The sequence below is a fragment of the Streptomyces sp. NPDC101181 genome (assembly GCF_044767975.1).
GTDB lineage: Bacteria > Actinomycetota > Actinomycetes > Streptomycetales > Streptomycetaceae > Streptomyces.
This window is the reverse complement of sequence record NZ_JBIWOX010000022.1, coordinates 1-56,460: the sequence shown is the minus strand read 5'-3', so window position 1 is coordinate 56,460 and position 56,460 is coordinate 1. Positions and strand designations below refer to the sequence as shown.

Sequence of the window (56,460 nt, the reverse complement as noted above, 5' to 3'; positions counted from 1 at the left end):
GTGCGGACCAGCGTCGCTCCGCGGGGCGTCGCCGACCACTGCCGCGTCGCGCGTTCCAGCTTGTCGGGGTTGGCCTGGCTGCGGAACGCGACGATGCCGTCCGCCGTGACCTCCAGGCACATGACGCCGATGACCCGGCCGCCGACAACCACGACCACGGCGGGGACCTCGTTGGCCGTCGTGAGGTGGATCTCCGCGGGACCCCCGAGGTGCTTGCGCAGCGCCTCGTTGGGGGTGAACAGGCTCCGCATGAACCGCGCGACCGCGAGCGCGCCCACGAAGGGGCTGGTGCGGGCCGGGACCTTCCCGCCGCCGTCGCCGACCGCCACGACGTCCGCGGTGAGCAGTTGGACGAGCGGTTCCGTCTGGCCGCCGGCGGCCGCGGCCAGGAACTCCTCGGCGATCCGCCGGGCCGCCGCCTCGTCGGCCCCGGCGCGGGTCCTGCCTTCCGCCAGGTGCTTCCCGGCGCGGTGGAACAGCTGCTGGCTCGCGGACTCGGTGGTGTCCAGGATCTCGGCGATCCTTGCGTGCGGATACCCGAACGCCTCCCGCAGGACGTACACCGCCCGCTCGTTGGGGGACAGCCGCTCCATGAGGGTGAGGACCGCGTACGAGACGGACTCGCGCTGCTCGGCGGTGTCGGCGGGCCCGAGCATCGGGTCCCCGGCGAGCAGCGGTTCGGGCAGCCACTGCCCCACGTACGTCTCGCGCCGGGCGCGGGCCGAGGCCAGCTGGTTGAGGCAGAGGTTGGTGAGGACCTTCGTCAGCCAGGCCGCGGGGACCTCGACGCGCTCGACGTCGGCGGCCTGCCAGCGCAGGAACGTGTCCTGCACGGCGTCCTCGGCATCGCTCGCCGAGCCGAGCAGACGGTAGGCGATGGCCTTCAGCCGCGGCATGGCAGCCTCGAACAGGTCCACCTGGTCCCCGGTCAGCGCCATGCCCCGGATCCTAACGGGAGCGGGCGGCGTCGTTCGGAGGGGCGGGGGCGGGGTAGCCGAAACGGTACGGGCGTGCCGGGCGCCCCTCGGTTCGGAGGTGGACGATGGGGGCGAAGAGACAGGCGTACAAGGAGCGTTGGCGCGACCAGTGGTGGGCCGTCGGACTGCTGGTGCTGGTGATCTGGGTCCTCGTCCGGCTGGCGTTCCGCGGCTGGTCCGCGTGGCCGGGGATCCTGGTCGGCGGTCTCGTCTACGCCGGTCTCATGACGTGGTTCCTGATGCGGCGCAGGCGGCGCGACGCGCGGGCCGTGGGGACCGAGCCGGGGCGGGTGCCGGAGCTGGAGCGCCGCATCGCGAAGAACGGCGAGCTGCCCGACGATCCGGCCGAGCGGCAGGCCATGATCCGGCTCATCCGGCGGCGCGAGGAGAAGCTGCGGCGCAACCGGTGGTGGGCCTTCCCGATGCTCGGGCTGATGTTCCTCGGGCTGCCGTTCCTCTGGTTCGCCTCCGGCAACGTGCCGGCCGGGCTGTGGATGCTCGGCTTCGGTGTGGCGTTCATGGGGTGGATGATCTGGTTCAACCGGCGCTTCGTGCGCCGCATGACCGCGATGCGGCGGCGGATCGAAGGTGTCGGAGGCTACGCGTAGCATCCGCCGGGTGAGGTATGGGGACGACCGGGCGTCCGGCGGTGGCGGCGGGTGGCGGTGCGACGGCGTCCGGTGGCCGGGCCCGGCCCCGGAGCTGACGTGGCGGCGTGACCGCGAGCCGCCGGTGGGCGGTGCGTGGGGCGGGAGCGGTGCGCCCGGCCGCGAGCCGCGGGGAAGCGCGGCCGACCGCGAGCGGGGCGTGCATGGGCGTGAGCGGGACGCGCGCGGGCCGAGGTCTGGGCGGGACGTACGTGAGCCAGGGCTTGAGCAGAGTGCGCGCGGGCCGGGGACCGAGCGGGATGTGCGCGGGCCGGGGACTGAGCAGGGCGTACGGGGGCCGGGGGTCGAGCGGCGGGTGAGTGTGCTCGCGTACGGGGCCGGGATCGGGTTCCGGGCCCTCGGGGAGCGGCACTGCGTCGGGGCCCGGGGCAACGTCTGCCCGCTGGGGGCCGTCGTGCCGGGGCGTTCCACCGGGGGGCGCTGCGCCGAGTGCGCGCGGCTGGACCGGGCGCATTCGGTGGCCGCCGACACGATGGCGGACGACCCCCGCACGTACCGCGTCTACCTCGCCTGGTTCGGCCCCGGCCTCGTCAAGGTCGGGATCACCGGCGAGGAGCGGGGCGCCGCGCGGCTGCGGGAGCAGGGGGCCGTCGCGTTCAGCTGGCTCGGGCGGGGGCCGCTCATGGCGGCGCGGCGGACCGAGGAGGTGCTGCGGGCCGCCCTCGGGGTGCCGGACCGGATCCCGTACGCCCGCAAGCGTGCCGTACGCGGCAGGCTGCCGGAGGAGGCGGAGCGGGCCGGTGCGGTGGCGGAGCTGTACGCGCGGGCCGCCGGGCTCGAAGGGCGTGGCTGGCCCGAGTCGTTGGAGCGGCTGCCGCTCGATGTCGTCGACCAGGTCGGGGTGTTCGGCCTCGACGGGGCCGAGGCCCCCGGCCGTTCGGTGCGGGAGCTCGTCGCCGGGGGCGTCGTCGCCGGGCGGCTCGTCGCGGCCGCCGGGCCCGATCTGCATCTGGCCGTGGACGGCGGTTCCGTCGTCGTGCTCGACACCCGGCTGATCACCGGCTGGGAGCTGGCACCGGTCTCCGGTGCCGGGCCGCTCGGTGTGCCGGTCGCCGAGATCGGCGGGGGCGGTGTGCAGGGTGGGCTGTTCTGAGGCGGCGACCAAGGACCAATGACCAAGGGCCGGTGGCCGGTGACCAAGGGCCGGTGACCGGTGACCGGCGGTGGCGGAGGGGGTGGGCGGGCGTGGTGGACGGAAACGACGACGCGGTGCGGTTCGCGGAGCGGCTCGGGCTGCCCGGGATCATCGACGTGCACACCCACTTCATGCCCGAGCGGGTCCTGCGCAAGGTGTGGGCCTACTTCGACGCCGTCGGACCGCTCACCGGCCTTCAGTGGCCGATCAGTTACCGGTACGAGGAGGAGCGGCGGCTCGCCGTGCTGCGGTCGTTCGGGGTGCTCCGGTTCACCGCGATGCTCTACCCGCACAAGCCGGGCATGGCCCGCTGGCTCAACGGCTGGGCCGCCGGGTTCGCCGCCCGCACGCCCGACTGCCTGCACACCGCGACCCTCTTCCCCGAGGAGGGCGTCCAGGCGTACGTGACGGAGGCCGTCGAGGCGGGGGCCAGGGTGTTCAAGTCCCACCTCCAGGTGGGCGGCTACGACGCCAACGACCCGCTGCTGGAACCCGTCTGGGGGCTGCTCACCGAGGCCGGGGTGCCGGTCGTCATGCACTGCGGGTCCGGGCCCGCGCCCGGGGCGTACACCGGGCCCGGACCGATCGGGCGGCTGCTGGCCCGGCATCCGCGGCTGCGGCTGGTCGTGGCGCACATGGGGATGCCGGAGTATGCGGAGTTCCTGGCGCTGGCGGAGGCGTACCCGCAGGTGCGGCTCGACACGACGATGGCGTTCACCGACTTCGGTGAGCGCTTGAGCCCCTTCCCGGTGGCGGAGCGCGGACGGCTCGCCGGTCTCGGCGACCGCATCCTGCTGGGGACCGACTTCCCGAACATCCCCTACCCGTACGCGCATCAGCTCCAGGCCCTGGAGCGGCTGGAGTTGGGGGACGAGTGGCTGCGGGCGGTCTGCCACGGGAACGCCGCCGCCTTGTTCGAGCTGCCGGAAGCTCAGCGAGAAACCCCCTAGGGGCTGCTGCAACCCGGACCGCTTTCTCAGGGAATTCACAGGATCGGGTCAGGCTTCTCTCACGGACGCCTCACAGAGTGGGCCCATGACGACGACGACCTCGCCCCAGGGGCGTACCGAACTGCTCCGGCCGGACCGTACCCCCGTGCGGGTCCTGGTCGTGGACGACGAGGCTCCGCTCACCGAGCTGCTCTCGATGGCCCTGCGGTACGAGGGGTGGGAGGTGCGCAGCGCCGGGGACGGGGACGCCGCGGTGCGGGCCGCCCGGGACTTCCGTCCGGACGCGGTCATCCTCGATGTGATGCTCCCCGACATGGACGGGCTGTCCGTGCTGGGCCGGATGCGCCGCGAGTACGCCGACGTCCCGGTGCTCTTCCTGACCGCCCGGGACGCCGTGGAGGACCGGATCGCCGGGCTCACCGCGGGCGGCGACGACTACGTCACCAAGCCGTTCAGCCTGGAGGAGGTCGTGGCCCGGCTGCGCGGGCTGATCCGCCGCTCGGGGTCCGCCGTGGCCGCCGGGCGCGGTGATTCGACGCTCGTCGTCGGGGACCTGGAGCTCGACGAGGACAGCCACGAGGTGTGGCGCGGCGGGGACGCGATCCACCTCACGGCCACCGAGTTCGAGCTGCTGCGCTTCCTGATGCGCAACCCGCGGCGGGTCCTCAGCAAGGCGCAGATCCTGGACCGGGTGTGGAACTACGACTTCGGCGGCCAGGCCAACGTCGTCGAGCTGTACATCTCCTACCTGCGCAAGAAGATCGACGCCGGACGGACCCCGATGATCCACACCCGGCGTGGGGCGGGGTACCTGATCAAGCCGGGCGAACCTCATCAAGCCCGCTGAACAGGCCGGCCGCCGGGGCGTGCCGCGCCGTCCGTGGACCCTGCGGACCCGGCTCGTCGTCTCCGCGGTCTCCCTGATCGCCGTCGTCGCCGCCGTCATCGGGACGGTCACCGCGATCGCCTTCCGCAGCTACCTGTACGACAAGCTGGACGACCAGCTGCACTCCATCGCCGTCCGCGCGGAGCGGCCACCGGGCCCCGGCCCGCTGCCCGAGGAACTGCGCGCGGCCGGGCCGCTGGCGTTCGTCGGCGGTGGCGGGCAGCCCTTCGGCACGTTCGGGGCGGTCGTCGGCGGCGACGGGGACGTCACCGCGTCGAAGGTCGTCGAGGACAGCGGGCAGCGCGCCCAGGACGCCCAGGAGAGTGCCAAGCCGTTGAGCGCGGAGCAGACGGAGGCCCTGGAGAGCGCCGCGCCCGGCACCGGTGAGGGGGCCCGGAGCGTCGAGCTGCCGGGGCTCGGGGGCTACCGGGTTGAGGCCGTCACCACCGCCGAGGGGCACACCGTCCTCGTCGGCATCCCCAGCGCCGAGGTCGGCGGTGCGCTGAACGCGCTGATCCTCGTCGAGGTCTGCGTCACCGCCGCCGGGCTGCTGGCCGCCTCCATCGCGGGCACGGTCCTCGTCGGGGTCGCCCTGCGGCCGTTGCGCCGGGTCGCCGCCACGGCCACCCGGGTATCCGAACTCCCGCTGCACAGTGGGGAGGTGGCCCTGGTCGAGCGGGTCCCGGACGCCGAGGCCGATCCGCGTACCGAGGTCGGGCAGGTGGGAGCGGCACTCAACCGGATGCTGGGACACGTCGGTTCGGCGCTCGCCGCGCGGCAGCGCAGCGAGACGCGGGTACGGCAGTTCGTCGCCGACGCCAGTCATGAGCTGCGCACCCCGCTGGCCTCGATCCGGGGGTACGCCGAGCTGACCCGGCGGGCCACGGGGCCCGACGAGCCGGAGCCCGGCCCGATGACCCGGCACGCCCTGGGGCGCATCGAGTCGGAGGCCGAGCGGATGACCGGGCTGGTGGAGGACCTGCTGCTGCTCGCGCGGCTCGATGCCGGGCGCCCCCTGTCGTACGCGGCCACGGATCTGCTGCCGCTGGTCGTGGACGCGGTCAGCGACGCGCGGGCGGCGGACGCGGCCACAGCGGTCGGCGGGGCCGGTGCGGCCGCCCTGGCCGGTGCTGGTGCTGGTGCTGAGGCCGGGGCGGGTGTGGCCGTGCGGCCCGGTGCCGGTGCCGGTGCCGACGCCTGTTCCGGCGCCGGTGGGGCGACGGACGCCGGGGCTCCGCATCGCTGGCGGCTGGAGCTGCCCGCCGAGCCCGTGACCGTACGCGCCGACCCCGCGCGGCTCCAGCAGGTGCTGGTCAACCTGCTGGCCAACGCCCGTACCCACACCCCGCCCGGCACCACGGTGACGGTCGGGGTGCGCACGCCGACCGCCGCGGGGGAGCCCGTCACGGTGGAGGTGCGCGACGACGGGCCCGGGATTCCGGACGCCCTGCTGCCTCATGTCTTCGAACGGTTCGCCCGCGGGGACGCCTCCCGGACCCGCGAGACGGACTGGGGGCGGGAGTCCGGGTCCACCGGGCTCGGCCTCGCCATCGTGCGGGCCGTCGTCTCGGCGCACGGCGGGAGCGTACGGGTGGCGTCCGAGCCCGGACGGACGGTCTTCACGGTCCGCCTCCCGCTTCCGGCACCGACCGGGACCGGCACGGACTCACAGGTCGGGGACAGGCTCACCACACCGGCGTGACAGCGCCGTTGGCGAACGTCGGGGTATGACAACCGACAGCCTCCACAGCGCACCCCCCGCGGGCGGTGGCGGACACCGCGGCGGCCGCCTCCCGGTACGGGAGCACCTCCCGGCCGGGGGCGCCGCCCCCGGCTCCGGCAGCCCCGTGCTCGACGTCGTGATCCCGGTCTTCAACGAGGAGAAGGACCTCCGCCCCTGCGTCCTGCGCCTCCACGACCACCTCGCGCGGACCTTCCCCTACCCCTTCCGGATCACCGTCGCCGACAACGCCAGCACCGACTCCACGCCCGCCGTGGCCGCCGCGCTCGCGGAGGGGCTGCCGGGGGTGCGGTCCGTGCGGCTGGCGGAGAAGGGGCGCGGGCGGGCGCTGCGCGCGGTGTGGTCCAGCTCCGACGCCCCGGTCCTCGCCTACATGGACGTGGACCTCTCCACCGACCTCAACGCCCTCCTCCCGCTGGTCGCCCCGCTGATCTCCGGCCACTCGGACCTGGCCATCGGCTCGCGGCTGAGCCGTAGTTCGCGGGTGGTGCGGGGGCCGAAGCGGGAGTTCGTCTCGCGCGCCTACAACCTGATCCTGCGCTCCTCGCTGGCCGCCGGGTTCAGCGACGCCCAGTGCGGGTTCAAGGCGATCCGCCGGGAGGTGGCCGAGCGGCTGCTGCCGATGGTGGAGGACAGCGGCTGGTTCTTCGACACCGAGCTGCTGGTCCTCGCCGAGCGGGCCGGGCTGCGCATCCACGAGGTGCCCGTCGACTGGGTGGACGACCCCGACTCGACCGTCCACATCGTGCGCACGGCCGTCGACGACCTGAAAGGCGTGTGGCGGGTGGGGCGGGCACTGGCCGTCGGGTCACTGCCGCTGGACCGGCTGGCCCGTCCCTTCGGGGACGACCCCCGGGACCGGGCGCTGAGCGGGGTGCCGCGCGGACTGGCCCGGCAGCTGGTCGGGTTCTGTGTCGTGGGAGCCCTGTCCACCCTCTTCTACCTGGTGCTGTACTCCCTCTTCCGGCTCGGGGTCGGCCCGCAGGCCGCCAACGCCGGGGCGCTGCTCGTCTCCGCCGTCGCCAACACCGCGGCCAACCGCCGCCTCACCTTCGGGGTACGCGGCCGGAGCGGCGCCGTCCGCCACCAGGCGCAGGGTCTCGTGGTCCTCGCCATCGGCCTCGCCCTGACCAGCGGCTCCCTGGCGGCCCTGGGCGCGGTCTCCGGATCGCCCTCGCACGGCACGGAACTCGCCGTGCTCGTCACCGCCAACCTCGCGGCCACCGTGCTGCGCTTCCTGCTCCTGCGCGCCTGGGTCTTCCCGGCCGGCGTCCACCGCGCTCCCGACTCCGAGGAACTCCGATGACCACGATCACCGCCCCCGCGCCCCCGGCCTCCGCGCCGCCCGCGCCGGACCGTGGGCCCCGCTGGGCCCGGCCCGCGCTGTACGGGCTGCTGCTGGCCGTCGGGCTCGCCTACTTCGCCGACCTCAGCGCCTCCGGTTACGCCAACTCCTTCTACTCCGCCGCCGTCCAGGCGGGCAGCCGGAGCTGGAAGGCGTTCTTCTTCGGTTCACTGGACTCCGCCAACGCCATCACCGTCGACAAGCCGCCCGCGGCGCTGTGGCCGATGGCCCTGTCGGTGCGGGCCTTCGGGCTGAACTCGTGGGCGATCCTGGCTCCTCAGGTCCTGATGGGCGTGGCCACGGCGGCCGTGCTGAACGCCGCCGTACGCCGTCGTTTCGGGCCGGTCGCCGGGCTGATCGCGGTGGGCGTCTTCGCCCTGACCCCGGTCGCCGCGCTGATGTTCCGCTTCAACAACCCGGACGCGCTGCTCGCGCTGCTGATGACGGTCACCGTGTGGTGCGTGCTGCGGGCGCTGGAGCGGGGCCGGACGATGTGGCTGCTGTGGGCGGGCGCGGCGGTCGGGTTCGCGTTCCTGACCAAGACCCTCCAGGCGTTCCTGATCCTGCCGCCGCTGGCCGTGCTGTACGCGGTGTGCGCACCGGTCTCCGTACCGAAGCGGCTCGGGCAGCTCGCCCTGTCCGCCCTGACGACGGTCGTCGCCGGTGGCTGGTGGGTCGCGGTCGTCGAGCTGATGCCCGCCGCCTCGCGGCCCTACGTCGGTGGCTCGCAGGACAACTCCTTCCTGGAGCTGACCTTCGGCTACAACGGGCTCGGCCGGATCAACGGCGAGGAGACCGGGAGCGTGGGCGGGGGCGCGGGCCCCGGCGGCGGCGGTGGCTGGGGTGAGACCGGCCTCGGCCGGATGTTCAACTCCGAGATCGGCGGCCAGATCGCCTGGCTGCTGCCCGCCGCGCTGATCCTGCTCGTGGCCGGGCTGTGGCTGACCCGGAAGGCGGCGCGGACCGACGCGGCGCGGGCCGCGTTCCTCGCCTGGGGCGGTGCGCTGGTGATGACGGCCGCGGTGTTCAGTTTCATGGCCGGGATCTTCCACCAGTACTACACGGTGGCCCTCGCTCCGTATCTCGCGGCGCTCGTGGCCATGGGGGTCACGGTGCTGTGGGAGGAGCGGGGCGCGTGGTGGGTCCGGGCGGTGCTCGCGGGCACGGTGCTCACCACGGCGGCCTGGGCGTACGTCCTGCTGGGCCGTACCCCGGACTACCTGCCGTGGCTGCGGTGGGCGGTGCTGGGCGCCGGGGTCGCCGGGGCGCTCGGGCTGCTGGCCGTGGGGCGGTTCGGCGGGCGGGGCCTGGCTCTCGCCGTGGTCGGGCTGAGCTGCGCGGCGTCGCTGGCGGGCCCGGCGGCGTACACCGTGAGCACGCTGGCCTCCGGCCATCAGGGGTCGATCGTGACCGCCGGGCCGTCGTCGGCCGGCCGCTTCGGGGCGGGCGGCCCCGGAGGTCCTGGCGGTCCCGGCGGTGACGGGGGAGCCGGGGGCGGTGGCCAAGGCGGCGGCGCACAGCCTCCGGGCGGCCAGGGGCAGTTCCCGGGACAGGGGCAAGGCCAGGGGCAGGCCGCGGGGCAGGCACCGGGCCAGGGCAGCCGGCAAGGGAGCCAGCAGGGCGGCGCGACCGGCACCGCACCCGGAGGCATGCCCACCGCTCCCGGCGGCACCCGCGGAGGCGGAGGCGGCGGCATGGGCGGGCTGCTCAACGGCGCGTCCGTCGACACCGAGGCGAAGGCGCTGCTGGCGAAGGACGCGGACGCCTACACCTGGGTCGCCGCGGCCGTCGGAGCGCAGAACGCCGCCAGCTACCAACTCGCGACCGAGGAGCCGGTGATGGCGATCGGCGGCTTCAACGGCAGCGACCCGTCCCCGACGCTCGCCCAGTTCACGGAGTACGTGGCGGAGGGGAAGATCCACTACTTCGTCGCGAGCGGCGGCACGGGCGGCGGCATGAACGGCGAGGGCGGCGGGGGCGGCCGGGGTGGCGGTCCCGGAGGCTCTTCCGGCACCTCTTCCCAGATCTCCTCCTGGGTGACGGAGAACTTCACCGAGGTCACCGTCGACGGCACCACGTTCTACGACCTGACGCGGCCGGTGAGTTGACCAGCCGGTGAGTTGACCACCGGGAGGCGACGGGACGTACGCGGGAACGGGACGTACGCGGCCGGAGTCAGAATCCGGCCGCGTACGTCCAGAAGTCCCGCATCACCTCGGGCGCGGCCGGTCCGCCCAGCTCCCTCTGCGTGAGCAGGACGGCGACCGTGCCCGTGGACGGGATCACGTGCGCCGTGGTGCCGGTGCCGCCGACCCAGCCGTACCGGCCGAGGACGTTCCACGGGGCCGTGGTCGCCACGTCCACCGCGCCGCCGAACCCCCAGCCCTGGCCCTCCGTGAACAGTCCGCTCGCGGCCCGCTGTCGCGGGGTCAGGTGGTCGCTGAGCATCTGGCGGACGGACTCGGCGGCCAGCACCCGGCCGCCGTCGTCCGCGAGGCCCCCGGCGAGCAGCATCCGGCCGAAGGCGGCCCAGTCGTCGGCCGTCGCCACCAGGCCGCCGGCGCCGGACGGGAACGCGGGCGGGCGGCTCCACTGTCCGTCGGGCGGGTCGACCAGCTCGGGCACCCCGGGCGAACCCGCCGCACCCGCCCGGTAGTAGCTCGTGAACCGGCCCAGCGCGGCGGGCTCCACGAAGAAGGCGGTGTCCGTCATCCCGAGCGGGCCGAACAGCCGCTCCGCCAGGTACGCGGGCAGCGGGCGGCCGGTGACCCGGGCGATGAGGACCCCGAGGATGTCGGAGCACGTGTTGTACAGCCAGACCTCGCCCGGCTGGTGCAGCAACGGGACACGGGACAGCGCGGCCATCCAGGCGTCCGGTGCGGGCACCGCCTGCGGACGTGGAGGGCCCTGCCCCAGGTCGGCGAAGAGGGCGGCGACGGCCGGGAGCGAGACGTCGGACGGGAAGCCGTATCCGGCCCGGAAGGTCAGCAGGTCCAGCAGGGTGATCGGGCGCACCGCGGGCACCACGTCGTCGAGCGGGCTGTCCGGGGTCCGGACCACCTGCGGCGACGCCAGCTCGGGCAGCCAGGGGGCGACCGGGTCGGCCGGGGCGATCAGGCCGTCCTCGACCAGGGTCATGGCGGCCGCGGCGACGATCGGCTTGGTGATCGAGGCGAGGCGGAAGAGGGAGTCCCGCCGCAGGGGCGCGGTGCCCGCCAGGTCCGCCGACCCGGCCGCCACCGCCTCCACCCGCTCTCCCCGGGCGACCAGGGCCACCGCCCCGGGCATCGACCCCGCGGCGATGTGGCGGTGCAGCAGTTCGTCCAGCGCGCTCATGGCCGTCTCCCTCGTGGTCGTCCCCCTCGTGGTGGGGCCCGCTCCGGCAGCGGCCCGCGGCTCCTCTCCTGCCGCCGGTCGTGGCGGCGGATTCCGGGCCCGGAGGTAGGACTCCCGGGCCCGCCCGGACTCATCGCCCGCGCCCGCGCAGCACCAGGTCCGCGACCACCGCCCGGTGGTCCGACGCCGTGCTCTCCGGCACCCACGCGCGCCGCACCCGGACCGTGTCGGACACCGCCACGTAGTCGATCCGCTTGACCGGGGCCTGCGCGGGGAAGGTCGGCGCGCCCGGGTCGGCGTCCGTCAGCTCCCGCCACAGCGGGGCCAGCTCCGGGGCGGCGGGCTCCGCGTTCAGGTCGCCGAGCAGGATCTTCGGACCCCGGTCCTCGGCCATGATCCGCCGGGTGTCGGCGACCTGGGCCGACCGGACGGCGGGGTCCGGGCGGTAGTCGAGATGGGTCGTGTACACGTGCACGGGGTGCCCCTTCACCCGTACGACGATCTCGCCGAAGCCCGGGGCGGGAGCGGGGACCGGGTCCGGGTCCTGGGTCGAGAGCCGGGTGATCTCGTGGTTCTCGGCGGCCAGGACCGGGGTGCGGGAGAGGAGCGCCACGCCGAACTCCCTTCGGGGGAGCCCTGGTTCGGCCGGGTCCAGGCTGTAGATCGGGGCGAGGAACACGTGCATGCGCAGCCGCCGTGCCAGCTCGCCCGCCAGGTCCCGCCACCGGCTGCGCTCGCCCCAGTGCCGGTCCACCTCCTGAAGGCCGATCACGTCGGCGTTCAGCGAGCGGAGTGCGGCCGCCTGACGGTCCAGGGCGAAGACGTCGTCCAGGTCCGTCCCGGCGTGGATGTTGTACGTGGCGACGCGCAGCGGCACGGCGTCGGACGCGACGGCCTGAGCCGGGGTCAGGGCCAGGGAGGCCGCCAACAGGGCTCCCGCGAGGAGGGCTTGAGCCGTGGGGCGGCGGAGGTGAAGAGGGTGGCGAAGGGGACGAGAGCGGCGGAGGTGACGGGGGCGGCGAAGGGGACGGGGCGACATGGCTCTCCAACCGGCCGGTGGTTCGCGCGGGGTGTCGGGTCCGGACCGGGAAACCGTAGCGGCTCGACCCCGCCGGGTCCCGTGGCGCGGCGGTGTGGCGGCGCCGCCTCGCCACTTGTACGGCGTACAGGGATTGCTCTACGGTGTATGTCCTCAGCCCTGTACACCGTATAGTCACGCCTCGCGCAGCGGAAAGCCGCAGCGGACGGCCGCACCGGAAAGCCTGGCGGGAGAGCCGCGCCGGAAGGCAGCAGCGGGCGCCGCGCCGGGGTCCCAGGAATCCGTAGGAGCCCGTATGACGACGCCCGCCGCCGCTCAGCGGCACGACCGCGCCCCGCAGGGGTATCCGCAGCGCTGGCTGATCCTCGGCGTCATCTGCCTGGCTCAGCTCGTGGTGCTGCTCGACAACACCGTCCTCAATGTCGCGATCCCCTCCCTCACCGCGGAGCTGGACGCCTCCACCGCCGATGTGCAGTGGATGATCAACGCCTACTCGCTCGTCCAGGCGGGACTGCTGCTCACCGCGGGCAGCTCGGCCGACCGCTACGGGCGCAGGCGGATGCTGCTCGTGGGTCTCGTGCTGTTCGGCGCCGGTTCGCTGGTGGCCGGGCTCGCGCAGTCCTCTGGCCAGCTCATCGCGGCCCGTGCGGGGATGGGCGTCGGCGGGGCGCTGCTGCTCACCACCACCCTCGCCGTCGTGGTGCAGATCTTCGACGACACCGAGCGGGTCAAGGCCATCGGCATCTGGTCGACGGTCTCCTCGCTCGGCTTCGCGGCGGGTCCGCTGTTCGGCGGATTCGTCCTCGACCACTTCTGGTGGGGCGCGATCTTCCTCATCAACATCCCGGTCGCCGTGATCGCGCTGGTCGCCGTGGCCCGGCTGGTGCCGGAGTCGAAGAACGCGCGGGGCGACCGGCCCGACCTGCCGGGGGCGCTGCTCTCGACCGTCGGTATGACGGCGGTGGTGTTCGCGATCATCTCCGGCCCGGAACACGGCTGGACCTCCGGCCGGGTGCTGATGTCGGCGTTCGCCGGGGTCGCGGTGCTCACCGGGTTCGTCCTGTGGGAGCTGCGCGTCCCCTTCCCGATGCTCGACATGCACTTCTTCCGGAACCAGAAGTTCATCGGCGCGGTGGCGGGCGCGCTCCTGGTCGCCTTCGGCATGACCGGCTCGCTCTTCCTGCTCACCCAGCACCTCCAGTTCGTGCTGGGCTACGGGCCGTTGGAGGCCGGGCTGCGGACGGCGCCGATGGCCCTGACCGTGGTCGCGATCAATCTGACGGGGCTGGGCGCGCGCCTGGTCGGCAGGGTGGGGACGCCCACCGCCATCGCGGCCGGGATGAGCTCGCTGGCCGCCGGGCTCGTGGCCATCGCGGTGCTGGGGCGGCACGGGTACGGCGGGATGCTGTTCGGCCTGATCGTGATGGGCGTCGGGATCGCGCTGGCGATGCCCGCGATGGCCAACGCCATCATGAGCGCCATCCCGCCGGAGAAGGCCGGGGTGGGCGCGGGGGTGAACGGCACGCTCGCGGAGTTCGGCAACGGGCTCGGGGTCGCCGTGCTCGGCGCGGTGCTCAACGCCCGCTTCGCCGCGCTCGTACCGGCCGCCGTCGGCGCGGGTTCGCTGCCCGCGGCCCTGGCGTCCGCCGACGGGCCCGGGGAGCGCGAGCTGATCAAGGACGCGTTCGCCTCGGGGCTGGAGACCAGCCAGCTGGCCGGTGCGGTCGCGGTGCTGGCGGGCGGGCTGCTCGCCGCGCTGCTGCTGCGGAGGGCCGAGCGGGCGGAGGCGGCGGCGCGCCCGGTCCAGGCGGCTGACCAGGTGGAGAAGGCCGGGGAGCGGGCAGAATCGACGGGACCGGCGGCATAGCATCGGACGGGACGCGCGTACCGGACGTCGACCGTCCGGTACGCCGCTCCGCCCCCGGGGCCGCGCGAGACGAGGAGAGTGCGCCATGGTGTCCGCGTCAGACCGCGGGTCCGCGTCCGGCGATGCGTCCGTGTCAGGAGCCCGGTCCGCGTCCGGCGGCGGGTCCGCGTCCGGCCCGGAGTCCGCGTCCGGCCGCGGGGACGTTCCCGCGCGGACGAGCGTCTGGCTGGAGCGGCGTACCCCGTCGCGCTCCCGCAGGTCCGAGTCGCCGGCCGGGCTCGACCGCGACCGGATCACCGAGGCATCGGTCCGGCTGCTGGACGCCGAGGGCCTCGCCAAGTTCTCCATGCGCCGGCTCGCCGCCGAGCTGGACGTCACCGCGATGTCCCTCTACTGGTACGTCGACACCAAGGACGACCTCCTGGAACTGGCCCTGGACGCGGTGTACGCCGAGGTCGCCCCGCCCCCCGAGGACGCCGACTGGCAGGTGCGGCTGCGGGAGTTCGCCCGCAGCTACCGCGAACTGATCGTCCGGCACATCTGGATCTCCCCGCTGGCCGGGACCTTCCTCAACATCGGCCCGAACGCGATGCTGTTCGCGTACGCCGTCCAGGACATCGTCCGGGCCACCGGCCTCCCGCTGGAGCGGCAGACGGGCGCGCTCGCGGCGGTCTTCCAGTTCGTGTACGGGTTCAGCACCGTCGAGGGCCACTTCAAGGCCCGGTGCGACGCGACCGGGATGACCCAGGACGCGTACCACCGGCGGGCGATGGGCGCGATCCGCTCGCAGCCGGACCTGCGGCGGATCGCCGAGTCCTCCGAGGACCTGGCGGCGGCCCGGGGCGGGGACACGGTCGAGGAGATGCGCGAGCGGGACTTCGTCTTCGCGCTGGACCTGCTGGTCGCGGGCATCGAGGCGATGCGCGACCGGGCCGCGGCCCCGCGGTAGCGCGGCCGGGGCGAGGCCCCGCGGTACCGCGACCGGGGCGAGGCGAGGCCCCGCGGTACCGCGACCGGCGCGGTGCGGCGGGTCCCCCTGCCGTGTCCGGCGCCTCTCAGTACCCGCGCCCCACGTCCACCGCCAGCTCCGGGCGGCGGCCCGTCGTCACGGCCGCCCAGCACGCGGCGAAGTCCACCGCCACGTCCTCGTCGGCGGTGATCCCCGCGGAGTGCGAGGTGATGACCGTACGGGGCAGCTTCCAGACCGGGTCGTCGGGTGCGGCCGGTTCGCTCGGCAGCACGTCCAGGACCGCCCGCCGCACCCCGCCGTCCCGCAGCGCGTCCGCCAGCGCCCCCAGGTCCACCGTCACACCCCGCCCCACGTTCACGAACGTCGCGCCCCGCACCGCGCCGAACCGGGCCGCCCCGAAGAAGCCCTCCGTGGCACCGGTCGACGGGAGCGTGGAGACCACCCACCGCGCCCCGCCCAGCGCCTCCCGGTCCGCCCCGGCCCCGATCACCCGGTCGAAGCCCGCCGCCGCCCCGGACCGCGGAGTCCGGGCGACGCCCACCACGCGCACCCCGCAGCCCTGGAGCAGCCGCCCCACGGCCGAGCCGATGCGGCCGGTGCCGTAGACGAGGGCGGTCTGTCCGGCGGCCAGTTCCGCAGGCAGCCGCCGCCACTCCGCGCGGGCGTGCTGGGCGGTGAACTCCGGGACCTCCTGGCACTCGGCGAGCACCCAGGCCAGCACGTACTGGGCGATCCGCTCGCCCATCCGGCCCACGGTCCGGGTCAGCAGCGCGGAGGCGGGCCAGTCGCCCGCCGAGAGCAGCGCGTCCGTACCGGCGTTGACGCTGTGGAACCACAGCAGCCGTCCCGGGTCCGTCCGGAGCGCGTCGGGCAGCCGGTCCCCGACACAGAGCACGGGGTCGGCGAAGGGCGGCGGCGGGTCGGTCAGGGGCTCGGCGCTCCGGCCGGTGATCCGCTCCAACTCCCGTACGAGCGTGCCGTCCAGGCCGGGCGCGACCAGCAGCCGGGCCCGCGCGAGGGCGTCGGACGCGGGCAGCGGAGCCGCCGCCCCGGGACCCTCGGGCCGGACGGCCGCCGTCTCGGGGGCCCCGGGCGGACCGGACGCCGCCTCGGCGTCAGCGTCCTGCGGCATCGCGGGGTCAGTTCTCCGGGGCGAGGTGGGCCGGGAAGCCGCCGGTGGCGATCGGGCTCCAGCGCTCCGGGGTGACCCGGATGATCGACTTGCCCTGCTTCAGCATCGCCGCCCGGTACTCGTCCCAGTCGGGGTGCTCGCCGGAGATGGTGCGGAAGTACTCCACCAGCGGCTCGACCGAGTCCGGGGCGTCGATCACCTCCGCCGAGCCGTCGACCTGGACCCACGGTCCGTCCCACTCGTCCGACAGGACGAGCACGCTGACGCGCTCGTCGCGCCGCGCGTTGCGGGTCTTGGCGCGCTCCGGGTACGTCGACATGACGATCCGGCCCGCGTCGTCCACGCCGCAGGTCAGCGGGGAGCCCTGGGGGCGGCCGTCGGTGCGGGTGGTGAGCAGGAGGGCCCGGTGCCGGGGGCGTACGAACGCCAGCAACTCGTCCCGGTCCACTGTCGTGTTGGTCGCGATCTTGGGTGCCATGCCCGCCACCCTACGACCGGTCGGGGCCGTGGTGCGGCGGGCGTGCCGGGCGCGTCCCGGGGTCACACGCCGGGCAGGGCCTCGCCCTGGACCGCCTGGATGTCCAGCTCCACGCGCAGGGTCGTGCCGATCGCGGAGATGCCCGCCTGGACGACCTGGTTGTAGTTCATCGCGAAGTCGTCGCGGCGCAGTTCGGCGGTGGCGTGGAAGGCCGCCCGGACCCCGCCCCAGGGGTCGGGGCCGGTGCCGAGGTAGCTGAGGTCCAGGTCGATGGGGCGGGTCACGCCGTGCAGGTTCAGCTCGCCGTGGACGGTCCAGCGGTCCGGGCCCGCCGGGGTGAGGGCGGTGGAGCGGTAGGTGATCTCCGGGAAGCGGTCCACGTCCAGGAAGTCCGGCGAGCGCAGATGCTTGTCCCGCATGCCGTTGCCGGTGTCGATGCTGGCCGCGCCGATCACCGCGTCCACCCGGGAGCGGGTGACGTCCGGGGCGATCTCGATCCGGCCGCCGAAGTCGGTGAACCGGCCGTGCACGCTGGAGATCCCCAGGTGCTGGGCGACCGCGCCGACCGAGGAGTGAGCCGGGTCGAGCGACCAGGCGCCCGGCGGCGGCAGCTCCACCCCGCCCTGGCGGGCCAGCACGATCTGCCCGGCCTCGATCCGGCCGCTCGCGGTGACGAGGGCGGTGGAGGCGGCGGGGGCGTACCCGACCGCGGTGACGATCACCGTGTACGCACCGGCCATCAGCGAACCGTCCGTGCGGACGGCCCCGTTCTCGTCGGCCGCGGCCCGGAGCACCTGGGCGCCGGTCATGTCGGTGACCGTCACGACGGCGTGCTGCACCGCCCAGCCGTCCCGCGTCCGTACCTGTGCGCGAAGTCCCATCCGTATCCCTGTCCCTCTGCCTGTCCCATGTCCGTGCCCGGCGCCGTGTGCGTGTCCGTGCCCGGTTCCCTGTGCGTGCCCGCGCCCGGTCCCCGTCCGTCCCGGAGGGGCGAACGGGCAGGCCCCGGGGCGGAGAGCGGCGGGCCGTCCCCTGCCCGCCGTCCCCGCCACCGGGGCCCCTTCCTCCGGTCGCGACAGCCTCTCCGCAAGAAGCGCTGTGCGACCAGGGGTCTTCGCGATCCCTTCACCTGGGGCGGGGATCAATCACTCACCCGGGTGGGCGAGTTCGATGTCGTGCCCGTCGACGCCCGGCCCGCTCACGGTGAGCGCGCCCGCCACCGGCGGGTAGCCGGTCGCGATGAGCGAGTAGTCGCCCGCGTCCAGGTCGGTGAAGGCGTACACGCCGTCGTCGCCGGTCGTGGCCGTGGCGACCACGTTGCCCGCCGCGTCGATCAGCGTGACCCGGGCGTCGGTCAGCGGGTTCCGGGCGGACCCGGCCCGCACCACGCCCCGCACGGTCGCGCCGGACCGCAGGACGGCCTCGACGCGGGTGACGCCCTGGCCGCCGATCTCCACCGGCAGGGCCAGCGGGCGGAACCCGGCCGCGTTGACCGCGACGGTCACGGCGCCCGGGACGAGCTCGCCGAAGGCGAACTCCCCGGCGGGGCCGGACGTCCCGGTGGCCAGGACGTCGCCGCGGACGTCGGTCACGATGACCATCGCGCCCGGCACCGGAGCCCCTTCGCCCTCCGACCGTACGGCTCCGGCCAGTCCGCTCGTACCGGACAGCAGGATGTCGAAGGCCAGGGGCTCCCCGCCGACGACCACGGTGGACGCCTGCGGCTGGAAGCCGTCGGCGGAGGCGATCAGCACGTAGCTGCCGGCGCCGGGGGCGTCCAGGGTGTAGCCGCCGTCGGCGCGGGCGACGGAGCGCCCGAGCTGGCGGCCGCCCAGCGAGATCAGGGTGACAGCCGCGCGGGCGACCGGTGCGCCCTCCGCGCCGCGCACCACACCGTTCACGGGGGTGCCGTGGGTGCTCGGCGGGTAGGGGGACGCGTCGGCGGGGTCGGCCTCGGACGGGTCGGCCGCGGTCACCGCGGCCGTGCCCTGCGGGGCGGGCCCGGTGGCTCCGACCGCGGCCGGGACCCCCGCTTCCGCGGCGGCCACCGCGGCGGGCTCCGGCGCCTCGTTCCCGGCGCTGGACTTCAGGGCGACCTCCTTGATGAAGAGCGTCACGACGAAGGCGACCAGCGCGCACGGGGCCGCGTAGAGGAAGACGTCACCGACGCCGTGCCCGTACGCGGCCTCCATGACCAGCCGGAACGGCTCGGGCAGCTTGTCCAGGTCGGGGATGCCCCCGCCGCCGGTCCCGCCGTGGCCGAGCTTCGCGCCCTCGGGGCCGAGGGCGGCGAGGCCGTCCTGGACGTAGTGGGTGACCCGGTTGCCGAGGACCGCGCCGAGCGCCGAGACGCCGATCGCACCGCCCAGGGACCGGAAGAAGGTGACCACGGAGCTGGCCGCGCCGAGGTCCTCGGGGGCGACCTGGTTCTGCGTGGCGAGGACCAGGTTCTGCATCATCATGCCGATGCCGAGACCCATGACGAACATGTAGACCGCGACGTGCCAGTACTCGGTGTCGTAGCGGATCGTGCCGAGCAGCCCGAGCCCCGCCGTGACCAGGAAGCCGCCGCTGACCAGCCACGCCTTCCAGCGGCCCGTCTTGGTGATGACCTGGCCGGAGACCGTCGAGGAGAGGAAGAGGCCCGCGATCATCGGGATCGTCATGACGCCCGACATCGTCGGCGACTTGCCGCGCGCCAGCTGGAAGTACTGGCTGAAGAAGACCGTCCCCGCGAACATCGCGATGCCGACGAACAGCGAGGCGACGGAGGCCAGGGTGATGGTGCGGTTGCGGAACAGGCGCAGCGGGATGATCGGTTCCTTGGCCCGCGACTCGACGAACACGAAGACCAGGCCCAGCAGGACCGAGCCCCCGACCATCGCCCACGTCTGCCAGGACAGCCAGTCGTACTTGTCGCCCGCGAAGGTGACCCAGACCAGCAGCAGCGAGACGGCGGCGCTGATGAAGAACGCGCCGGTCCAGTCGACCCTGACGCCCTCGCGCTTGACGACCGGGAGCTTCAGGGTCTTCTGGAGCACGACCAGGGCGATGACCGCGAACGGCACCCCCACGTAGAAGCACCAGCGCCAGCCCATCCAGCTGGTGTCGGTGATGACGCCGCCGAGCAGCGGGCCGCCGACGGTGGCGACCGCGAAGACCGCGCCCAGGTAGCCGCTGTAGCGGCCGCGCTCGCGCGGGGCGATCATCGCGGCCATCACGATCTGCGCGAGGGCGGAGAGCCCGCCGACGCCGATGCCCTGGACGACCCGGCAGGCGATGAGCATGCCGCTGCTGGTCGAGAGCCCGGCCACGACCGAGCCCGCGACGTAGATGACCAGGGCTATCTGGACGAGCAGCTTCTTGCTGAACAGGTCGGCGAGCTTGCCCCAGAGCGGGGTGGTCGCGGTCATCGCCAGCAGTGAGGCGGTGACGACCCAGGTGTAGGCGCTCTGGCCGCCGCCGAGGTCGGAGATGATCTCCGGGAGCGCGTTGGACACGACCGTCGACGACAGGATCGCGACGAACATGCCGAGCAGCAGCCCGGTCAGCGCTTCCATGATCTGCCGGTGCGTCATCGGCGTGCCGTCGGCGGCGCCGGAGGCGGCGTGGCCTCCGTGGCCGCCCTGGCCTCCGTGCTTGGCGTGGCCGCCCCGCACACCGGTCGGTGTGGTCGTAGCCATTGAGTTCCTTATCCGTGCGTGTTTGCTTCGGTTAGACAGGTGTACGGGTGTGAGCGTCCTCGTCGGGCCGGGTGCGGCACTCGCCGGTGTGGCTTCCGGGGGCGCAGCCGCCGGACCCGCGGCAGGCGAAACTGTCGCGGAGCCGGGACAGCAGCGCGATCAGCAGTCCGACGTCGTCGTCGGACCAGTCCGCGAGGTTCCGGGCGAACATCTCGGTGGTGCGCCGGCTCAGCTCGTCGAGCTGAGCGCGTCCGGCCGGGGTCAGCCGCAGGATGCGGGACCGCTTGTCCGCCGGGTCCGGGGACCGTTCGATCCAGCCCCGCTCGGCCACATGGGCCACGTGACGACTGGTCACCGAGATGTCCACGGCCAGCAGTTCGGCGAGTCTGCTGATCCGCATCTCGCCGTGCCGGTCCAGCAGGGTCAGCACGGCCGCCGAGCCCGGGGGGCAGTCGGCGGGCAGTGTGCGGGCGAGACCCCGTTTGACGGCCCCGATGGCGCTGAGCTGCCGCGCCAGTTCCTCGTAACCACTCCGAGCGGCCACGGGGCCTCCCATCGCACTGACGCCTATGTTGTTGCTTAGGGCAACCATAGAAGCTGTTGGTTGCTACAGGCAAACGAAAAGGGGCCTGCGGGAGTAAAGGAAGGCAAAAGCCTCCGTAGGCTCCAGGTCAAGGGCGGTCCCGGGTGCTCCGGGGCGCTCGTGCGGCGGCCCCGGGGGTTGGGCCGGGGAGCCGAGTTCGCTAGGGTCCTGCCCCATGGCACACAACCCCCATGCCCCGCAGCCGGGCCCCGAGGGCAACCCCGACCCGGCCGGTTCCACGCAGATGTTCCGGGCCTTCGTCGACGAGGGCGAACCGCAGCGCAGGCAGCAGACGCCGGCCGCCTCCTCCGGGCCGCGCGTCGGGGTGATCGCGGCGGTGATCGCGGTCGTCGTCGTCCTCGGCGCTGTGGCCTGGCTCGCCCTGAGCTGACCGGCCAGGAGTACGGGAGCGCCGGGGGCCGGGAGCCTCCGGGCCGGGAGGGCCTGGGCCGGAAGTTCCGGGCCGGGAGCCTCTTGGTCGGCCGTCCTGCTCCTGCTCTTCGCTCTTACGTGGGCGAGGAGGTCCCGGGGCTCAGCTCCAGACGGCGGAGACGTCCCTCGTCTCCACGCGCATCCCCAGCGGCACCCGCCAGGACTCCACGCACACGGTGTACGTCCGGGCCCGCACCGCGCCCGCGCCGATGGGCGCGGGCAGCGGCTGGTCCGTCCTGATCGTCGCCCAGTCGACGCCGAGCGCGCCGATGACGTGCGTGGCGAAGGTGACGGTGCCGGAACGGGCCGGTGAGCCACCGGTGTTGCGGAACTCCACGGTCACCTTCTCGCACCACCGCTTCTCCGCCGCCGCCCGCTGCGGGGCGCTCAGCTTCAGTGCCGCCGGGGTCGCGGGCGGCTGCGGTGCGGGCGGCGGCGGTGTGCCTGGCCCGGGGGGTTCGCCGCCGCTGCCGTCGCCCGGTCCCGGGGCGCCCGGCCCCGGTGGTCCGCCGGGGCGGCCGGACGGCGACGCTCCGGGGCCGTCCGCCGGGGGCTTCGCGCCGGGGCGCCCGGGGGAGCCGCCCCCCGGACCGCCGGGGGCTCGCGTACGTTCCCCGGCGCCCTCCCCGACTCCGCTCCCGTCCCCGTCGCTGTCGGCCGAGCGGTTCCGGGTGGTCCGGGCCGCCGCGTCCGGCGACGAGGCGCTGTCCGTGCGGGGCGATCGCTCCGTTTCCCGGCCCGCGCCCCCGGCTCCGTCGAGCGGGGTCAGCGTGACCGCTCCCGAGGGGACCGCGGACCCGTCCGACGGCCGCTTCCCGTCGTCGGCGGGCGCGCCGACCGCCGCGTAGCCCTCTCGCCCGTCCGGGCCGCCCGTGCAGGCGGTCAGCGCGCCGCCCAGACACAGCGCGGCCGCCGAGGCGACGATCGCGGTGCCCCGGCGGCCGGTGGAGCCGAATGTCCGACGTCGCATCGCGCCAGTGTGGCTGACGGTCCGTCACATATGAACCCTCGTGAACCGCTTTTCCGGCTCAGTCGGCGATGAGCCCTTCCCTGAGCTGGGCGAGCGTGCGGGTCAGCAGCCGGGAGACGTGCATCTGGGAGATGCCGACCTCCTCGCCGATCTGTGACTGCGTCATGTTCGCGAAGAACCGCAGCATGATGATCTGGCGTTCGCGCGGGGCCAGTCGGGCCAGCAGCGGCTTCAGCGACTCGCGGTACTCCACGCCCTCCAGCGCCGCGTCCTCGTAGCCGAGGCGGTCCGCGAGCGAGCCCTCGCCGCCGTCGTCCTCCGGCGAGGGGGAGTCGAGCGAGGAGGCGGTGTACGCGTTGCCGACGGCGAGGCCGTCGACCACGTCCTCCTCGGAGACCCCGAGTGCGCGGGCCAGCTCCGGGACGGTCGGTGAGCGGTCGAGCTGCTGGGCCAGTTCGTCGCTGGTCTTGGTGAGGGCGAGCCGCAGCTCCTGGAGGCGCCGGGGCACCCGGACCGACCAGGAGGTGTCGCGGAAGAACCGTTTGATCTCACCGACGACCGTGGGCATCGCGAACGTGGGGAACTCCACGCCCCGTTCGCAGTCGAACCGGTCGATCGCCTTGATCAGGCCGATCGTGCCGACCTGGACGATGTCCTCCATCGGCTCGTTGCGGCTGCGGAACCGGGCCGCGGCGTACCGCACGAGCGGGAGGTTGAGCTCGATCAGTGTGTCCCGCACATAGGCCCGTTCCGGGCTGTCCGTTCCGTCGGGACCCGAGGCGGGGCCGAGCGCGGCGAGCCGCAGGAACAGGGAGCGGGAGAGCGTGCGGGTGTCGATGGCTTCCGGCGAGCTGGTGGGCTCGGCGGGTACCGGCACGCTCTTCGTGAGCGTGAGCACCTTCGAGCTGCCCTGTTCTGCGGACATGCCACCCCCTTGAGGTCGCGGACGGTCGCGGTGGCCGCGACCATCGGAGGAACGCAGCCTCCACCTGAATACCGGCGGTGGGGCTGCGGCAAACACGCTTCGAGCAGAATGTCACATGTCGGCAACACGCTGTAGTGACATGTCGACAAGTCAGCGCCGTATCCGTCCTGGAAACAAGGGGTGCGGGGCTTTTGCCCCGTCGAAAACGCTCTCCGGACGGTCTACCCGTTCCGGTTACGCCTCGATCCTGTTTGCGGATCTCAGTCGGGCGAAACTTCGGGCCAGGAGTCTTGACACGTGCATCTGCGAGACACCTAGTTCCGCGCTGATCTGGGACTGCGTCAGATTGCTGTAGTAGCGCAGGAGGAGGATGCGCTGCTCGCGCTCGGGGAGCTGGACGAGGAGGTGGCGTACGAGGTCGCGGTGTTCGACGCCCGCGAGCGCGGGGTCCTCGTAGCCGAGCCGGTCGAGCAGTCCCGGCAGTCCGTCGCCCTCCTGGGCCGCCTCCAGCGAGGTCGCGTGGTACGAGCGCCCGGCCTCGATGCAGGCGAGCACCTCCTCCTCGGAGATCTTCAGCCGCTCGGCGATCTCGGCGGTGGTGGGGGAGCGGCCGTGGGCGGTCGTCAGGTCCTCGGTGGCGCCGGTGACCTGGACCCACAGCTCGTGCAGCCGGCGGGGGACGTGGACGGTGCGCACGTTGTCCCGGAAGTAACGTTTGATCTCGCCGACGACGGTGGGCATCGCGAAGGTGGGGAACTGGACCCCGCGCTCCGGGTCGAACCGGTCGATCGCGTTGATCAGCCCGATGGTGCCGACCTGGACGACGTCCTCCATCGGCTCGTTGCGGCTGCGGAACCGCGCCGCCGCGTACCGCACCAACGGGAGGTTCGCCTCGATCAGGGCGGCCCGGACCCGGCGGTGTTCCGGGGTGCCCGGCTCCAGGTCCTTGAGCTGGCCGAAAAGGACCTGGGTGAGCGCCCTGGCGTCCGCGCCCCGGGGTCTGGCGGGGGCGGCCGAGGGGTCCGGGGTCTCGCGGACGTCCTCGGTCTGGACGTTCTGGGGTGGCACTTGAGGCGCTGTACTGGCCGGCACGGTGACGCCACCCCTTTACGGTCAACTACGGTCAATTCATCCGTCAAAAGCGGTCATAGCATCACAAGACATGTCCACTGTGTGCAAGCACCGCAAAACACCGTGTTGACCTCATAAAGCCATAAACAGAACGGCGAAACCCCCCGCCTGAAGGGCGAGGGGTCGACAAGGGCCCGGCCGGGCCGGTGGGCGGGGAGGGGTCAGAAGGGGTAGTCCGCGATCACCCAAGTGGCGAATTCCCGCCACTGTCCGGCGGCGGCCTGGTGGGCCGGGTGCTCGATGTAGCGCTTGAGGGCGTCCGTGTCCGCGACGGCGGAGTTGATGGCGTAGTCGTACGCGATCGGCCGGTCGGTGATGTTCCAGGCGCACTCCCAGAACTCCAGCTCCGGGATCTGGCCCTTCAGCTCCTGGAAGGCGCGGTCACCGGCGACCACCCGCGGGTCGTCGCGCTCGACGCCCTCGTCGAGCTTGAAAAGGACCAGGTGGCGGATCATCGGTATCCCTCTCGCTGCTGCTCGCTACTTGACCAGTTCGGTCATGAAGTCACCGACGCTCTGGGCGGCGCTGGAGATGCCCTCGAACCCTACCTGGACGAGTTCGGCCGACCGCTTGGGTGAGGTGATGATCGTGTACAGCACGAAGACCACCACTATGTAGAGCGCGAACTTCCTCGCCTGCGCCACTGCCCGTGCCTCCCCGTAGACGGCTGGTGCCTCGCCTGCATCCCGGTGTGATCGCGTGATTGTATCCGCACGTCCGGCCGGATCCAGGGGCCGGGAGGGCCGGGCCGTCCGGAGCGGAGCGCCGTCCGCCCGGCCGGTCGCTGACACGGTCTTTAGGGACCTACGGCCCGGCCATCGGGGTCTTTCGCCCGCCGCCGGAGCCGCCTCGGGCGCGGCAGGATGGATACCGAGCCCGACGGACCCGGCAGGAACCGGAGGGCCGGAACAGGGCCCCTCTGTGGGGTCACCCGCCGCGCGATACCCCCCTGACCGCGGTGGAGGACCAGTGGGTTCTGTTCTCACCGGGGGAAGCGGCTTGTCCCCCCGATGCCGCTTCCCCCGACCTGACTTCCCCCTGTCTCTGCATACCGACCAGGACCCGGGCACCTCCTCGTGCCCGGGTCCTGGTCCTGCGGTCCCGGCGGTCTCCGACCCGGGGCCGATGACTCCTCCCCGTACAGCGGCGATCATGGTGGCTTTACCGACCGGCCGAGGAGGAACGATGCAGATCGAACCGGTGGACTGGGTGGAGATCCCCGCCGGAGTGCTCCGGCGGGGCACCCCCACGCAGGACATCCCGCTGGTGGCCGAGCGCTACGCGGCGACCCGGGTGCCCGAGGAGTGGTACCGCAAGGAGGCCCCCAGCGCCGAACTGGACGTCCCCGCCTTCCGGATCGCCCGGACCCCGGTCACCGTCGCCCAGTGGGCCGTGTTCGCGGACGCCACCGGCAGGCCCGCGCCCCGCGGCCCCGGGGACCACCCGGTCATCGGGGTCGGCTGGGACGAGGCGGACGCCTACTGCCGCTGGCTGGGCGAGCGCACCGGTGAGAGCGGGTTGCGGCTGCCCACGGAGGAGGAGTGGGAGCGGGCCGCCCGCGGCGACGACGGCCGGGAGTTCCCCTGGGGCGACGAGTACCGCACGGGCCTGGCCAACCTGGTGGACCTCGGCGTCGGCACGACCACCCCGGTCGGCTCGTTCCCCGAGGGCGCGAGCCCCTTCGGGGTGCTGGACATGGCGGGCAACGCCGACGAGTGGACCGCCACGCTGTACGCCCCCTACGCCGGGGCCCCCGAGGGGGTGCCGGAGGTCGAGGACTGGGCCTTCGACCCCCACATCACCCGGGGCGGCGCGTTCCGTCACGACGTGGACCTGGCCCGCTGCGCCCGCCGCCACGGCGCCTACGAGGAGGACCTGGCGGCCATCGGCGTCGGGTTCCGGCTGGCTGCCCCGGCCGTCCCGTAGGGCCCGGGAAGCCGTCCGGTCAGCCCGCGCCGACGAGGAGTTCGGCGGCGGCGATGCCCGAGACCCGGGTCGCCCCGTGCGTGGTCATGTGCACCGCGCCGGGGCGCTCCCCGCCGGGGACGCCCATCTCGACGACCAGCGCGTCCGGGCGGTGGCGTACCAGACCGGCCAGGGCCTGCGACATCCAGCGGTTGCGGGAGGCGTCCCGCACCACCACGACCAGCGGGCGTCCGGCGGCGGGCGCCAGCGCGGCCCGGTCCAGCAGGTCCCTCTCGCCGCGCAGTTCCGACTCGCCGATCCGTACGGAGGTGGTGCCGGGCCGCAGCGCGCGCAGCGGACCGGCCACGCCCCAGGGGGTGGAGCCGTCGATGGCGAGGTTGGTCACGGGCGACAGCTCCACCACGTGGGCGTCGGCCACCAGCGGGAACTCGGCGGAGGCGTCCCCGTTGCGGTGGACGGTGACCGCGCGCCGGGCGGCCACCAGGCCGATGTCCGCGCTCCGGCCGTCGGGGGCGGCGTCGCGGGCCAGCTTCCCGGACCAGTCGGCGAACTCCTGGACGCGGGAGGCCGCTTCGGCCAGCCGCTCCTCGGGGACGGTGCCGTCGAGCACGGCGCGCACGATCGCCTCGGTCAGCTCGACGGTGGTGGACTCCTCGGCGCTCTCGCCGCCCACGCACACCGCGTCGCACCCGCCGGCCAGGGCCTTCACGGTCGCGCCCGCGATGCCGTAGCGGTCGGAGACGGCGCCCATCTCGATGCCGTCGGTCACCACCAGGCCGGTGAAGCCCAGTTCGTCGCGGAGCAGATCGTTGATGATCTTCTGGCTGAGGGTGGCGGGCAGTTCCCCGTCGTAGGCGGGGGTGAGCATGTGCGCGGTCATGACGGTGCGGACGCCCGCGTCCATGGCGGCGATGAACGGCGGCAGCGCGGTCCGGGCGATCGCGGAGGCGTCCGCGCGGGCCTGCGGCAGCCCGTGGTGGGAGTCGACGTTGGTGTCGCCGTGGCCGGGGAAGTGCTTGGCGCAGGCGGCGACCCCGGCGGACTGGAGGCCCCGGATCCAGGCGGCGGTGTGCCGGGAGACGACCTCGGTGCGCGGGCCGAAGGAGCGGACGCCGATGACCGGGTTCATCGGGTTGGAGTTCACGTCGGCGCTGGGCGCGTAGTTGAGGGTGACCCCGGCCTCGCGCAGCGCGTGGCCGATGTCGCGGGCGACCTGCTCGGTCAGGTCGATGTCGTCGACGGCGCCGAGGGCGAGGTTGCCGGGCCAGGAGGAGCCGTTGCGGGCTTCGAGGCGGGTCACGTCGCCCGCCTCCTCGTCGATGGCGACGATGAGGCCGGGGTTCTCGGCGCGCAGCTGCGCGGTGAGCGCGGCGACCTGCTCGGGGGTCTCGATGTTGCGCCCGAACAGGACGACGGAGCCGAGGCCCTCACCGATCCTGCGGAGCAGCCAGGTGGGTGCGGAGGTCCCGACGAAGCCCGGCTGGAGCACGGAGTTGGCCAGCCTCATGAGTCCGGGGTGGCTGCTGTCTGCCATGAAGATCCTCAAGCTCGGGCGACGATGCGGGCCGAGGGAGAATGCGTCCCCTCGCGGCAATCATGCAGGATGAAGGGATGTTGGCCTATACCAATCTGCGGTGTCAAGGCAATCGCCCGGCCGGGAGGCGGCTGACCCGCAGGTATTCCCCCGGCGCGAAATCGCGCTGATAGACCGTCAGTTGAGCCGTCCGGGCCGGGCCGGACCCGGGTTGACGCCACCGGGGCCCTGTGCAAACCTCCCGGTGCTTCACTTCGGGCGACGGGGGAGAACGATGCGAGCCGCCACGTGGACACCATGAGCACGCCCGGCTCCGGCGGGGTGCTCTCCCGCCCGTACCGGGCCCGCACGCTGGCCGTGAGCAGCACGTTCGTCCTGGTCGCCTTCGCGGGCCTGGCGATGAGCACGGTGATGCCGATCGCTGTCCAGGACCTCGACGGACTCGGCCTGTACTCCCTGGCGTTCGGCGGGTTCCTCACCACCGGCATCATCGGGACGGTCCTCGCGGGCGGCTGGTCCGACCGCCGCGGCCCCGCCCCCGCGCTCTGCGCCGGGCTGCTCCTCTTCTGCGGCGGCGCGCTGCTCTGCGGTCTCGCGGACGCGATCGTCCCCTTCCTGCTGGGCCGGTACGTCCAGGGGCTCGGCGGCGGCGCGGTCACCGTCGCGCTGTACGTCGTGGTGGGGCGCGCCTATCCGGCGGCGCTGCGGCCCCGGATGTTCTCCCTGATCACCGCGTGCTGGATCGTTCCCTCCATGGTGGGCCCGCCGGTCGCCGGGGCCGTGGCCGAACGCTTCTCCTGGCACTGGGTGTTCCTCGGCATCGCCGCCCTCGGGCTGTTCGCGCTGCTGCTGCTGGCCGGCCCGCTGGGGCGGCTGCGCCCGGCCGCCGACGAGGGGGCCGACGAGCCGGCCGGACTGCGGCCGCTGCCCGCGCTGGCGGTCGCCCTCGGGGCGGGGCTGCTCCAGTACGCCGGGTCGCAGACGGGACTGGCGCGGCTGGTCGCCTCCGCCGCCGGGCTGGCCCTGCTGGTGGTGTGGCTGCGGCCGCTGCTGCCCGCGGGGACCCTGCGGTCGGCTCCCGGCATCCCCTCGCTGGTGCTGCTGCGCGGGGTGTCGGCCGGGGTGTACTTCACCATCGAGACCTACATCCCGCTGATGCTGGTCAACGAACGCCAGTGGTCGCCGGGGACCGCCGGGCTGTCGCTCGCCGGGGCGGCCCTCACCTGGTTCGCCGCCTCCTGGCTCCAGGGCCGCCCCCGGCTGCCCTGGCCGCGCGAACGGGTCGTCCTGGCCGGGGCGTTGATCCATGTGGCGGGCGCGGCCATCACGCTGGGCGGGGCGCTCCGGGCGATGCCCGCGGTCACCGTGGCCGTGGGGCTGGTGGTCGCCGGGTTCGGCATGGGCCTGCTGCTGCCCGGGGTCGGCGTCCTGACCCTCGAACACTCGCCGACGGCCCGGCAGGGCCGCAACTCGGCCTCGCTCCAGCTGTCCGACAGCCTGTCCAGCGTGCTGCTCGTGGGCCTGTGCGGGGCCCTGTTCAACGCGGCGCACATCGCCGCGGGGCGGGACACGGCGGCCTTCGCCGCGGTCTTCGGCACCGCGCTGGCCCTCGCCGCCGCGGCCGTCCTGATCGCCCGCAGAATCGCGGTGCCGCACCCGGAGGAGAAGAGGAACCATGCGACGGTATGAGCTGGTCGGCAGACGCGACATCCGCCTGGTCACCGACGCCCCGGTGCCGGTCCCGGGCCCCCTGGAGGTGCTGGTGCGGGTGCGGGCCTGCACGGTCTGCAACCGCAGCGACCTGGCGTACTACCACTACTACGGCGAGCGCGAGCACTGCTCCCAGGGCTGTTTCGGCCACGAGGTCGCCGGGGTCGTGGAGGCGACCGGACCCGGTGTCACCCGGGTCCGGACCGGGCAGCGGGTCTTCGTCCGCACCCCGCTCACCACCGGCTACGCGGAGTTCGCGCTGGCCCGGGAGATAGCCGTCGGCGCCCTCCCGGACGAGATCCCCTTCGAGCAGGGCGCGATCCTGCAACTGCTGCCGCTGGCCGTGCACGCCACCCGGGGCGTCCGCCTCGGCGACCGGGTCGTGGTCGTCGGACAGGGGCCCGTCGGGCTGATGGCCCTGCGGATGGCGGCGCTGCGCGGCGCCTCCCACATCACCGCCGTCGACCTGGACGACTGGCGGCTGGAGCGCTCGGCCCTGCTCGGCGCGGACACCGTCCGCCGGGTCGACGGCACCGCCGCCGCCCTGCGCGAGGTGGCGGCCGGCGCCGACGTGGCGATCGACGCGGTGGGCACCCCGACCACGCTGAACGCCTGCGTCGGCCTGGTCCGGCAGAACGGGCTCGTGGTGATGCTCGGCACCCACCACGTGGACACCCACGTCACGCTCGACCTGGTCGCCTGGGAGCGCAAGGGGCTGCGGGTGCACAGCTCCGCCGAACCCCTGGACACCGCCCGCGCCGAGGCCCTCGACACCGCCGAACGGCTCGCGGGCGCCAAGGAGTTGTACCTGCCGCAGCTCCTGACCCACACCCGTCCGCTGGAGGAGCTGCCCCGGGCGATGGAGCAGCTGTCGGCCAGCCGCGTCCTGTACCCGGACGGTGGGCGGGCCCCGTACGACGGTCCGCCGAGCCGGACGCTGAAGGTCGCGATCCTCCCGTGAGGTGGTCCGTCGCCGGGCACGGGGACGTCGTGGCCCGGCGGGTGCTGCCCGCGCTGCGGGCGGCGGGCCAGGAGCCGGTGTTCCTGTGGGGGCGGGACGCCGGGCGGGCGGCGGCGGCCGCCCGGCGGTGGGGGGTCGGCCGGTCCGGCAGCGACCCCCGGGAGCTGCTGCGCGGCACCGACGCGGTGTACGTCGCCACCACGGTGGACCGTCATGTGCCGCTGGCCGCGATGGCGTCGGCGGCCGGGCTGCCGGTGCTGGTGGAGAAGCCGCTGGCCGGTGCGCTGCGGCCGGGGGGCGCGGCGCTCGCCACCGGCCGGGGGCGCGTGGGCGTCGCGTACTACCGGCGGCTGGCCCCGGCCGTACGGGAGGTGCGGCGGGAGCTGGCGGGGTGGCGGCCCGAGCGGGTGGAGGTGCGGTTTCGGTCCGCGTTCGCGCCGGGGCCCGGCCATCCGATGCGGTGGCGCACCGAGCGGGCCGTGGCGGGCGGCGGGGTGCTCGCGGACGCGGGCAGCCACCGGCTGGACCTGCTGCTGGCGCTGTTCGGGCCGCCCGCCGAGGTACGGGCCCGGCTGGGCGGTCACTTCCCCCGGGGCGCCGAACGCACCGCGGACCTGGAGCTGGTGTGGGCGGACGGGCCGCGCGCGCACTGCGCGGCCGCCTGGGGGGACGGGCCGCCCCGGGACCTGTTCGCGCTGTACGGCGGCGGCCGCTCCCTGGTCCTGGACCCGCTGGACGCCGGGGAGTTGGTGATCCACGAGCCCGGCGGCGGCGTCCGGCGGAGGGTGTGTCCGCCGGACGCCAACCCGCATCTGCCGCTCGTCGCCGACTTCGTCGCGGCGGTGGCCACCGGGCGGCCCCCGGTGTGCCCGGTGGCCGAGGCCGTCCTGGTGGACGACGTCCTGGTGGCGGCGGAGCGGTCCGACGCGCTGGGCGGGGCGCCGGTCAGGCCGTGGCCGCCGCGGTGAACTTCTCCCGGTCCCCGTAACCGTGCTCGCGGGTCCAGCTGACCGGCTCGATGTGGGCGTTGAACGGCTGCCCGTCCTCCCGGGTCATCGCGGGCCTGGGGTGGTCCAGGTGCAGCAGCGGATCGTCGTAGCGGGTCAGCGGGGCCGCCGCGGACAGCCGGGCCACCACGTCGTCGTCCTCGCCGCCCCAGCCCTCGAACCGCTCGTCGAAGCCGCCCACCGTGTGGAAGACGTCGGTGCGCAGCCACACGCAGCCGCCCGGCGGCTCCCGCAGCAGCAGACCGCGCAGCTCCGCCTCCGGCACGTCGGCGGCCCCCTGGCCGTTGCGCACCCCGATGGCGTGCAGGGTGGAGGGCCCGTCGAGCGAGAGCGACCAGCGGAACGGCAGGTGCGCGCCGAACGCGCCCTCGCGCAGCCGGGCGGTGTTGCGGGCGAGGAAGTGCCGGTCGACCAGGATGTCGGCGTCCAGGACACAGACGTACGGGGCGTCGCCGGTCGCCTCGACGACGCCGACGTTGACCGCCCACGCCTTGTTGAACAGCCCGTCCTTGCGCGCGAACACATAGCGGTCGACGGCGCCTTCGAGCAGGGCGCGGCCGCGCGGCTCGCTGTCGGTCTCCACCACCGTGACCCGGTGGCCGGGGCCGCCCTCCTGGTCCGCGAGCGCCTCCAGGCAGGCCAGCAGATTGCGGGTGCGCGGCCCCCCGGAGCGGTCCCGGAACGGGATCACCACATGGACGTCGGCGGGCTCCGGGCGCGGTCCGGGTTCCCGGGGCGTGGCGGCTGCGGGCGCCCGCCGGGCGGCGTGGTCCGCCCCGAGGTGGTAGTCGATCCAGATGTGCCGGTCGCCCTCGGCCACCGCCGCCGCCAGCTCCGCGCGCTGTACGGGGTGTGCGGCCAGCAGCCCGGCCAGGCTCGCGCGCAGGGCGTGCTGCGGGGCGGTCTCGGTGGGGGCGGCGGCGACGGCCCGGTAGGCCCGCGCGGAGTCGGGCGAGGCCGCCACCAGGGAGGCGAGCGCGGCGTCCACCGTGCGGTAGTGGTCCTCGCTCTTGGCCCAGTAGTCGGCGGCGATGTCCGGCACGGCCGGGTCGTGGGCGAGCACCGCGTAGGCGGTGAGGCGGGCGGCGAGCCGGAGATCGGCCGGGGCGGGGGCGTGGGACACGGGGGTGCTCCGATCGGCAGGGGTCGGGTTCATGCTCCGTCGTCGGCCGACCACGGGGCGAGCCACCGGGGGTCGGGTGTGTCGTCCGAGCGGACGAACCTGACGTCGGCGGACAGCCGCATGGCGTCCGTGGTGGTGTCGAGGGAGGCGTGCACGATCCGCGGGACGTGCACCACGAGGTCTCCGGCGGCGAAGTCGGCCCACAGCCAGCGGCGGCCCAGGTGGCGGGCGGTCAGCTCCAGGTCGTGGGAGATCGGCCGCCGGTCCCCGGGCCGGTCCCCCTTGTCGCGCAGCGGCTCGTACTCCTCGGGTGCCAGCGTGTGCGAGCCCTCCAGGTAGACGAGCGAGCCGGTGCGCGGCGGGCAGTCGCCCACCGGTATCCACAGGGTGAGGACCCGGGGCGCGGTGGAGAGGGCGTTCATGTAGTCGAGGTCCACATGGGCCCGGGAGGCGCGCCCGGAGCCGCGGTGGAAGTGGCGCAGGATCCGCCGGGGCAGCATCCACGCGTCTCCGCCGAGCAGTTCGCGGGCCAGGGCGGCGAGGAACGGGTCGGCGGTGAACTCCTCGAACGCGCGGGAGCGGACGAAGGCGTGCGCGGGGTGCCCGGCGACGCCGTACTCCGCCAGGCCCGCCGGGACGCGCCCGGAGAACAGTCCGTCCTCCGGGCGGCTCCCCGCGGCCAGATACCCCTCCGGCAGCAGCGAGAAGTAGGCGCCGCGCAGCCGCAGCACCGCCGCCCGGTCCAGGGCGCCCGGCAGGTAGACATACCCGTCGGCGCCCAGCCGTCTTCGCAGGGCGGCCGGGTCGTGGAGCAGATCCGCGCTCGCGCGCAGCGGGGCGAACAGGTCCGGCGAGAAGGGGATGGGAACCCCGTTGGAGTGCAGCGTCGGTTCGGGCATCAGGCGTCCTCCGGCACGGGCGGGCAGGGAATTCGGCGATCCGTGGCGCGCGGGGCGGCCGGTCAGTACACGCCCTCCACCGCCTCCTCCGCGCCGTCGCCGTCCTCCTCCAGGGGGCGCACCGCGGCCACCCCGTCCCAGGGGAACCACGGGTGCGGCCCGGTCCGGACGGCGCTGTCCCGCTCCAGCAGGTGCGGGATGAACAGGTCCTCCAGGAGCGTGGTGACCCGCACCCGCCCGCGCTCTCCGACGGCCACCTCCCGCCACGGGTCGTGCGGGTCCACGACGGTCAGCACCGCGAAGGGCGGCGGCAGGTGGTACGAGTGCGTCGCGCCCGGCGGCAGGGCGGGGCCGTCCGGCACGGCGTCGGCCTGGAGGGCGTGGCCGGCGAGCGTGTTGCCGTAGGTGTCGAGCCACGCCACGCCCGCCAGGTGCTCCTCGCGCAGGAACTGCGCCTCGGCGGGGGTGCAGGAGGTCCCGCCGGTGCAGACGGCCCGTACCCCGTACGTGTGCAGGGGCTCCGGCAGCCGCATGGCCAGCTCGACGAGCAGCCGGGGGGTGGTGAACAGGAACGCGGGGCGCTCGGCGGAGAGCAGCGGCAGCGTCTGGGCGACGAGGTGACCGGTGTAGGTGTCCGCGTCCCCGCCCGAGCGCAGCGCGGTCTTCACCCAGCGCGGGTCGAAGTCGATGGCGTGCACGGCCCCGTGCCAGGAGTCCGCGAGGGCCTCCACGAAGTGCCCGTAGGCGTGCGGGCCCATGGGGGTCATGGCGAGGACGTCGCCGCCGCTCAGGCCGCGGGCCTCCAGCACGGTCCGGTAGATCTCCACGTCGTACGCGAGGCGGGTGACGTTCACGATCCGGCAGGGGGCGCCGGTGGTGCCGCCGGTCTCGAAGATCCGGAACGGGCGGTCCCGGTAGCCGCGCGGCCGCAGGTCCCGGGCGCGGGCGGCCCGGAGGGGGGCCTTGTCGAAGAGGCCGAACAGCTCCAGGTCCGCGTACCCCTGGACGTCCTTCACCGGGTCGAAGCCGAGAGAGTCGCGGCGGGAGACCCAGAACGGGGAGCCGGTCTCCGGCGAGAAGTGCCACCGCATCATGCGGCGCGTCCAGGCGTCGAGACCGACGGCCAGCTCCGGGACGCGCTCGCGCATCGCCGGGTAGGCCGCGGCGGGCCCGCCCGGAGTGGCCCGGGCAGGCCCGGCGGTCGGTGGTGTCGTCATCGGGGATCCCTCCGGACCGCCGCCGCGGACCACGGGCGGAACACGAACAGCGAACGGGCGGCGAGGGCTTCGGCGGCCGGGGCGGTGGCGCGGGCGACGGCGGCGAACGGGAAGGGGACCTCGTGGCCGAGCAACGGGTGCTCGGGCGCCCCCGGGGGCTGATCGCCGGTCAGCACCAGATGGGGGGTGGCGTAGGTGTCGCCCCCGGTCACCACCACCGGGGGTCTGCGGGTGAGCAGCCGGTCCCCGGGGCGCATCCGCTCCGCGACGGAACGGGTGGCCCGCTCGGCGGCTCCCGGTTCCCGGAAGGCCGTCAACGGCCAGGTGGAGTCGGCCGTCCGGGGATCGATCGTGTCCAGCGCGGCGGCCAGAGCACGGGCCAGCGGTTCGGCCGGTCCCGCGGTGAGCACGGTCCGTACGTTGCTGCAGAACCGGCCGGAGTCGGCGGCGATCAGCGGGAGCAGCCAGTCGGCCGCCGCCGCGGTCGCCATCCCCGCGGGCACCAGGGCGCACGCCCGGCCGGGGCCGTGCAGGGTGAGGCCGGCCGGGGTCCGGACGGCGGCGGCGAGCGCGGAGCCGCCGTAGACCACGTGCCGGTCGGTGAGCCGGATCAGGCCGCGCAGCGCGGGCTGAGCGGTCGGGTAGAGGGAGACGCGCTCCGGGGGCCAGCCCGCCGCGAGCAGGGCGGCGACCAGCCGGGCCGCCGAGAGCGGTTCGCGTCGGCTGGGGCGGACCCACACCGCCGCCGACCGCTCGACCTGCTCCAGCACCGTCTCCAGGCAGGTGAAGGTGTTGCCGGGCAGGGACACCAGGGCCAGGGCCCGGTCCGGCGACGGCTCGGGGCGGGCCTCCAGGGTGGTCCGGAGCATCCCGCACCAGCGCTCGGCCAGCGGCCCCGGTATCCCGGCCGACTCCCACAGCGCGTCCCGGAACTCCGCGCCGCTCTGCGGCCCGAGCCCGCCGACGTCCAGGGTCCCGCGCTCGAACAGGTCCAGGGCGTCCAGCAGCAGTTCGCGCCGCCGGTCCGGGGCTGGCGGCAGCCCGGGGGCGAGGCCGTCCCAGCGGCGGCGGTCGGCGGCGGCCACGATCTCCGGGACCAGGGCGAGCCGGTCCCCGGCGCGTCCGGGCAGCGGCGCGGTGTCCAGGGACGGGGTCCAGCGGCCCCGGCGGAAGGCGTGCAGGAGGCGCGTCACGACAGCTCGCAGCGGAGCGCTGAGACCACCCGGATCTGCTCCTCGTGGGTGAGGGAGGGGTACAGCGGCAGCGCGATGTGGTGACGGGCGAACCACCGGCCGCGCGGGAACAGCTCCCCCGGGCCGGTGGCGTCCCGGAAGTAGGGGTGGTCGCACAGCAGATGGTCGTAGACCTCGCCCGCCAGCCGCACGCCGTGCCGCTCGCGGAGCCTGCTCTTCAGCGTGTCCCGGTCCACCGGTCCGTCGAGGTGGGCGAGGTACTTGTAGTAGTTGCTCCCCGCCTCCGGGGGCACCGGGTGCGGCCGCAGCGACGGGACGTCCTTCAGCAGGGTGTCGTAGTGCGCGGCGAGCGACCGCCGCGCGGACAGGGTCCGCGCGAACCGCTCCAGGTCCACCGTGCCGAGGGCGGCGTGCAGTTCGCTGAGCCGCCAGTTGCCGCCCGGCCGGTCGTGCAGGGTGGAGCCCTGGGCGCTCTTGCCGTGGTCGCGCCAGCGCCGTACGTCCTCCAGGTCGCCCGGAGCGGCGGAGGTGAGGAGCCCGCCCTCGCCGCTGAGGGCGACCTTGGTGGGGAAGAACGAGAAGGCCCCGAACCGGCCGAGGCTTCCCGCCGGTCGCTCGCCCAGCGTGCTGCCGAAGGCGTGCGCCGCGTCCTCCAGGACCGGGATGCCGTGCTCCGCGCACGCGGCGAGGACGCCGTCGAGTGCCGGGGAGAGGATCCCGCCGATGTGGACGGGTACCACGGCGGCGGTGTCCGGCCACCGCTCCAGCGCGGTGCGCAGGGCGTCCGGGTCCATGCCGAGTCCGTCCAGCTCCACGTCGACGAACCGGGCGCGGCCCCCGGCGCGCACCGCGGCGGCGGCCGTCGCGAAGAAGGTGTTGACGGGAACGAGCACCGTGCGGCCCGCCACCCCGATGGTGCGCAGGGCGATCTCCAGGGCGGCGGAGCCCGAGGCGACCGCGGTGCCCGGGGTGCCGGTCCAGTCGCGGGTCAGCTCCTCGAACCGGGCGACCAGCGGGCCCTGGGTCAGGACGCCGGAGGCGAGCGCCCCGTCCACCCGCTCCAGGACCGTGCGCCGCTCGGCGACGGTGAAGCGGACGCGCTGGGCGGGCACGGGGGCCGGGTGCGCGGGGGCCCCGGCCAGTTCCCGGGCGAAGAACTCGGCGGCGTGCACCGGGTGCGTGCCGTGGCCCATGGGGAGTTCGAGCACGTCGGGCTCGGGGGCGCCCGCCTCCTCGTACGCCCGGCGGACGCTCTCGGCGGCGGCGCGGGCGTCCGCCGTCTCCAGATACGGGTCCCGCGTGCCGTACTGGAGCTGGAGGGGGGCCGGGGCCAGGGCCGCGTAGAGGTCGGGGAGGTCGGCGTGTTCCAGGACGCCGGGCAGGGCCGCGCCCTCGAACCCGGTCAGCAGCCGCCCGTAGAGCGCCGGATAGCTGCCGAGGTGGGCGGCCGCGCAGAGGGGCAGGGGCCGGTCGGTCAGCAGCGCGGTGTGCAGGGCGACGGCCGCGCCCAGGCTGTGTCCGAACAGGCCGGTGCGGCCGGCGTCCGCCAGCGGGTGGGCGCGCAGCACCTCCAGCGCGCCGAGCGCGTCCCCGGTCAGCGCGCCCAGCAGCGAGTGGCCGGTGAGCGCGAAGGCATGGGCGAGCAGAGCCCCTTCGTCGCGGCCCGCGAGCCGGTCGGGGTCGAGCCCGCCGCCGATGCCGTGGTCCAGGGCCAGGGTGGTGAACCCGGCCCTGGCGAGCCGGGCGGCGATGTCGCGGTCGGGGTGGTCGGGGGGCGTCGCCCCGGTCAGGTGGTCCAGGCGGGCGTTCTTCCCGCCGAGGACCAGGACGCCGGGCAGCGGGGTCGGCTCCCCTTCGGTGGAGGTTTCGGAGGAGGAGTTCTCGGGGGAGAGCAGGACCGCCCGGAACGCGCCGCGCGCCGGGGAGGCGAGGGTGAGGTCCTCCCGCCGCAGCCCGTCGCGCACGGTCACGGTGGAGGCGGTCACCCGGACCTCGCGGTGCGCGGGTTCGACCCGCGCCAGGCGCTCGACGCGGGCCCGCAGCGCGGTGCGGCGCGCGGCGGACCCGGCCGGGCCGGAGGGGGCGTACGGCGCCGGCGGGGTGTCGAGGAGTCGGCGCAGGGAGCTGATCTGCATGGTGATGGGAGGCCCGGTTTCGTGAGAGGAGCGGCGGGCCCGGGAGGCCGGGCCCGTGACGTCGGCTCAGATGAAGTCGGCGTGCAGGGTGCTGGGGACTTCCACGGCGTAGGAGTCCAGGGCCCGGTCCAGCTGGATCTGACCGCGGTGCAGGTGTTCCAGCAGCTCGTTCTGCGGCCGGTAGAAGCACGACTTGCACAGGTCGGTGCGGCGGGGGTTGGCCGCCTCCCACTCGGCGCGCGGACCGCCCTCCAGCACCTGCGCGTAGCCCTGGTCCAGGACGTTGCCGATGAGATAGCGGCTGTTGAGGTGGACCTGCGGGCACGGGTAGAGGTTGCCGTCGGCGCCGACCGCCGTCACGAACCGGCTGTAGTGGCAGCGCTCGAAGTCGCCCTCGACGTCCTCGACCTGGTCCATCGGCCCCCGGTCGAGCTTGGGTACGGAGACCTCGTAGGCGTCGGTGGAGAGGGTCGCGGCCTCCCGCAGGGCCTCGGTGATCTCCGGCATCACCGCCTCGATGGTCTCGTGGCCGAGCGCGCTGTAGAACTCCGGCTCGAAGCGCACGTAGTGGGCGCCGGACTCCAGGCCGATACGGGCCGCGTCCAGGATCTCCTGGTGGTTGGCCCGGGTGATGACGAAGTTGAAGCCGATCCGGAAGTCCGGGGCCACCGCCGTCTCGCGCAGCCGTCCCACGGCCGAGACGAAGGACGCGAAGGTCTGCTCCCGGTCCCGGGTGATCTCGTTGAACGTGGCCTCGGTCCCGGCGTTGAGCCCGATCCGTACCCAGGTGTGGGTGTCCGCGACGGCCTCGGCGATGGCCGGGCGGCCGAGCCGGGAGCCGTTGGTGATCAGGCCGATGCGCAGTCCGGCCTCGTGCGCGGACCGGCTGATCTGCGCGTATCCGGGGTGGATGGTGCACTCGCCGCTGCCGCAGAAGGTCACGGCGCGGCCGTCGTTGGCGGCGAACTCCCGCATCAGCGTGACGGCCTTGTCGGTCCTGATGGAGTCCTTGAACGAGAAGAGGTCGTAGAACTGCTCCTCGTTGGGGGAGTGGAAGTTGCAGAAGTGGCAGCGCATGTTGCAGGCGCCCATGATCCCGATCCGCATGTGGATCGGCTTGAACTCGTCCCCCGCAACGAAACGCCGCAGCAGATCGCCGTGGGCCATGACCTTCTGCGGGGAATGCGCCTGGTCGAGAGTGACCGGCAACAACGGAAGGGGATCTTCCGTAACGGTCGCGGGACTGTCCTGAGCATCACCAAAGCCGTTCACGGGACCCCCAATGTGGCCGTTCAGCCGCCTGTGCGATGAGTGGTCCAGACCATAGGAGGAGCTTCTCGGGGGTGTCAACAGCCTTGGTTCGACCGGTTTTTCACAGATCCACACCCTCGTCGAGCAGTCCGGCTTTGGCGATCAGATAGGCGAGCTGAGCGCGGCTGCGGCTGTTGAAGGTCTCCGCGGCCCTGCGCACATGGGTGGCCACCGTACGGACGCTCATGCCGAGCCGTCCCGCGATGGCCTCGTCGGTATATCCGTTGACCATGAGCTGGAGAATGGACTTGCGCGTTTCGTCGGCGAGCAGCGGCGGCCGGTGGGCCCCGGGGGAGTAGCTGAGCGGAGTGGCCCGTTCCCAGGCGTGTTCGAAGATCCCCACGAGATAGCGGATCAGTCCCGGGTGCTCGATGGCCAGGGCGGTCCTGCTGCGTTGTTCACCCGGATCGGGAACAAAGGCGATGCGCTGATCGATGACGATGATCCGGTCGAACACCTCGTCCAGCGTCCTGACTTCCGCCCCCGCGCCGGATATCTGCTCGACGTAGGAGAGCGTGGGGCTGTGGGTCCGCACGGTGTGCTGGTAGATCGTCCGCTGCCGCACCCCGCGGGCGAGCGCCGGGAGGTCGCTGTCGAGCGCTTTCGCCAGCAGCTCCGGTGGGCGGCCGCCGCCGGGCTGGGCGGTCAGCAGCTCCTGCCGGCAGGAGTCCACGGCCGAGCTGAGCGTGGTGCTGATGAGGTCGGCGCCGGTGATCACCCGCGCTGCCTGGACGCCGTCCTCCCGGTAGCTGTCCCGGTAGACCTGCTCGGCCCGCTGGATCGATGTGCGTACGGCGTCGAGCGCGTGCTGCTGCCGGTCGATGGCCGCTTCCATCGGCCGGACCAGGCTTCCCGCGGCGAGTCCCGGCGGAATGGCGACCAGCCGGCCGTCGTCGGTGCGCCGCAGAAGTCCCAGCCGCGTCAGGCACTCGGGGGATTCCCCCTTTATCGAGTGACCCTTCAAAAAGCGCGCATAGAACTCGAGCCCCCTCTCGCAGATCTCAGACGCCTGGACATTATTCAGTATGTCCGATTTCATGCACATCTGTACATCCTTCAGGTTCGCGCGATGCATGATCATGCCACACGTTTCCCCTGTCGCAAGTGAGTTTCGAACAGCAGGATTCTCGGCAGGCAACACGACAACTCGACCCGGAGTCGGCCACGGAAAAGAGGGGGGCGGCCGGACATCCGGAGGAGCTGATTCCCATAAGGCCTTCGGCGTATTTTCGCCGACGTCTTTTCGATGGTCTCGGCCGCTCCCGGATCGTTCGCCGGAATGACGCAGGAAAACGCGGTCCGTGGTCACCGCGTCTGTCGGAGGGACGAGTGAAGAGCAGAGGGAGACGGCCCTTTCGCCCCGCTCGCAGTTCCCATTTGTCAATCACGATGCAGGGTGGTCAGGAATGCGAACCGAAGGAAAAGAAGACGTCATCGACGCACCCGTCGACACCGTACGGGTGAGGGCGCGGGTCGAGGTCCCGATCAACGTTCCGGGCCTGGGGCGACGCCCGAGCACCATGGTCAGCTTTCACGGTCTGCACGACAGCCGCGAGCACATCGCGGTCCTGCTCCCGGGCTGGGAGAAGCGGAGCGACCCGCTGGTCAGAGTGCACTCCGAATGCCTCACCGGTGACGTCTTCGGCTCCCAGCGCTGCGACTGCGGCCCCCAGCTCCACGAGGCCCTCGCGATCTGCTCCCACGAGGGCGGCATCATCCTCTACCTGCGCCAGGAGGGGCGCGGGATCGGGCTCTACAACAAGTTCGACGCCTACCTCCTCCAGGACCAGGGGCTCGACACCTTCGAGGCCAACGCGGTCCTCAACTTCGGCCACGACCTGCGGGACTACCGGGTGGCGGCCGAGATGCTGCGGGCCCTGGACATCCCCGAGATCCGGCTGCTCTCCAACAACCCTGAGAAGGGGGCCCAGTTGCGGGCGCACGGCGTCGCGATCACCGAGGTCGTCACCACGGGCACCTTCGTCAACGAGAACAACCACGCCTACCTGACGGCCAAGCGCGAACGGGCCGGTCATGCCCTGGAGGTCTGAGACGCCGCCCGGCGCCGCCGCCGAGCCGACCGGTCCGGAGCGGGCCGCCATGCGCCGGGCGCTGGAGATCGCCGCGGACCGGGTGGGATCGACCGGCGTCAACCCCGCGGTCGGCTGCGTCCTCCTCGACGCCGACGGCACCACCCTCGCGACCGGCGTCCACCGGGGCCCCGGCACCCCGCACGCCGAGGCCGACGCGCTGCGCCGGGCCGGAGAGCGCGCCCGGGGCGCCACCGCCGTGGTCACCCTGGAACCCTGCGACCACCAGGGCCGCACCGGCCCCTGTTCCCGCGCGCTGATCGAGGCCGGGGTCCGCCGCGTGCTGTACGCGGTCGACGACCCGAACCACCTCGCCGCGGGCGGTGCCGCGCGGCTCGCCGCCGCGGGCGTCGAGGTGGTCGGCGGCGTCCTTCAGGAGGAGGCCGAGGCGGTCCTGGAGATGTGGCTCACCGCCGTCCGCACCGGACGGCCCTTCGTCACCTGGAAGTTCGCCACCACCCTGGACGGCCGCAGCGCCGCCGCCGACGGCTCCTCCCGCTGGATCAGCTCGCCCGAGTCCCGGGCCGACGCGCACCGCCTGCGCGCCCGGCACGACGCGATCCTCGTCGGCGCCGGCACCTGGCGGGCCGACGACCCCCGGCTCGACCTGCGCCACGGCGTCGAGGGCACCGCGCCGCTGCGCGTGGCGCTGGACGCCCGCGGTGAACTGCCCGCCGGGGCACGCCTGCTGGACGGCGAGCCGCCCGCGCTGGTGGTGACCGCGCCCGGCACCGGCATCGCGGGCGTCGACGAGGCGAACGTCCTGCGCCTGAAGACCGGCGCGGACGGGCGCTTCCCGCCGCTCGCCCTGCTCGAAGCGCTGGGCGAACGGGGCGTGCGCTCCGTGCTCGTCGAGGGCGGGCCCCGGCTCGCCGCCGCCTTCCTCACCGCCGGTCTCACCGACCGTGTCGTCGCCTACGTGGCACCGCTGCTGCTGGGCTCCGAGGGCGTCAGCGCCGTCGGTGGGCTGGGCATCGCGTCGATCGGCGACGCGCACCGGCTCCGCGTCACCGCGGTGGACCGGACCGGAAGTGATCTGCGGGTCGAACTCCGCCCCGCCGCCAGGACCAGAGGGACACAGTGACTGGATTTCTCCTCCCCAACGCCCGCCTCGTACCACGGGAACACCCCGCGACCGACGCCGGGGAACTGCCCCCGGTCACCCTGCTCATCCCGTTCTACCGGGAGACCCCCGAGATCCTGCGGCGCTCCGCCGCGATGCTCCCGGCGCTGGACTACCCGCACGGGAAGCTGTCGGTGCGCTGGCTCCTGGACGCCCGTCACCCCGAGGACGTGGCGGCCGCCGAGGCCGTCGCCGCCGCGGCCCGCCCGGACTTCGACGGCGACCTGCGGGTGGTGGCCGTGCCCACGATGACCCCGAAGGCCAAGGCCCTCAACCACGCGCTGCGCGAGGTCCAGGACCCGTTCGTCGCCGTCTACGACGCGGACACCGTCCCGGACCCGGCCCAGCTCAGGCAGGCCGTGGCCGCGCTGGAGGCCCGCGACCTCGACGTGGTCGACGCCATCGAACTGCCCGAGCCGGGCGGCGACCTGGTCAACCGGATCACGCTCGCGCAGTCCGCCGCCTTCTTCGGCGCCATGGAGTACGTCAACCGCCGCACCGGGACGCACATGCTGCTCGGCAGCTCCGTCTACTTCCGCCGCAAGGCGCTGGAGGAGGTCGGCCCGCTCCGCGAGGACGGGGTCGAGGAGCTGTACGAGTGGGCGGTGCGCGCCGCCGCCGCGGGTGTCCGCATGGGGCGCGTCGTCTCCTTCTCGTACGGCACCCGGGTCTCGCTCGTGGGGCCCGCGCTGCGCCAGCGCACCCGGTGGATCCGCGGGCAGCTCGACATCGGCTTCCGCTTCTTGCGCGGCGAGCCGTTGCCCGGCCGGCCGCGCGCCGCCGTGACGCTGATGACCCTCAGCCTGCTCGCCCAGCTCAGCGTCCTGCCCGTGACGGCCGGGGCCCTGCGCTACCGCGCGCTGCGGCTGCCCGCCGCCGCCCTGCTCGCCGGGGAGGCCCTGCGGATCCGCTCCGTCTCCCGCGACCCGGTGTGGGAGGTCCTGCGGGTCGGCTCCGGCTGGGTGTTCCTGCTGCCGTTCGAACTGGCGGAGTCGACCTCGGCCTGGCGCGCGGTGTGGGAGCTGGCCACCGGCCGCGACACCTGGCACAAGGTCCGGCCGGAGACGGCCGGGACCACCACGACGGAGGGCACGGCATGATCAACCTGGGTCTGCCCCGCATCCCGCAGCGCGGCCGCATCTTCTCCTCCGTCTTCATCGACACCTTCGGCTGGGGCCTGTTCGCCCCGCTGGCCTTCCTCTACTTCTCCTTCGGCACCGGGCTGTCCTTCTCGGCCATCGGATCGGCGGTCAGCGCCGGAACGCTCGCCTCCCTCCCGGTGGCGCTGATCGCGGGCTGGCTGGTCGACCGGTTCTCGCCCAAGTCCGTGCTGGTGGCCAGCAACCTGGTCACCGCGGTGGGCTACGGCCTCTACCCGTTCGCCTCCGAGTGGACATTGATCGCGGTCGCCACGTTCCTGGTGATGGCCGGGGACCGGCTGTACTGGGCGAGCTGGCCGGTGATCGTGGTGGACCTGACGTCGGGCCGCAAGCTCGACGCCACCTACGCGGCGGTCGGCACCATCAAGAACTTCACCGTCGCCACCGGGGCCCTCGCCAGCTCCGGGCTCACCATCCTCTTCGGCCGCGGCGCCGCCGACCTCGTGCTGGCGCTGAACGTGATCACCTCGCTGGTCGCCGCGGTGCTCCTGGCCGGGGTGAACGTCGCCGCCAGGCGCCCGCCCGAGGAACCCGCGGCCGGGGAGAAGGAGCTCGGCTGGGGGGCCGCGTTCAAGGACCACGCCTTCACCGGCTTCTGCTTCTCCTTCATGCTCCTGACCTTCGCCTGGGCCCTGCCCGCGACGATCCTCCCCGCCTATGCGACACAGATCATGAAGCTGCCCGGCTGGGCGCCCGCGTTCTTCCTCGGGATCAACAGCGTCGCCATCATGCTCGCCCAGATGCCGGTGACGGCGAAGGTCGCCCACGTCCCCCGCCAGCGCCTCATCGTCCGGGCCGGACTGATCTTCACCGTGGTCTTCACCGGGCTCTACCTCGTCACCAAGGTCCCGCCGGGCACCGCGATCGTGCTGCTCGTCCCGGTGATGCTGGTCTTCACCCTCGGCGAGATGATCGCCCTGCCCGCCGCCAACGCGCTGGTGGCGAGCAGCGCGCCCACCGCGATCCGCGGCCGGTACATGTCGCTCTTCCAGCTCTCCTGGGGGCTCTCCGGCCTCTTCATCCCGCTGCTCGCCGGGTTCGTCCTGGACCGGGGCGCCCTGTGGGTGTGCGCCGCGTTCGGCGGGATCGCCCTGCTCGCCGCCCTCGGCGTCCAGCTCACCGCGTACCGCATCGCCCCCGCCGACGACGAGGAGGCCGAAGCCCCCGGGGCGGCGGTCCCCGGCCCGGACGACGACGGCGGCCCGGACGACAGCCTCGCGCCCGTCACCACGAAGGATGTGTCATGAGCCAGACGTCCCCCCGCCCCGGCATCCGGGTCATGGCCCACCCCCGGCGACGGGCCCAGGCGCAGGACCTGCTGGACCGCGTCCCGTCCGCCGGGGGGCATCCCGCCGACGCACCGCTGCTCGTCCTCGACCCGGAACCGGACGGCCCGCCCACCCCGCTGCGCACGGCGGCGGCCGCCTGGGCCGGACCGTACGGCACGGCGAGCCACCGGCTCGTCCTCCAGGACGACGTCCTGCCCGCCGACGGCTTCCTGGACCTGGTGGCCGAGGCCGTCGCCGGCCGGCCCGAGGACCCCATCGCGTTCTACGGCAACTGGAACCACTGGAACGGCGCGGCCGTGCGGCTCGCCGCGCTCAGCGGCGCGGGCTGGGCGCGGGCCATCCCGGACGAGTACGCGCCCTCCCTCGCCGTGGCGCTCCCCCGCGACCTGGCCGAGAAGTTCGCCGCGTACGCCGCGGAGTCGCTGCGGCACGGCGCGCCGCCGGACGACGAGGCCCTGGCCGCGTTCCTCCGGGAGCGGGGGGCCGCGCTGTACATCGCCGTGCCCAACCTGGTCGAACACCGGGGCGGCGAGAGCCTGGTGGGCAACGACAACCAGGGGCCGCGGCGCTCGCCCTGCTTCGTGGGCGACGCGCCGGACGCCCGGCGCACCGGCCCCGGCTCCGGGACGCTGGAGGCGCTGGACTTCTACCCGCACTTCTTCAAGGGGCACGTCTACGGCCTCACCCCCACGGGCCCCGGCGGCCGTTACGTCAAGACGTACTGGGACGAGAGCGTCCGGGCCCTGGGCATCGACCCGGGCCGGGTCCGCGAACTGGCCCGGTGGGAGCCGGTCCCCGCGGTGCTGTTCCGCGACCTCGCGGCCGCCGGACTCCAGATCCACCACGCCACTGCGGCCTGGACGGCGGCCGTCCTCTACGGGGCCACCCTGGAGCGGCTCCCCGCCGGTGACCGCGGGCCGGACCCCGCCGTCCGCGCCCGCGCCGTGGAGACCATCCCGCTGGGCGGCCTGGCCCAGGTGGTCGGCCTGCCGCTGCTGCGCCGGGTCATGGACCCGCTGCGCAGGCTGACCGAGGAGGGGCTGAGCGCCGGGGCGGAGCTGGCCGCCGCCGCCGCGCCGCTCGGCACGCCCGGCTGACGGATCCCCCGCGACCCGGCAACCCCCTCTCCACCGCTCGCCACTTCGCTGCCTCACCACCCCGATGTCCCACCCTTTTGTCCCGCTTCACCCCACCTGCCCATCCATCTGCTCTGTCAGGAGTTCGAGAGATCATGCGGACAGTCGACGTCTTCCACCCCCGCGCCACCAGCGACACCTCCGCGGTGCACGCCTCCCCCCAGACCTCCGTCGCGTTCAGCCCGGACGGGGTCCACTACGCCAGCGCCGGTTACGACGGCCGCGTCGCCCTCTGGGACCGCACCGGCACCGCCCCGCGCTGGATCGGCCGCCACTCCCGGCTCGTCAACGGGGTGCGGTTCTCGCCCTCCGGGCGGCTTCTCGCCAGTGGTTCTGCCGACAAGACCTGCCGGATCTGGGACGTGGCCACCGGCCGCCAGGTCCAGCTGCTCGCCCGGCAGCCCGACGACCTCAACGCCCTGGCCTGGCTGGACGAGAACCGCCTGGTCACCGTCTCGCAGGACGGCACCGGCCGGATCTGGGACATCCGCACCGGCGTCCTGGAGGACGGCGTGATCTTCCACGCCGACCACTGCATGTCGGTCGACGCCGCGCCCACCGGTGTCCTCGCCAGCTGCGGCGAGGACGCCACCATCCGCCTCTGGGACACCAACGGCGCGCTGCTGCGCGACCTGCCGCAGGCCGGGCACGCCGAGATGTGCCGCTGGTCGCCCGACGGGACGCTCCTCGCGGCCAGTTGCGACGACGGCTTCGTGCACATCGTGCGGACCGACGGCGAACTGGTCACCAAGGTCGGCCCGTACACCGCCGCCGTGAAGTCGGTCGCCTGGTCGAAGGACGGCGCCCGCATCGTCATCGGCGCCTACGACAGCACCATCACCCTGTGGGACATAGCCGACTGCCGCCCCCTGGTCCGCTGGTACGGCGCGCACCTGTGGCCGCGCTCGGTGGACTGGTCGGCGGACGGCCGGACCATCATCGCCGGTACGTTCTCGGCGCTGCCCGCCGTGATCGACGTCCCCGGCATCGCGGCGGACGCCCTGCCCGGCGAGGTCCGCGAGATCATCCTGGAGGCACCCGTCTCCACGCACGGCGTCAACCACGTCTCGGCCGCGGGGGAGGTGCTGGCCGCGGGCAGCGACAACGGCACGGTCCGGGTCTGGAGCCACCCCGGGGCCACCGCGCGCGAGGTCCCGGTGGGCAACGGCAGCCTGATCAACACCGTGGCCGTGTCGGAGGCGCTGCCGGGACTCGTCGCCTACGGCTCGTTCTCCGGGCGGGTGGGCGTCGCCGACGCCGCCACCGGCGAGGACGTCGCCTTCGTCGAGCGCGCGCACCCGGTGAACCGGGCCGCCTGGTCCCCGGACGGCAAGCGGCTCGCGGTCGCCGACTACGAGGGCGGACTCGACCTCTACACCTGGACCGGCGACGACCTGGTGCCCGGCGTCCACTACGAGGGCCACGACGGGTCCATCAAGGACGTGTCCTGGGTCGACGCGGACCGCCTGGTCACCTACTCCACCGACCGCCAGGCCCACCTGATCACCGCCGAGGGCAGGCTGATCCGCTCCTTCGGCGGCCACGGCGAACTCATCAACGGCGGTTCGGTGACCCGGGTGGCGGGCCGCTCGCTCCTCGCCACCGTCTCCCGCGACCGCACCAGCCGCATCTACGACCTGGACACCGGGGAGCTGCTCCAGGTCCTGGTCGGCCACGACGAGTCCGCCAAGTGCGCGGCCTGGCACCCGGGCGGCGAACCGCTGCTCGTCACCGGCTCCTACGACTACACCGGGCGGCTGTGGGTCCTGGACCCGACGACCCTCGCCCCGCTCCACAGCCACGTGCTGGACGGCCACGGCAGCGCGGTGAGCGCGGTGACCTGGCTCGGCGACGCGGCGGTCACCGCCTCCTGGGACAGCCGGGTGGTCGCCTGGACGCCGGACGCCGACCCCGCCCGCACCCCGGTCCCGGCCGAGCTGGCCACGGACTGGACCGACACGGAGGACCCCCGATGAACGCCCTGGGCCTGAAGCTGAGTTTGCCCGCCTCCTTCACCCTGTCCGACGACGAGACGGCGGTGGTCCGGCGGGCCGCGGAGAGCGTGTGCCGCGCCGCGGGCGGCCGGCTGGACGACCCCGACACGACGGCCGCGGCGCGCGGCGCCTGGGAGGAGCTGCCGGGCCGTTTCCGGGCGGCGGTACGCGACTTCCGCCGGGACTCGGGCGACTGCGGGGCCATGCTGTTCCGCGGACTGCCCGTCGACGAGGCCCTGGTGCCGCCCACCCCGAAGGCGGACGGCTCCGTCCGCCGCGAGACGACGGTCCCGGCCGCCACCCTGCTGATGACCGCCGCCGGCGGTTTGGGCGACCCGGCCGCCTACGCCCCGGAGAAGTCCGGCGCGCTGGTGCAGGACGTCGTGCCGGTACCGGGCAAGGAGGACTTCGAGGGCAACGCCGGGTCAACCCTGCTCTCCTTCCACATCGAGAACGCCTTCCACGTCCACCGCCCGGACTTCGTGATGCTGCTGTGCCTGCGCGCCGACCACGACGGCGCGGCGGGACTGCGTACCGGATCGGTACGCCAGGCGCTGCCCGCACTGTCGGAGCGGACCAGGCAGGCCCTGTTCCGACCGGAGTTCAGCACCCAGCCGCCGCCCTCCTTCGGCTCGGCGGACGGCACCACCCCGCCCAGGCCGGTGCTCTCCGGCGACCCGGAGGACCCCGACCTGCGGGTGGACTTCTCCGCCACGACGGCCCTGACCCGTGAGGCGCGCCAGGCGCTCGTCGAGCTGGAGGCGGCCATCGACGCGGCCTCCCACACGGTCCGGCTCACCCCGGGGGACCTGGCGATCGTGGACAACCGGGTGACCACGCACGGCCGGACCGCGTTCCGGCCGCGCTACGACGGGGGCGACCGCTGGCTGCTCCGCACCTTCGCGGTGGCCGACCTGCGACGTTCCCGTAGCCATCGCCCCGGCGACGGCTACGTGCTGAGCCACTGAGCACCTCGGCGGGCCGGGGCCCGGTCCTCACGACCGGGCCCCGGCCGCTCACCCACGACAGCGGGAACGAACGCATGGCACCCATGAGCACGGGGCTCCACGTCAACGCCGTCGTCCTCGGCGCCTCCCACCGGATCTGCGCGATCTGGAAGGTGAGCGGACCGGTCGGGCGGCGGGAGGGCTGCGCGTTCCCGTTCGCGCTGCTGCTGCGCAGGCGCGGCACCGAACAGGACTGGGCGGCCGAGACCGCGCTCGGCGCGCTGGCCGGACGGCGCGCCGACGGGCCGGTCTGTGTGGACCTCACCACCACGGTGCACGGCATCGAGGTCGGCGCGCTGCGCCCGGGGCTCTGCGGGACCGACCTCCTGGAGGCGTCCCGGACGGCGCTGGGCGAGGGGCACCGGGAGTGGGCGCGGCGCGCCGACGAGGACCCGTCGGCCTTCCACGCGGCGGCGTCCGGGAGTTACGTCCTGCGGCGGCACGCGGCGGTGCTGGCGGGACAGGGGCCCCGGGGGCGCGGCGGCGGCCCGGTGCGGGTCGTCCATGAGCGGGAGCAGCCGGTGCTGCGGGCCTACGCGGCTGCGCTGCTGGCCCGGACCGGGACGGGGAGTGCCGCGTGATCATCGCCTTCGACCTGATGGACACGCTGCTGAGGGACCCCTACCGGGAGGCGCACGAGAAGGCCTTCGGCATCTCCTTCGACGAGTTCGCCCGGCGCCGCCCGGAGGGTCTTTATCACGCGCTGGAGCGCGGAGAGTTGACGGAGGAGGCTTACTGGAGTGCTCTGCGTGACGCCGGACTCACCTTCGACGTCGAGGTGTTCCACCGTACGCGCAAGGAACATTACGCCTGGTTGAACGGCATGCGAGAGCTGGTGACCGAGTGCGGACGCGCGCATCGGATTGTCGTCGCGTCCAATTACCCTGTCTGGCTAGAGGAGATTGGTACAGACCTGCTTGGCGGTACGGGCCTGGAGATTTACGGCTCGTACCGGTTCGGGGCCCGGAAGCCCTCCGAGCGGTTCTTCCGCCTCCTGTGCGAGGAGACCGACGTCGCTCTCCGGGATCTGGTCCTGATCGATGACGTGCGCGCGAACACCGACGCGGTGGCGGCACTGGGCGGGATCGGCATCCCCTTCGCATCGGCCCACGCCGCCCGCCAACAGTTGTGCCGACATGGCCTGTTGACCGGCTGACGGGGGTCGCGCCACCCGCACCGCCGCACCGATCAGCTGGGAGAGAGACCATGTCTGACCCCGAACCGCGACTGCACCGAGCGGCCTCGGACCTCGCCTACTTCAGCACCGACGGCGAGACCTACGTATCACCCGCCCCGCTGCGGGACCTGAAGAAGACCCGCCCCCTGCGCGTCCTGTCCGAGGAGGACTTCACCTTCTGGCAGACGTACGGCTATGTCGTCGTCCGCCGGGCCATCGAGCCCGCCGCCGCCCGAAGACTCCTCGACTTCGCCTGGGACTTCCAGGGGCTCGACCCCGAGCGCCCCGAGAGCTGGTACGCGGAGCGGGAGTTCGCCACCGATCTCGAACGCGACCTGTACGTCTACGGCTTCGTCGAGGCCTACCAGCACCAGTACATCTGGGACAGCCGCCAGGCCCAGCGCGTCTACGACGCCTTCGTGGACGTCTGGGACTGCGAGGAGCTCTGGGTGACCCTGGACCGGCTCAACCTCAACCCGCCCAACGTGAGGAACCGCGACCGGGCCTTGATAGCCCCGACGGACCAGGGCTTCGACATCGAGCTGCACTGGGACGTCGACACCACACTCGCCGATCCCCCGCAGCGGGTCCAGGGGATCATCGCGCTCAACGACACCCGCCCCGAGCTCGGCGGGTTCCAGTGCAACCCCGAGCTGTTCCGCCGCTTCGAGGAGTGGGCGGCCGGCCAGCCCGCGGACCGGGACCCGATCAGGCCCGCGGTCGACCGCGAGGAGTACCCGGTGGTGCGGCCCGCGCTGGAGGCGGGCGACCTGCTGATCTGGAACGGCCTGCTCGCCCACGGGGTGGAGCGCAACACCTCCGAGGAGGGCGTCCGTTCGGTGCAGTACCTCTCGATGATGCCCGCCCTCGAATCGCACGAGGAGATGCGGCGCTCAAGGATCGACTCCTGGCGCAACCTCACCACCCCCGACTGGAACAAGACGCTCGTCGGCGACGCGACGCGGCACGAATCGCAGCGCTACGGCTCCGCCGAGCTGACCGGCCTCGGCGAGAAGCTGCTCGGTCTCACCCCCTGGGGGGAGCGATGACACGCCGGATCTGCCTGGCCCTGCCCACCAACCGGGCCTGCCCCGAAACCCTCACGGCCATCGGCGCCGAGGCCGACCACGCGGCGCGGCACTTCGGTGTCGAGGTGCACCTGCTGATCCTCGACTCCTGCGACCGGCCGGTGTTCCAGGAGCACGCGGACGTCCTCGCCGCCGGGACGCGGGCGCCGGGCGTCCACGTCCACCACCTCGACGAGGACGTCCAGCGGGCGTTCCTGCGGCGGGTGCTGGAGGAGGCCCCGGAGACCGAGCGGGACCGGCTGCTGGAGATGATGCTGCCGTCCGGCGTCTCCTACGGGGCGTGCACCAACCGGGCCTTCCTGATCGCCGCCGCCCTCGGCTGCGAGTCCGTCCACCGCAGGGACTCCGACAGCGCCTACCAGCTCCAGCGGGACGGCGCCCCCGCCCACCCCGTCCACCCCGAGCTGACTTTCCTGGGCAGACGGGCCGGGGACGCGGTGGACGACGCCACCCGGTCCGAGCTGGACCCGGCGGTCGCGGACCGCGACGTGGTGCTCGCCGGAGGCTCCTTCATCGGGGAACTGTCCGTGGACATCGGCGAGATGGAGGCCCTGGACCCGGAGGTCTACCACGACGTGGTCAGCCTGTGGGCCCCGCCCGAGTGGCCGGAGAGCAGGAAGCGGGAGCTGGTCGCGGAGTCCTTCCGCGGCGCGGGCACCGAGCCCTACGTCCGGGACCACACCCTGCTGGGCGTCGTCGACCCCATGCGCGTCGACATGTGCAACATCGCGCTGCGCCGCGAGGTGTACGAGGAGGTGCCGCTGCCCCCGGCCCGCGACACCATCGGCAGCGACTACTTCCTGCTGCACCTCGTGCACGACGCGAAGCTCCCCGGTGTCCTGCACAACCGGGACATCGTCAACTTCTACACCCCCGAGCGGCGCACGGACGCCGGATTCCGCGCCTACCACCGGCGGCTGGCGAAGTTCTTCCTGTCGATGCTCCACTTCAACGACATCTACGACCGGATGGCGGCCGGGAGCGCGGACCTGCTCGACGGCGACCTCCGCGTCCGGCCCGCGGAGATAGCGCGCCTCGCCCGGCGCAGCGCGGTCCTGGACCGCTCCGACAACGTCCACCGGCTGGCGGTCATGGACCGCTCCTACCGGAAACTCGGCGGCAGGTACGCCGAGTTCGCCGACCTCCTGGCCGAGGAGGGGCCGCGCCTGCTGGACGAGGCGCGCGAGGACATCGAGGACTTCGCCCGGCTCACCGACGCGTGGGGCGCGATGGTGCGGACCGCCCGGACCGCGGGCCTCCACGAGCCCGCCGCTGCGTCCGGTCCGGGGCGCTGACCATGGACGTGACACCACGTATGCGCGCGGCCCTGGCGGCCGCCTCCGAGGACAGCGTTGTCATCGATCTGGAAGGGGTGGAGCAGCAGTACACCGCCCTGACCGGGGAGCTGCCCGGCCTGGAGGTCCGCTTCGCGATGAAGGCGTGCCCGGTCGACGAGGTGCTGCTGCGCCTCGCCCGGCTCGGCTCCGGCTTCGACGCGGCGAGCCCGCAGGAGATCGAGCAGGCGCTCGCCACGGGGGTGGCGCCGGAGAAGATCCACTACGGCAACACCATCAAGTCCGACCGCAACATCGCCGACGCCCACCGCCTCGGCGTCCGGGACTTCGCCACCGACAGCGTCGAGGACGTCGCCGCGATCGCCGCCCACGCCCCCGGGGCCCGGGTCTTCTGCCGCCTGGCCACCGACGGGCAGGGGGCCCTGTGGGGCCTCAGCCGCAAGTTCGGCTGCTCGGCGGAGGACGCCGTACGGGTGCTGGAGGCGGCCCGGGACGCGGGGCTCACCCCCGCGGGGCTCTCCGTGCACGTCGGCTCCCAGCAGATGACGCCCGACGCCTGGCGCCGCGCCGTCGACGACCTGGCCGAGGTGATCACCGAGCTGAACGGGCGCGGCATCCACCTCGACCACGTCAACCTCGGCGGCGGGCTCCCCGCCCTCGGGTACGTCGACCGCAACGGCCGGCGGCTCGACCCGCCGCTGGACAAGATGTTCACCGTGATCCGCGAGGGCATGGACCACCTGCGGGCGGTCTCGGCGTCGGAGCTCGGCTTCATCATGGAGCCGGGCCGCCACCTGGTCGCCGACCACGGCGCCATCCGGGCCCAGGTGTCCCGCCTGACCACCCGGCGGCAGCCGGACGGGGAGCGCGAGCACTGGCTCTATCTGAGCTGCGGCAAGTTCAACGGCCTCTACGAGATGGACGCGCTCCAGTACCGGCTGGTCTTCCCCACGCACTCCGCCACCGGCGAACTCGTCCCCGCCGTCGTCGCGGGCCCGACCTGCGACAGCGACGACGCCTACGCGCACGAACGCGGCCGCGTCCCCGTACCCCGCGACGTGGCGTCGGGGGACCCGGTCTGGCTCCTCGCGTGCGGTGCCTACGCCATGGGCTACATGACCCGCGGGTTCAACGGGTTCAGCCCCCTTCCCTGCACGCTGATCGATGAAAGGGCCTGAACCGATGGGCCACGACGTACACATACGCACGATCGCCGAGGACGACTGGCCCGGCATCAGCGCGCTGGAGTCCCGGACCTACACCGCGTGCGACCTCTCCGAGGACCAGAAGGCCCTCAGGTCCCGGACGGTGTCCTCCCCGGAGACCTGCTTCGTCCTGGAGCACGAGCGGCGGACCGTGGGCTACCTCCTCGCGCTGCCCTACCCCTTCCGCCGCTACCCGGACCTCGGCCGGGCCGAGGACACCGTGTTCCGCTCCACCAACCTGCATCTGCACGACTGCGTCGTCGACACGGCCTTCCGCCGCCGGGGATGGGGCACGCGCCTCATCGACCACCTGGCCGGGGCCGCCGGAGCGAAGCGCTTCGAGCGGATCTCCCTCATCGCCGTGGGCGGCAGCGACGCCTTCTGGTCGGCCCGCGGCTACCGGTCCCACACCGAGGTCCCGCTGCCCCCGGGCTACGGCGCGGACGCGGTCTACATGTCCCAGGCCGTGGGGTCCCCGGTGTCCGGGACCGCGCGCACGAACGAAGCGAGCTGATGCCGGTGTTCCGGATCAACGACGATTTCCGCCGCACCCAGGTGGCGATCGCGGCCCTGTTCTGTTTCCTCGGTTTCCAGTACGCCACCTGGGCGTCCCGGCTGCCCGCCCTCAAGTCCGAACTGGGCCTGAGCGAGGCGCAGGTGGGGCTGCTCCTGATGGCCTGCGGGGCGGGCGCGGCCAGCTCCTTCCCGCTGGTCGGCCCGCTGATGCGGCGCCTGGGCTCCCGGCGCCTTACCTTCGTCTCGGCCTTCGCGCTCGGGGTGCTGCTGCTCGCCCTGGCCGCGGCGCCGAACTACCCGGTGGCGCTGCTGGTCATCTGCCTCGACGGGGTCGCCGTCGGCTGCCTCAACGTCGCGATGAACGCCCAGGGGGCGGCGCTTGAGGTCCGCTACGAGCGCACCGCGCTCTCCCAGCTGCACGCCACCTTCAGCGCGGGCTCCCTGCTGGCGGCGCTCCTGGCCTCCGGCATGAACCTGTGGACCACGTCCCTGGCGGCGCACTTCGGGGTGGCGGCGGTGCTCCTGCTGCTCCTGGCCGCCTACGCCCGGCCGAACCTGCTCACCGAGGACCCGCGGCCCGAGAAGGCCGAGGGCGACGAGGGCCGCCGCAAGCTGACCCTGCCGACCCGGGTGACGATCTGGCTGGGCCTGGCGATGACCTTCGGCACGGTCACCGAGGGCGCCATGAACGACTGGTCGGCGCTCTACCTGGAGGACGTCGTGAAGGCCGGGGCGGAGATCGCCCCGCTGGGCATCGCGGTGGTCTCCGTGATGATGGTCCTCGCCCGGCTCTTCGCCGACGGCTGGCGCACCAAGTGGGGCGACGGCCGGGTCGTCCGCGTCGGCAGCGTGCTGGCCGGTACGGGGCTCGCGGTCGCCCTGCTCGTCGGCGGCGTGGTCCCCACGCTGATCGGCTTCGCCTGCGTGGGCCTCGGCGTCGCCGCGGTCACCCCCTGCCTCTACGTCGCCGCCGCCCGCCAGGGCCCGGACGCGCTGGCCCTGGTCGCCGCCATGGGCACCACGGGCCTGCTGGCGGGCCCCGCCCTGATCGGCTTCATCGCCGCGGCCACAAGCCTGGTGTGGGGCATGGGCGCGGTCGCCCTCTCGGCCCTCCTGGTGGCGGCCTGCGCCACCCGCATCCGCTTCACCACGAAGGAGGGGGAGCGCGAGCCGGTCACCTCCGACGTCCCGTCCGGCGCGAGCTGACCGGGCCACTGGGACGGAAACTGAGACGGAGGGCAAAGCGAAGGGCCCGGCTCACTGAGCCGGGCCCTTCGTCTACAGCGGTAGCGGTGGGATTTGAACCCACGGTGACGGGTTACGCCACACTCGCTTTCGAGGCGAGCTCCTTCGGCCGCTCGGACACGCTACCGAGAGAGAGCTTAGACCATCGTCGGGCGCGGAAAGAAATCGGTTCCGGCCGCCGCCCCGCCGATCCCTGACCCGCGGGCCCCGCAGGTCCGGAGCATCGGCCCGTACCGGGTCAGAGCGCCCGGAAGAAGGCTGTCAGCTGCTCGGCGCACGCGTCCTCCAGGACGCCCCCGATCACCTCGGGGCGGTGGTTGAGGCGCCGGTCGCGGACCACGTCCCACAGCGACCCGGCCGCCCCGGCCTTCTCGTCGCGCGCCCCGTAGACGACCCGGTCCACCCGGGACTGGACCAGGGCGCCCGCGCACATCGTGCACGGCTCCAGGGTCACCACGAGCGTGCAGCCGGTCAGCCGCCAGGCCCCGTGCGCCGCGGCCGCCCGGCGCAGGGCCAGGATCTCCGCGTGCGCGGTGGGGTCGCCGGTGGCCTCGCGCTCGTTGTGGCCGGAGGCGAGCGGCGTGCCGTCCGGGCCGAGGACGACGGCGCCGACCGGCACATCGCCGGCCGACGCCGCCCGCGCCGCCTCGGACAGCGCGCGGCGCATCGTCGCCCGCCAGGGGTCGCGTACCGGATCGGGCGGGGAAACGGGGTGCGGGGGAGGGGCTGCGGTCACCCGCGGACCCTAACGGACGACGGCCGCCGCGGCCCCCCCCCCGGCCCCGCCGGGCGGCGCGGCCCCGCCCGCCCCGGGGCCCGGGGGGCGGGGCCGCGCCGGGCCGGCCCCCCCCCCGCCACAGGCGGGCCCCCC

General features: G+C 73.9%; 50 protein-coding genes and 1 tRNA gene (1 of these 51 only partly in view). 28 read left to right on the top strand and 23 right to left on the bottom strand.

Going from position 1 to position 56,460, the window contains the following annotated elements:
- Positions 1–938: the 5' portion of an RNA polymerase sigma factor SigJ gene (sigJ, locus tag ACIRRU_RS26520; RefSeq protein WP_403684495.1), read on the bottom strand. Its footprint begins 7 nt before the window's first position; 938 of the gene's 945 nt are visible here — the first part of the coding sequence; it begins with the start codon at positions 936–938; its stop codon lies beyond the left edge, outside the window.
- A gap of 104 nt (positions 939–1,042) precedes the next feature.
- Between sigJ and ACIRRU_RS26515 the strand changes: the two genes are divergently transcribed.
- From ACIRRU_RS26515 to ACIRRU_RS26485, 7 genes are all read left to right on the top strand, one after another.
- Positions 1,043–1,585: a hypothetical protein gene (locus tag ACIRRU_RS26515; RefSeq protein ID WP_363203583.1), complete on the top strand. Its 543-nt coding sequence runs from the start codon at positions 1,043–1,045 to the stop codon at positions 1,583–1,585.
- Between the two features lie 301 nt (positions 1,586–1,886).
- Positions 1,887–2,738: a DUF2797 domain-containing protein gene (locus tag ACIRRU_RS26510; RefSeq protein WP_403684492.1), complete on the top strand. Its 852-nt coding sequence runs from the start codon at positions 1,887–1,889 to the stop codon at positions 2,736–2,738.
- A gap of 92 nt (positions 2,739–2,830) precedes the next feature.
- Positions 2,831–3,730, top strand: a complete 900-nt coding sequence (locus ACIRRU_RS26505; protein ID WP_403684490.1) for an amidohydrolase family protein — start codon at positions 2,831–2,833, stop codon at positions 3,728–3,730.
- Between the two features lie 85 nt (positions 3,731–3,815).
- Complete coding sequence (locus ACIRRU_RS26500) at positions 3,816–4,577, top strand: response regulator transcription factor (RefSeq protein ID WP_403684487.1); 762 nt, start codon at positions 3,816–3,818, stop codon at positions 4,575–4,577.
- A gap of 19 nt (positions 4,578–4,596) precedes the next feature.
- Positions 4,597–6,318 carry a sensor histidine kinase gene (locus tag ACIRRU_RS26495; RefSeq protein WP_403684484.1) on the top strand — a complete coding sequence of 574 codons (1,722 nt, stop codon included), beginning with the start codon at positions 4,597–4,599 and terminating at the stop codon, positions 6,316–6,318.
- A gap of 25 nt (positions 6,319–6,343) precedes the next feature.
- Complete coding sequence (locus ACIRRU_RS26490; RefSeq protein WP_363203586.1) at positions 6,344–7,663, top strand: bifunctional glycosyltransferase family 2/GtrA family protein; 1,320 nt, start codon at positions 6,344–6,346, stop codon at positions 7,661–7,663.
- Complete coding sequence (locus ACIRRU_RS26485) at positions 7,660–9,810, top strand: ArnT family glycosyltransferase (protein ID WP_403684481.1); 2,151 nt, start codon at positions 7,660–7,662, stop codon at positions 9,808–9,810. The genes ACIRRU_RS26490 and ACIRRU_RS26485 overlap by 4 nt, the downstream gene beginning before the upstream one ends.
- 67 nt (positions 9,811–9,877) lie before the next feature.
- Here the strand turns inward: ACIRRU_RS26485 and ACIRRU_RS26480 are convergent, their stop codons facing one another.
- Together ACIRRU_RS26480 and ACIRRU_RS26475 are read right to left on the bottom strand one after the other, a co-directional pair.
- Entirely contained in the window at positions 9,878–11,038 is a 1,161-nt protein-coding gene (locus ACIRRU_RS26480) for a serine hydrolase domain-containing protein (protein WP_403684479.1), read from the bottom strand.
- 130 nt (positions 11,039–11,168) lie between these two features.
- Positions 11,169–12,077: an endonuclease/exonuclease/phosphatase family protein gene (locus ACIRRU_RS26475; protein WP_403684476.1), complete on the bottom strand. Its 909-nt coding sequence runs from the start codon at positions 12,075–12,077 to the stop codon at positions 11,169–11,171.
- A 295-nt stretch (positions 12,078–12,372) separates the two neighbouring features.
- Here ACIRRU_RS26475 and ACIRRU_RS26470 point away from each other — a divergent pair, with 295 nt between their 5' ends.
- Both ACIRRU_RS26470 and ACIRRU_RS26465 read left to right on the top strand, forming a co-directional pair.
- A complete protein-coding gene (locus tag ACIRRU_RS26470) occupies positions 12,373–13,944 on the top strand; it encodes an MFS transporter (RefSeq protein ID WP_403684475.1) in 1,572 nt (523 codons plus the stop codon).
- 85 nt (positions 13,945–14,029) lie between these two features.
- Positions 14,030–14,893, top strand: a complete 864-nt coding sequence (locus ACIRRU_RS26465; protein ID WP_403684472.1) for a TetR/AcrR family transcriptional regulator — start codon at positions 14,030–14,032, stop codon at positions 14,891–14,893.
- 106 nt (positions 14,894–14,999) lie between these two features.
- On the opposite strand, the gene ACIRRU_RS26460 is transcribed toward ACIRRU_RS26465, so the two are convergent.
- From ACIRRU_RS26460 to ACIRRU_RS26440, 5 genes are all read right to left on the bottom strand, one after another.
- On the bottom strand, positions 15,000–16,046 hold the full coding sequence (locus tag ACIRRU_RS26460; RefSeq protein ID WP_403684469.1) for an NAD(P)-dependent oxidoreductase: 1,047 nt from the start codon (positions 16,044–16,046) through the stop codon (positions 15,000–15,002).
- 7 nt (positions 16,047–16,053) lie between these two features.
- Complete coding sequence (locus ACIRRU_RS26455) at positions 16,054–16,524, bottom strand: PPOX class F420-dependent oxidoreductase (RefSeq protein WP_403684466.1); 471 nt, start codon at positions 16,522–16,524, stop codon at positions 16,054–16,056.
- A 62-nt stretch (positions 16,525–16,586) separates the two neighbouring features.
- Complete coding sequence (locus ACIRRU_RS26450; protein ID WP_363203594.1) at positions 16,587–17,405, bottom strand: YceI family protein; 819 nt, start codon at positions 17,403–17,405, stop codon at positions 16,587–16,589.
- Positions 17,406–17,669: 264 nt separating this feature from the next.
- The gene (locus ACIRRU_RS26445; protein WP_403684463.1) at positions 17,670–20,207 is read right to left on the bottom strand and encodes an MFS transporter; all 2,538 of its coding nucleotides are present in this window, start codon (positions 20,205–20,207) and stop codon (positions 17,670–17,672) included.
- Between the two features lie 31 nt (positions 20,208–20,238).
- A complete protein-coding gene (locus tag ACIRRU_RS26440; protein ID WP_363203596.1) occupies positions 20,239–20,751 on the bottom strand; it encodes a MarR family transcriptional regulator in 513 nt (170 codons plus the stop codon).
- Positions 20,752–20,965: 214 nt separating this feature from the next.
- Between ACIRRU_RS26440 and ACIRRU_RS26435 the strand changes: the two genes are divergently transcribed.
- Entirely contained in the window at positions 20,966–21,181 is a 216-nt protein-coding gene (locus ACIRRU_RS26435) for a hypothetical protein (RefSeq protein WP_363203597.1), read from the top strand.
- 141 nt (positions 21,182–21,322) lie between these two features.
- Here the strand turns inward: ACIRRU_RS26435 and ACIRRU_RS26430 are convergent, their stop codons facing one another.
- The 5 genes from ACIRRU_RS26430 to ACIRRU_RS26410 form a co-directional block, all read right to left on the bottom strand.
- Complete coding sequence (locus ACIRRU_RS26430; RefSeq protein WP_403684459.1) at positions 21,323–22,192, bottom strand: hypothetical protein; 870 nt, start codon at positions 22,190–22,192, stop codon at positions 21,323–21,325.
- Between the two features lie 58 nt (positions 22,193–22,250).
- Positions 22,251–23,117, bottom strand: coding sequence for an RNA polymerase sigma factor SigF (locus ACIRRU_RS26425; RefSeq protein WP_363203599.1), 867 nt, complete (start codon positions 23,115–23,117; stop codon positions 22,251–22,253).
- A 234-nt stretch (positions 23,118–23,351) separates the two neighbouring features.
- Positions 23,352–24,209, bottom strand: coding sequence for an RNA polymerase sigma factor SigF (locus ACIRRU_RS26420; RefSeq protein WP_363203600.1), 858 nt, complete (start codon positions 24,207–24,209; stop codon positions 23,352–23,354).
- 200 nt (positions 24,210–24,409) lie between these two features.
- A complete protein-coding gene (locus tag ACIRRU_RS26415; protein ID WP_403684456.1) occupies positions 24,410–24,703 on the bottom strand; it encodes a Dabb family protein in 294 nt (97 codons plus the stop codon).
- 24 nt (positions 24,704–24,727) lie between these two features.
- The gene (locus tag ACIRRU_RS26410; RefSeq protein WP_363203602.1) at positions 24,728–24,892 is read right to left on the bottom strand and encodes a hypothetical protein; all 165 of its coding nucleotides are present in this window, start codon (positions 24,890–24,892) and stop codon (positions 24,728–24,730) included.
- Between the two features lie 541 nt (positions 24,893–25,433).
- On the opposite strand from ACIRRU_RS26410, the gene ACIRRU_RS26405 reads away from it, so the two are divergent.
- The gene (locus ACIRRU_RS26405; RefSeq protein ID WP_403684454.1) at positions 25,434–26,174 is read left to right on the top strand and encodes a formylglycine-generating enzyme family protein; all 741 of its coding nucleotides are present in this window, start codon (positions 25,434–25,436) and stop codon (positions 26,172–26,174) included.
- A gap of 19 nt (positions 26,175–26,193) precedes the next feature.
- On the opposite strand, the gene ACIRRU_RS26400 is transcribed toward ACIRRU_RS26405, so the two are convergent.
- The gene (locus ACIRRU_RS26400; protein WP_403684452.1) at positions 26,194–27,708 is read right to left on the bottom strand and encodes a glycoside hydrolase family 3 protein; all 1,515 of its coding nucleotides are present in this window, start codon (positions 27,706–27,708) and stop codon (positions 26,194–26,196) included.
- A 297-nt stretch (positions 27,709–28,005) separates the two neighbouring features.
- Here ACIRRU_RS26400 and ACIRRU_RS26395 point away from each other — a divergent pair, with 297 nt between their 5' ends.
- Genes ACIRRU_RS26395 through ACIRRU_RS26385 form a run of 3 tightly spaced genes read left to right on the top strand, consistent with a single transcriptional unit; the run spans position 28,006 to position 31,347 of the window.
- A complete protein-coding gene (locus ACIRRU_RS26395) occupies positions 28,006–29,397 on the top strand; it encodes an MFS transporter (RefSeq protein ID WP_403684595.1) in 1,392 nt (463 codons plus the stop codon).
- Complete coding sequence (locus ACIRRU_RS26390; RefSeq protein WP_403684449.1) at positions 29,384–30,379, top strand: zinc-binding dehydrogenase; 996 nt, start codon at positions 29,384–29,386, stop codon at positions 30,377–30,379. Before ACIRRU_RS26395 ends, ACIRRU_RS26390 begins: the two co-directional genes overlap by 14 nt.
- Entirely contained in the window at positions 30,376–31,347 is a 972-nt protein-coding gene (locus ACIRRU_RS26385; protein WP_403684448.1) for a Gfo/Idh/MocA family protein, read from the top strand. The genes ACIRRU_RS26390 and ACIRRU_RS26385 overlap by 4 nt, the downstream gene beginning before the upstream one ends.
- Here ACIRRU_RS26385 and ACIRRU_RS26380 read toward each other — a convergent pair.
- The 7 genes from ACIRRU_RS26380 to ACIRRU_RS26350 all read right to left on the bottom strand — a co-directional run bounded on the left by ACIRRU_RS26380 (position 31,325) and on the right by ACIRRU_RS26350 (position 40,228).
- Complete coding sequence (locus tag ACIRRU_RS26380) at positions 31,325–32,509, bottom strand: glycosyltransferase family 2 protein (RefSeq protein ID WP_403684446.1); 1,185 nt, start codon at positions 32,507–32,509, stop codon at positions 31,325–31,327. The two genes, ACIRRU_RS26385 and ACIRRU_RS26380, sit on opposite strands and share 23 nt — an antisense overlap.
- A 29-nt stretch (positions 32,510–32,538) precedes the next feature.
- Positions 32,539–33,408 (bottom strand): phytanoyl-CoA dioxygenase family protein, encoded by an 870-nt coding sequence (locus tag ACIRRU_RS26375; RefSeq protein WP_403684445.1) that lies wholly within the window; start codon positions 33,406–33,408, stop codon positions 32,539–32,541.
- A gap of 62 nt (positions 33,409–33,470) precedes the next feature.
- Entirely contained in the window at positions 33,471–34,625 is a 1,155-nt protein-coding gene (locus tag ACIRRU_RS26370; protein WP_403684443.1) for a hypothetical protein, read from the bottom strand.
- On the bottom strand, positions 34,622–35,818 hold the full coding sequence (locus ACIRRU_RS26365; protein WP_403684441.1) for a hypothetical protein: 1,197 nt from the start codon (positions 35,816–35,818) through the stop codon (positions 34,622–34,624). Before ACIRRU_RS26365 ends, ACIRRU_RS26370 begins: the two co-directional genes overlap by 4 nt.
- Positions 35,815–37,953, bottom strand: coding sequence for a DegT/DnrJ/EryC1/StrS family aminotransferase (locus tag ACIRRU_RS26360; protein ID WP_403684440.1), 2,139 nt, complete (start codon positions 37,951–37,953; stop codon positions 35,815–35,817). Before ACIRRU_RS26360 ends, ACIRRU_RS26365 begins: the two co-directional genes overlap by 4 nt.
- Positions 37,954–38,019: 66 nt before the next feature.
- Positions 38,020–39,162, bottom strand: a complete 1,143-nt coding sequence (locus tag ACIRRU_RS26355) for a radical SAM protein (RefSeq protein WP_363203613.1) — start codon at positions 39,160–39,162, stop codon at positions 38,020–38,022.
- Between the two features lie 163 nt (positions 39,163–39,325).
- Entirely contained in the window at positions 39,326–40,228 is a 903-nt protein-coding gene (locus ACIRRU_RS26350; RefSeq protein WP_403684438.1) for a LuxR C-terminal-related transcriptional regulator, read from the bottom strand.
- 442 nt (positions 40,229–40,670) lie between these two features.
- Between ACIRRU_RS26350 and ribA the strand changes: the two genes are divergently transcribed.
- The 14 genes from ribA to ACIRRU_RS26280 all read left to right on the top strand — a co-directional run bounded on the left by ribA (position 40,671) and on the right by ACIRRU_RS26280 (position 55,550).
- Positions 40,671–41,315 (top strand): GTP cyclohydrolase II, encoded by a 645-nt coding sequence (gene ribA, locus ACIRRU_RS26345; protein ID WP_403684436.1) that lies wholly within the window; start codon positions 40,671–40,673, stop codon positions 41,313–41,315.
- Between the two features lie 49 nt (positions 41,316–41,364).
- Complete coding sequence (ribD, locus tag ACIRRU_RS26340; RefSeq protein WP_403684593.1) at positions 41,365–42,438, top strand: bifunctional diaminohydroxyphosphoribosylaminopyrimidine deaminase/5-amino-6-(5-phosphoribosylamino)uracil reductase RibD; 1,074 nt, start codon at positions 41,365–41,367, stop codon at positions 42,436–42,438.
- Complete coding sequence (locus ACIRRU_RS26335; protein WP_403684434.1) at positions 42,435–43,577, top strand: glycosyltransferase family 2 protein; 1,143 nt, start codon at positions 42,435–42,437, stop codon at positions 43,575–43,577. The genes ribD and ACIRRU_RS26335 overlap by 4 nt, the downstream gene beginning before the upstream one ends.
- Complete coding sequence (locus ACIRRU_RS26330; protein ID WP_363203617.1) at positions 43,574–44,884, top strand: MFS transporter; 1,311 nt, start codon at positions 43,574–43,576, stop codon at positions 44,882–44,884. Before ACIRRU_RS26335 ends, ACIRRU_RS26330 begins: the two co-directional genes overlap by 4 nt.
- The gene (locus tag ACIRRU_RS26325; RefSeq protein WP_403684432.1) at positions 44,881–46,023 is read left to right on the top strand and encodes a hypothetical protein; all 1,143 of its coding nucleotides are present in this window, start codon (positions 44,881–44,883) and stop codon (positions 46,021–46,023) included. Before ACIRRU_RS26330 ends, ACIRRU_RS26325 begins: the two co-directional genes overlap by 4 nt.
- Before the next feature lie 134 nt (positions 46,024–46,157).
- Positions 46,158–48,038, top strand: a complete 1,881-nt coding sequence (locus ACIRRU_RS26320; RefSeq protein ID WP_403684430.1) for a WD40 repeat domain-containing protein — start codon at positions 46,158–46,160, stop codon at positions 48,036–48,038.
- On the top strand, positions 48,035–49,024 hold the full coding sequence (locus ACIRRU_RS26315) for a clavaminate synthase family protein (protein ID WP_403684428.1): 990 nt from the start codon (positions 48,035–48,037) through the stop codon (positions 49,022–49,024). Before ACIRRU_RS26320 ends, ACIRRU_RS26315 begins: the two co-directional genes overlap by 4 nt.
- 74 nt (positions 49,025–49,098) lie before the next feature.
- Positions 49,099–49,644, top strand: coding sequence for a hypothetical protein (locus ACIRRU_RS26310; RefSeq protein WP_403684426.1), 546 nt, complete (start codon positions 49,099–49,101; stop codon positions 49,642–49,644).
- Positions 49,641–50,219, top strand: coding sequence for a hypothetical protein (locus tag ACIRRU_RS26305; protein ID WP_403684424.1), 579 nt, complete (start codon positions 49,641–49,643; stop codon positions 50,217–50,219). Before ACIRRU_RS26310 ends, ACIRRU_RS26305 begins: the two co-directional genes overlap by 4 nt.
- Positions 50,220–50,269: 50 nt before the next feature.
- The gene (locus tag ACIRRU_RS26300; protein ID WP_403684423.1) at positions 50,270–51,289 is read left to right on the top strand and encodes a phytanoyl-CoA dioxygenase family protein; all 1,020 of its coding nucleotides are present in this window, start codon (positions 50,270–50,272) and stop codon (positions 51,287–51,289) included.
- Positions 51,286–52,623, top strand: a complete 1,338-nt coding sequence (locus tag ACIRRU_RS26295; RefSeq protein ID WP_403684421.1) for a DUF6271 family protein — start codon at positions 51,286–51,288, stop codon at positions 52,621–52,623. The genes ACIRRU_RS26300 and ACIRRU_RS26295 overlap by 4 nt, the downstream gene beginning before the upstream one ends.
- Before the next feature lie 2 nt (positions 52,624–52,625).
- A complete protein-coding gene (locus ACIRRU_RS26290) occupies positions 52,626–53,801 on the top strand; it encodes a type III PLP-dependent enzyme (RefSeq protein WP_403684419.1) in 1,176 nt (391 codons plus the stop codon).
- 4 nt (positions 53,802–53,805) lie between these two features.
- Positions 53,806–54,342, top strand: a complete 537-nt coding sequence (locus ACIRRU_RS26285; RefSeq protein WP_403684418.1) for a GNAT family N-acetyltransferase — start codon at positions 53,806–53,808, stop codon at positions 54,340–54,342.
- A complete protein-coding gene (locus ACIRRU_RS26280; protein ID WP_403684416.1) occupies positions 54,342–55,550 on the top strand; it encodes an MFS transporter in 1,209 nt (402 codons plus the stop codon). Before ACIRRU_RS26285 ends, ACIRRU_RS26280 begins: the two co-directional genes overlap by 1 nt.
- A gap of 78 nt (positions 55,551–55,628) precedes the next feature.
- On the opposite strand, the gene ACIRRU_RS26275 is transcribed toward ACIRRU_RS26280, so the two are convergent.
- A tRNA-Ser gene (locus ACIRRU_RS26275) sits at positions 55,629–55,716 on the bottom strand.
- Positions 55,717–55,827: 111 nt separating this feature from the next.
- Positions 55,828–56,256, bottom strand: a complete 429-nt coding sequence (gene tadA / locus ACIRRU_RS26270) for a tRNA adenosine(34) deaminase TadA (protein ID WP_403684590.1) — start codon at positions 56,254–56,256, stop codon at positions 55,828–55,830.
- Positions 56,257–56,460: the final 204 nt, after the last annotated feature.

Bases quoted from the DNA above. Each gene is read 5' to 3' on its own strand.
- ACIRRU_RS26515 (WP_363203583.1), top strand. From the start codon at position 1,043: ATGGGGGCGAAGAGACAGGCGTACAAGGAGCGTTGGCGCGACCAGTGG.
- ACIRRU_RS26500 (WP_403684487.1), top strand. From the start codon at position 3,816: ATGACGACGACGACCTCGCCCCAGGGGCGTACCGAACTGCTCCGGCCG.
- ACIRRU_RS26490 (WP_363203586.1), top strand. From the start codon at position 6,344: ATGACAACCGACAGCCTCCACAGCGCACCCCCCGCGGGCGGTGGCGGA.
- ACIRRU_RS26485 (WP_403684481.1), top strand. From the start codon at position 7,660: ATGACCACGATCACCGCCCCCGCGCCCCCGGCCTCCGCGCCGCCCGCG.
- ACIRRU_RS26480 (WP_403684479.1), bottom strand. From the start codon at position 11,038: ATGAGCGCGCTGGACGAACTGCTGCACCGCCACATCGCCGCGGGGTCG.
- ACIRRU_RS26475 (WP_403684476.1), bottom strand. From the start codon at position 12,077: ATGTCGCCCCGTCCCCTTCGCCGCCCCCGTCACCTCCGCCGCTCTCGT.
- ACIRRU_RS26470 (WP_403684475.1), top strand. From the start codon at position 12,373: ATGACGACGCCCGCCGCCGCTCAGCGGCACGACCGCGCCCCGCAGGGG.
- ACIRRU_RS26465 (WP_403684472.1), top strand. From the start codon at position 14,030: ATGGTGTCCGCGTCAGACCGCGGGTCCGCGTCCGGCGATGCGTCCGTG.
- ACIRRU_RS26460 (WP_403684469.1), bottom strand. From the start codon at position 16,046: ATGCCGCAGGACGCTGACGCCGAGGCGGCGTCCGGTCCGCCCGGGGCC.
- ACIRRU_RS26455 (WP_403684466.1), bottom strand. From the start codon at position 16,524: ATGGCACCCAAGATCGCGACCAACACGACAGTGGACCGGGACGAGTTG.
- ACIRRU_RS26450 (WP_363203594.1), bottom strand. From the start codon at position 17,405: ATGGGACTTCGCGCACAGGTACGGACGCGGGACGGCTGGGCGGTGCAG.
- ACIRRU_RS26445 (WP_403684463.1), bottom strand. From the start codon at position 20,207: ATGGCTACGACCACACCGACCGGTGTGCGGGGCGGCCACGCCAAGCAC.
- ACIRRU_RS26435 (WP_363203597.1), top strand. From the start codon at position 20,966: ATGGCACACAACCCCCATGCCCCGCAGCCGGGCCCCGAGGGCAACCCC.
- ACIRRU_RS26430 (WP_403684459.1), bottom strand. From the start codon at position 22,192: ATGCGACGTCGGACATTCGGCTCCACCGGCCGCCGGGGCACCGCGATC.
- ACIRRU_RS26425 (WP_363203599.1), bottom strand. From the start codon at position 23,117: ATGTCCGCAGAACAGGGCAGCTCGAAGGTGCTCACGCTCACGAAGAGC.
- ACIRRU_RS26415 (WP_403684456.1), bottom strand. From the start codon at position 24,703: ATGATCCGCCACCTGGTCCTTTTCAAGCTCGACGAGGGCGTCGAGCGC.
- ACIRRU_RS26405 (WP_403684454.1), top strand. From the start codon at position 25,434: ATGCAGATCGAACCGGTGGACTGGGTGGAGATCCCCGCCGGAGTGCTC.
- ACIRRU_RS26400 (WP_403684452.1), bottom strand. From the start codon at position 27,708: ATGGCAGACAGCAGCCACCCCGGACTCATGAGGCTGGCCAACTCCGTG.
- ACIRRU_RS26395 (WP_403684595.1), top strand. From the start codon at position 28,006: ATGAGCACGCCCGGCTCCGGCGGGGTGCTCTCCCGCCCGTACCGGGCC.
- ACIRRU_RS26390 (WP_403684449.1), top strand. From the start codon at position 29,384: ATGCGACGGTATGAGCTGGTCGGCAGACGCGACATCCGCCTGGTCACC.
- ACIRRU_RS26375 (WP_403684445.1), bottom strand. From the start codon at position 33,408: ATGCCCGAACCGACGCTGCACTCCAACGGGGTTCCCATCCCCTTCTCG.
- ACIRRU_RS26370 (WP_403684443.1), bottom strand. From the start codon at position 34,625: ATGACGACACCACCGACCGCCGGGCCTGCCCGGGCCACTCCGGGCGGG.
- ACIRRU_RS26360 (WP_403684440.1), bottom strand. From the start codon at position 37,953: ATGCAGATCAGCTCCCTGCGCCGACTCCTCGACACCCCGCCGGCGCCG.
- ribA (WP_403684436.1), top strand. From the start codon at position 40,671: ATGCGAACCGAAGGAAAAGAAGACGTCATCGACGCACCCGTCGACACC.
- ribD (WP_403684593.1), top strand. From the start codon at position 41,365: ATGCGCCGGGCGCTGGAGATCGCCGCGGACCGGGTGGGATCGACCGGC.
- ACIRRU_RS26330 (WP_363203617.1), top strand. From the start codon at position 43,574: ATGATCAACCTGGGTCTGCCCCGCATCCCGCAGCGCGGCCGCATCTTC.
- ACIRRU_RS26325 (WP_403684432.1), top strand. From the start codon at position 44,881: ATGAGCCAGACGTCCCCCCGCCCCGGCATCCGGGTCATGGCCCACCCC.
- ACIRRU_RS26320 (WP_403684430.1), top strand. From the start codon at position 46,158: ATGCGGACAGTCGACGTCTTCCACCCCCGCGCCACCAGCGACACCTCC.
- ACIRRU_RS26315 (WP_403684428.1), top strand. From the start codon at position 48,035: ATGAACGCCCTGGGCCTGAAGCTGAGTTTGCCCGCCTCCTTCACCCTG.
- ACIRRU_RS26310 (WP_403684426.1), top strand. From the start codon at position 49,099: ATGGCACCCATGAGCACGGGGCTCCACGTCAACGCCGTCGTCCTCGGC.
- ACIRRU_RS26300 (WP_403684423.1), top strand. From the start codon at position 50,270: ATGTCTGACCCCGAACCGCGACTGCACCGAGCGGCCTCGGACCTCGCC.
- ACIRRU_RS26295 (WP_403684421.1), top strand. From the start codon at position 51,286: ATGACACGCCGGATCTGCCTGGCCCTGCCCACCAACCGGGCCTGCCCC.
- ACIRRU_RS26290 (WP_403684419.1), top strand. From the start codon at position 52,626: ATGGACGTGACACCACGTATGCGCGCGGCCCTGGCGGCCGCCTCCGAG.
- ACIRRU_RS26285 (WP_403684418.1), top strand. From the start codon at position 53,806: ATGGGCCACGACGTACACATACGCACGATCGCCGAGGACGACTGGCCC.
- ACIRRU_RS26280 (WP_403684416.1), top strand. From the start codon at position 54,342: ATGCCGGTGTTCCGGATCAACGACGATTTCCGCCGCACCCAGGTGGCG.
- tadA (WP_403684590.1), bottom strand. From the start codon at position 56,256: ATGCGCCGCGCGCTGTCCGAGGCGGCGCGGGCGGCGTCGGCCGGCGAT.